This window comes from Hyalangium ruber (assembly GCF_034259325.1).
Classification (GTDB): domain Bacteria; phylum Myxococcota; class Myxococcia; order Myxococcales; family Myxococcaceae; genus Hyalangium_A; species Hyalangium_A rubrum.
Map to the genome: position 1 here is coordinate 1 of NZ_JAXIVS010000010.1, position 57671 is coordinate 57671.

The window sequence follows — 57671 nt, forward strand, 5'->3', positions numbered from 1 at the left end:
CTTGCAGCAGTCGTCGAGGCTGAGCTCGACGCCATCTGCCGGGACGACTCCTTCCTGCGCCGCCTGTGGCAGAGTTCGGAGCTTCCGATCCCGCCAGCCCTGACATTACTTTCCTGAGAGCCTATAAATGGCCCCATGCCGAAGCGCTTTTTTCAGCTATCTGACGCCGTAGAACTCCCGCACCGCTGGGCTCTGGGGATGCCCAGGGATGGTCAGGGCCTCAAAATGGATGACGATCAGTTCATGCGCGGAACGCCCGTCCACACCAAGGAACGGTTGAGAATACCCATCGAGATTGCGGGAGCGCCGCTGGACTTCACGGAGGCGGGCATCATGATCCCGGTGGTCCATGTTCGGGTCGCGTCCATGTTCGCGGAGCTGGCCCCGGATGATGTGCAACTGATCCCCGTGGACGTAGAGGGCCAGCCAGAGCAGTACCTCATCCTCGTTGCTACGTGCCTCATCCGCTGTATCGACGAAACAGCATCCCGGATCCAGCTCTGGACTCATGAAGACGGGCTCCCAGACATGGTCGGTCGTTATGCCTCCGTGCGGGGCCTGCGCATCGACAAGGCCAAGGTGGGAAGCGCCAAGGTGTTCCGGTGCGAGGGATGGACGGGCCCGCTGATCGTCTCAGAGGAAATCAAGGCCGCATTGGATGGCATGGGCGCCACGGGCACGAGGTTTGAGGAGGTCTAGTCCGGGCCCCGGGGAGGCGGCGCCCGTTTTCGATCACTCGGGCCGGTCGAGCACTGGTGGAGCCCTGCACGTCGGACAGCTCCAGCTCGGTCCGGTGGCGCTGCCTCGAAGCGCTCCAACTCGGGCCCGGTGGTGCGCCGTAGGTGGCCTTCACCTCGCCTGCAACGAAATCGGAGGACACCTCGAGCCCCGCGGTTGCAAGCCATGACGGCCACACCCAAAGCCAGCAACGCGGCTCGTGGGTGGCCCAACGTCCGCACCTCGCTGTGGAGCACGGATTCCAAACGCCCGAACATGCCTTCAATGCTCCAGCGGTGGCGGTACAGCCTCGCCACCTGTTGCGCTCCCAGGCGCTCGGCAGGCGCGTTCGTCAACAGACGGATGACGGTCTCCATCCTCGGTTGGCTCATCCAAGTGCAACTCAATGCGGCGCAAAGGCAGGTGCCGTCCTGTTCCATCCTCAATCTGAACGACCTGCTCGAACACGACGCCCGTCTCCACTCGGCCCACCTCCTGCAGAGCCCCTACCGGCTCCGGGTGAGGAGAAACGCCATGCTCACGGATGAGGAAGGCCGCCCCTTTGTCATGAATGGCAAACAGAATACCCGGCTGCTCTCCCGGGCCCTCTCAAGGAGCCACTACGCAACACCTTGAAAGGGGTGGGCTTGATGTCTATTCGATGGCCCGAGGAGAGGGCTTGAGGCCCCGCTGGAGCGCCTGGGTGAGTTGCTCCATGTCCTCCACCCGGATGTCGCGCAGCAGGAGGCGAGCGCTCCACCCCCGCCTGTCGGTGCGGGCGTAGAGCTTCACCGGGTTCTGGGTGTTCTCCGCGAGGTACTGCCGGAGCGTGTCGCAGTAGCGCTGGAAGGCCTGCGCATAGCGCTCCTGCGGCGTCCTGCTCCGCCGATCGCGCTCGCCGAGGATGGCCTGGCGCAGGTCTTCCATCGTGCAGTCGGCGAAGGGCTTCGTCATCGTCAGCCCGCCCCTCCGGGGAATCTGGATGGGCGTATCGCCCGGCTCCCGCCGGTTCTCGGGGACGACGGCGACTCGCCAGTACTCCAGCAGGGCGCCCAGACTGGCCATGCCGTACTTCTCGCAGACCTCCCGGGAGAACGTTCGCGAGACGGCGCGGAACCGGACCAGCGTGGCATGAGAGAGCACCCGCACATGCTGCCGGAAGTACTCGCGCGTGGTGCGGTAGCCCTCGTTCACCGCTCGCCGGTAAAGCACCATGTGGTCGTAGATCTCGCCGATCTCGTAGTGGCCAGCAGGGCCCCGCATCAGGCACTGGAGAATGGTGTCGCGCACCTGATCGAGCGTCATCGTATGAAGGTTGGGGGTGTTGCCCGCACTCAGCTCCCGCGTCTGCAGCATGACTTCTTCCTTTGGAGGGGGTTGGACCGCCCGGTGACGCAGAGCAGGAACCGCGCCAGCCGGAAGTCAGAGCGGGATGGGGCTCCCGGAGTCCACGGCGCGAGACGGGCCGTCCGGAACCGTGGACGGGGATCTGTTCGCTAACCGGAAAGACCCTCCATCCAGGCTGGCAAGCCCCTGGACTCAGTGGAGGGCGCCATGGAACAAAGCACTCTCCGGCTGCCTTCTCTGGCAGAGTGGGAATGAGTGAGGCAATGAATCCGCAGCCCGATAGGTGGTCCCACGTCTTCAATGCCCTCCCGGAGCCGGCCTACCTCGTAGACGACACGGGCAGACTCCAGGCCATCAGCGCCGCCGGGGCCCGCGCCCTGGGCAAAGAGTCCGGAGAGCTGCTCGGCCGCCGCTGGGGCGAGCTGGAAGCCGAGCTCCAGGTGCTCGCCCGCCTGGAGTCCGAGTGGGCGCGTTCGCTCGCCACCGGTACCCCCTCCACCCTGGAGCTGTCCTGGCCCGCCCCCGAGGGCCCTCGCCTCCACGCCTTCCAGCTCACGCCCGTGCCCGGAGAGGCCGGCAAGCCCTGGGTGCTCATCACCGCCCGCCCTCTCTCCGAGGCCGAGGCCGTACACGCCCGCGCCCTGGAGCTGGAGCAGGCCGCCCGCGCCGAGGTCGAAGCCGCCGAGCGCCGCCGCTCCTTCCTCTACCAGGCGATGAGCACCCTCTTCGCCCACCCGCCAGACCCCCAGGGCATGTACACCCTGCTGGCGCACCTGGCGGTGCCGGACCTGGCCGACTGGTGCCTCGTGGATGCGCTCGAGCACGACGCCTGGGTCACCCGCGTGGCCTCCGCCTGCCTGGACCCCACCCAGGAGCAACAGGCCCGCGCGCTGCCCCAGCGCCAGGAGCTGCGCATGGACGCGCCCATCGGCCTGCTGCGCGTGCTGCGCACCGGTGAGCCCGAGCTGGTGCCCGCCGTAACGGACTCGCTGCTGCGCGCCGCCGCCGCCGAGCCTTCCCATCCCGCCCTGCTGTCCATGCTCCAGGCGCGCTCGTACATGATCGTCCCCCTGCGAGCGCGGGGGAACACCCTGGGCGCCGTCACCTTCGTGGCCTCGAACTCCGAGCGCCGCTACGGTCCCGAGGACCTGGCCCTGGCCGAGGACCTGTGCCAGCGCGCCAGCCTCGCCATCGACAACGCGCGCCTCTTCGGTGAGTCGCGCCGGGCCACCCGCGCCCGTGAAGACTTGCTGGCCGTCGTCTCCCACGACCTGCGCAACCCCCTGAGCGTGGTGCAGCTCGGCTCGGCGCTGCTCTTGCGCGAGCGGCCCGGCGTGCCCCGGGACGAGCACGTCGTCAAACACGCCAGCCGCATGCGCGACGCCACGGAGCGCGCCCTGCGCCTCATCTCCGACCTGCTGGACTGGGGCCGGCTGGAGGCCGGAGGGCTGCGGCTGGAGCTGAACGTGGAGGACACCGACTCGCTGGTGATGGAGGCGATCGACGGCATCCGCCCGCTGGCGGAGGCCCAGCGGCTCAACCTCACCGTGGAGCTGCCCGCGGGCCTGCCCCGGGTGCGCTGCGACCGGACGCGCGTGCTGCAGGTGTTCGGCAACCTGCTGGGCAACGCGGTGAAGTTCACCGGCGAGGGAGGCCACCTCACCGCCGGCGTGCGGCTCAAGGACGACGCGGTGTGCTTCTACGTCCGGGACACGGGCCACGGCATCCCCGCCGAGCAGTTGCCCTATATCTTCGACCGGTACTGGCAGGCCAAGGACTCGGCCAGCCGGGGCGCGGGGCTGGGCCTGGCCATCGCCAAGGGCCTCATCGAGGCGCACGGCGGCCGCATCTGGGCCGAGAGCACCCCCGGCCAGGGCAGCACCTTCCGCTTCAGCCTGCCCGCCTACGTGCCCGGGCAGGAAACCCAGCCGGGCGACACCCAGGGCCCCCTTCACTCCTGAGCCGGGGCCGGCCAGGGCCGGTTGACGCAGCAGGACAGGCAACAGGCAACGGTGCCAACAGGGTATCGTGCCGGCCTCTTCATGCGCGCCCTGCTCCTCACTCTCGTCCTCGGTGCCAGCCTCACCGCGCGGGCCCAGGGCCTGCCCCCCTCCGAGCCGTATGCGCCCCCAGCGCGCCTGCTCGTCAATGAGGTCCGCACCCAGGTGGGCCTGCTCGTCGGCGGCTACGGCTTCGAGGGTGGAGGCTGGGACGACGCCTTCTTCCTCAACAGCACCAGCGGCCACTACCTCTTCGGCGGCTTCACCGCGGAGGCCGGGCTCCTCTCCCTGGTGCCGCTGGAGCGCGGCGGCCCCCAGAGCAGCTACGCGCTCAGCGCACGCCTGGGCTACACCGGCGAGCGCTGGAGCGTGCTCGCAGGCCCCGTGCTCCAGGCCACCTACCCCGGCAGTCCCCTCATCCAGGTGCTGCCCTCGGTGAAGGGGCGCTACCGGCTGGGCGAGGTGACGTTGGATGCGGCCGTGCTGGACCAGCAGGGCATGGTGCCCGCGCACGTGGGCGCCACCTACGGCCCGGTGGGCCTGGCCTATGTGCTGCCCCTGGGCGCGCGGGCCCACGCGCGCATTCCGCTCTCGCCCCGGGTAGCCCTGCTGGTGGAGGGCTTCGCCTTCCGCCTCAGCAGCGCCCGCAGCGCCATGCTCACCGTGGGAATCGTGGGCATTCCTCCCTCCTCCCGTTCTGGAGCCACGCCGTGAGCCGCCGCCTCCTGCTCGCCCTGCCCCTGCTGCTCACCGCGTGCAGCGAGCGGCCCCGCTTCGACCCGGACGCGGTGCGCGCCGCCCGCCTCGGCGCCGGGCTGCCCCCGGGCTTCATGCTGGGCACCTCCACCTCCTCCCACCAGGTGGAGGGTGGCAACGAGAACCAGTGGTCCGCGTGGGAGCGCGGCCAGTGGCCCGACGGCCGCCCGCATATAAAGGATGGGACGGTGTCCGGTGAGGCCACCGACTCGTGGAACCGCTTCGACGAGGACGTGCGCCTCATTCAGCGGCTGGGCTCCAACGCCTACCGCTTCGGCCTGGAGTGGAGCCGGCTGCAGCCCACCCAGGACACCTGGGACGAGGAGGCCCTGGCGCGCTACACGCAGTGGGCCCGCACGCTGCGCCAGAACGGCATCACCCCGCTGGTGACGCTCTACCACTTCACCCTGCCCAACTGGGTGGTGGACACGGGCGGCTGGGAGAACCCCGCCACGATTGACGCCTTCGAGGCATACACGGCGCGGGTGGCCGAGGCGATGGGCGGCGAGGTGGACTGGTGGTGCACGGTGAACGAGCCCAACGTGTATGCGGTGCTGGGCTATCTGGACGCCGAGTGGCCTCCCGGGCGGCAGGACGAGAAGGCCACGGCCACGGTGCTCTCCCACCTCATCGAGGCCCACGCCCGCGCCGCCCGCCAGCTGCGCCAGAAGGACACGGTGGACGCGGATGGAGACAGCCACGCCACCCGCATCGGCCTGGCCCACCATGTGCGCGTCTTCCAGCCGGCCACCGGCTCCGCGGTGGACACCACCGTGGCGGGGCTCACCGATGCCTTCTTCAACGAAAGCGTGCCCGAGGCGCTGCGCACCGGCCGCATCCGCCTGTCCATCCCCGGCTCGGTGAGCCTGGACCGCGAGGTGGAGGGCCTCAAGGGCTCCATCGACTACTTCGGCATCAACTACTACACGCGCGACTACGTGCGGCAGTACTTCGGTGAGCCCTCCCTGTCGCGTCAGTACGTGCCTCGGGGCCGGGAGAAGAATGACTTGGGGTGGGACCTCTACCCCGAAGGCCTCTACCTGTTCCTCACCCGGTACGCGAAGCTCGGCCTGCCCCTGCTCGTCACCGAGAACGGCATGGCGGACCACACGGGTGAGCGTCGACCCTACTACCTGCAGAGTCACATCTACGCCGTGGAGCAGGCGCGGGCGGCCGGGGCCGATGTGCGCGGCTACTTCCACTGGAGCCTGCTGGACAACTTCGAGTGGGCCGAAGGGTATGAGCCGAAGTTCGGTCTGTTCTCGGTGGACCTTGCCAGCCCGGAGAAGACGCGCCAGGACACCCCCGCCGTGGCCACCTTCCAGGAGATTGCCCGGAACCTGGGACTTACTCCCAGCCCCTAGCTTCCGGGCCTCTGTCGTGGTGGTGTTGCGTTGACGATGAGCTGAACTCCCTCATGTCCGAGCCTCCCGCCAAGAAGCGCTCCCCCCGGCGCCCCTCCTCGGAGTCCCCCCCGGCTCCGGCCCCCTCCTCCGCCCCCCGGCGCGCCGCCGCCGTGCCCGCAGCCAGTCCGAAGAAGGCTGGACGCGGCCGCAAGGCCCCCGTGGAGCCCGTCGCCGCCCCGGTGGTACCTGCTCCCACCCCGGTGGCGCCGCCCCCCACCCCGGCGCTCGCGCCCAAGACCCCCACCCCGGCCCCGGTCCCGCGCGGCCTCCCCCTGGGAACCCTCGTCGAGAGCCTGCCGGACCCTGTCTTCGCCAAGGACCTCCAGGGCCGCTATCAGTTCATCAACCCCGCGGGGGCCCGCGTGCTGGGGCGGTCCGTCGAGCAGGTGGTGGGCCGCAGCGACGCGGAGCTGTTCTCCCCCGAGGCCGCCGCCGCCGCCATCGCCCGGGACCGGCAGGTGCTCTCCACCGGGCAGCCGCTGACGTACGAGACCCTGGAGGCCACCCCCTCGGGCACCCGCGTGTGGCTGTCCACCCAGGGCCCGCTGAAGGATGGAGAGGGCAAGGTGCTGGGGCTGGTGGGCGTCTCCCGCGACATCACCCGCCACCAGAACGTGGAGGAGGACCGCTCGCTGAACGTGGAGCGGCTGCGGCTGTGCATGGACACCGCCCAGGTCGCCATCTGGGACTGGGACATGGACGAGGGCCGCATCCGCTGGTCCGAGAACGTCGCCTCCATCCTCGGGGGCGTGCCGGGCGACACCTATGAGTCCTTCTTCCAGCGGGTGCTGGCCGAGGACCAGGGGCGCTTTGCCCGGCAGGTGTCCACCGCGCTGCAGAACTTCTCGGACTTCGAGGTGGAGTTCCGTGTCTACGTGACGGGGGGCGCGCCGCGCTGGGTGCGCGCCAAGGCGCGGGTGCTGTCCGAGGATGGGCTGCCCAAGCGGGTGCTCGGCGCGCTGCGCGACATCACCCACGAGCGGCGGGTGGCCGAGGAGTCCCGCCGGGCCTTCGACTTCCAGGAGCAGCTCACCGACATCATCAGCCACGACATCCGCAGCCCCCTGGGCGCCATCATCTCCTGGGCGCGCATCATGGCCCTGGGCGGCCCGCCGCCCGAGGAGCAGCAGCGCACCTTCCGGCGCATCACCTCGGCGGCCCTGCGCATCGAGCGGCTCACTCGGCTGCTGCTGGACTTCGCCCGGGCCCGGCTCGGCGGCGGGGTGACGCTGGAGCCGCGGCGCTGTGACTTGCACGAGCTGCTCCAGAAGGTGACGCACGAGTTCCGGGTGGCCTACCCGGACCGCAGCGTCCTGTGCGAGCAGGTGGGCGAGCCCGCCACCGGGACGTGGGACCCCGACCGGCTGGCCCAGGTCGTCTCCAACCTGCTGGAGAACGCGCTGAAGTACAGCCCGCCGGACACCCAGGTGACGCTGACGGCGACCGGCGAGAAGGAGCACGTGCTGCTGGCGGTACACAACCAGGGCAAGCCGATTCCGCCCGAGCTGATGCCCCACATCTTCGAGCCCTTCCGGCCCGGCCCCACCACCGCGCGCACGGTGAAGACGAGCTACGGGCTGGGGCTCTACATCGTCCAGGAGATCGTCCGCGCGCACGGGGGCACCATCGAGGTGCGCTCCGACATCGAGGAGGGCACCACCTTCACCGTGCGGCTGCCGCGCATGCCGCCCGCGGCCCTGGAGTTGATGCGGCGCCCCTCGCCCGCGGGGCCTCAGCGCGCGTAGCGCCCGAGCAGGGCCGCCATCTCTTCTATCGGCGCGCTGGCGTGGGAGAGCTTCGCCTCCTTCACCACGCGCGGCATGCCGTACACCACGGCGGAGTCAGCGGACTCGGTGAGCACCAGCCCTCCCGCGGCGCGGATGGACTCCGCGCCCTGCAGCCCGTCGTCCCCCATGCCCGTGAGCACCACGCCCACCACGTCCGCGCCCCAGCCCGCCACCGCGCTCTGGAAGAGCACGTCCACCGAGGGGTGGTGCGGCATCTGGCGCGGCAGTCGGTCCAGGCGCACCCAGGCGCGCTCGCCCTCGCGCTCCACCTTCAGGTGCAGCCCCGCCCGGGCCAGCACCGCCCGCCCGGGCCGCAGCTCCATCCCATCCTCCGCCTCCAGCACCTCCAGCGCGCTCTGTCCGTCCAACCGGCGCGACAGCGCCTCCGTGTAGCCGGCGGGGATGTGCAGCGCGAGCGCCAGCGGCGAGGGGAAGTCCGCGGGCAGGTCCCTCAAGAGCCGCGTGAGCGCCGCGGGTCCGCCCGTCGAGGTGCCCACCACCACCAGCCGCTTCCAGGCGCGTGCGGGCGCTACCGGCGCGGGCTTCGTCACCGGCTCCCCGCTCACGGGCGGGCGCACCCGGGCCTGCGCCGCCAGGCGCACCTTGGCCACCAGCTCCTCGCCCAGCTCGTAGAGCCGGTCGGTGGCCAGCGCCGTGGGCTTGTGGACCAGGTCCACCGCGCCCGCCTGGAGCGCGGACACCGCCAGCTCGCTCTCCTCTCCCGCGCTGCTCACCACCACCACGCGCGGCGAGGGCGCCCCCGCCAGCGACTTGAGCACCCCGAGCCCGTCCAGGCCCGGCATCACCAGGTCCAGCGTCACCACGTCCGGCTGGAGCTCGGAGATCTTCTCCAGCGCATCCAGCCCGTCCCGCGCGGTGTCCACCACGGTGAGCCCAGGCGCGCTCGAGAGCACCTGGCGCAGCACCTTGCGCGCGAAGGCGGAGTCGTCCACCACCAGCACGCGAATGGTCGAGTCCGTCACGCACCCTCCTTGGGGCGGGTGTAGAAGAAGACGCCGCGCCGCTCCTCGCACTCCAGCGCGGTGCCGAAGCGCAGCAGGGACTCGGAGGTGCCCACCAGCAGGTGGCCTCCCGGCACCAGCGCCCCGGTGAGCAGCTCCGTCACGCGCCGCGCCGTGTCGTCCTGGAAGTAGATGAGCACGTTGCGGCAGAGGACGGCGTCGAAGGTGCCCAGCTCGGCGATGGTGGCCGCGTCCGTCAGGTTCACCCGCCGCCAGGTCACCGAGGCGAGGAGGTCCGAGCGCACGTGGGGCTTGCCGTCCACCACGTCCATGTAGCGCCCCTCGACGCCCGGCGGCAGCGCCCGGAGCGAGCGCAGGTTGTGCTCGCCGCGCCGGGCGCGATCCAGGGCACGCTGGCTGATGTCACTGGCCAGCAGGTACACCCCATCCAGCACGCCGCGCTCATGCAGCATCATCGCCAGCGTGAGGGGCTCCTCGCCGGTGGAGCACGCCGCGCACCAGAGCCGGGGCCGCCTGCCGGCACGCACCGCGAGCGCCACGTCATCGGCCAGCACCTCCAGGGCCAGCGCGTCCCGGAAGAAGTACGTCTCGTGGACCACCAGCCCCTCGATGAGGGTATCCAGCGCCGCGGGCCCCTTCGGGTCGTGGCGCAGGAAGAGGTAGTAGTCGAACAGCGAATCGAAGCCGGCCTCCAGCGCACGGATGGAGACTTTGTCTTCCAACAGCTCGCGGTCCCCGAGCCCATAGTGGATGCCCGAATGCCGTTCGATGAGATCGGCAAGCAGGGTGAAGACCGGCGGTAGGAGCGGCAGCGAGGGCATGGCCGGCTCAGCGACTCAGCGCCAGGAGACTGGCCCGTCGCACCTCGGAGTCTTCGTCATGGGCAGCGGAGCGCTCCAGTGCCTGACGTGCCTCCACCGTGCCCAGGGCCCCCACGGCCGCCGCGGCGGCGCGTCGGCCCGCGGGGCTGCTCGAGCCCAGCGCGGTGAGCAGCGCCGCGCGTGCGTCCGCCCGCTGCATGCGGGCCAGGGCGGCCACCAGCAGCGGCGCCACCAGCTCGTCGGCCGCCTCCAGCGCGGTGAGCAGCCCGGGGATGCGACCCTCGGCCGGCAGCGCCAGCGCGCTCACCACCCGATCTCTCAGGGACGGGTCCCCCAGCAGTGACACCAGGGCCTGCGTGGCGGCCATGCCCGCGCGCGTGGCCAGGAAGCCCACCGCCGCGCTGCGCACGCTCTCGTCGGGGTCTCCCGCCGCGCGCAGCAGCGCTGGCACCGTCTCCGAGGCGTCGTACTCGGCCACCGCCGACAGGGCCACCAGCCGCGTGGCCGGGTCTCCCGAGCCCGCCGCCTCCAGCAGCACCGGCAGCGCGTCCAGCCGCTTGGAGACACCCAGGCCCAGCAGGGCCGCCCGGCGCACGTCCGAGTCATCCGAGCTGGCCGCGCGGCGCAGCGCCGCCAGCGCGCTCTCGGTGTGCAGGTGCGCCAGCGCGTCCACCACCGCCACGCGCACCTGGCCCGCATCGTCATTGGCCAGCGCGACGATGGCGTCCGCGGCGGCCTCCTCGTTCAGCTTCCCCAGCGACTGGCACGCGTAGTAGCGCACCCACGGGTCCTTGTCGTTGAGCCCGCCCAACAGGCACGAGGTGACGCGGGCCTCCTTGTCCGTCTGCCCCAGCGCGCGCATGGCCGCCGCGCGCGTGCGTTCGGACTCGTGGCGCGCCGCCTCCAGCAGCGCATCCACCGCGCGCGGGTCATCGATGAAGGGCAGGCCGTAGATGGCGGCGTCGCGCAGCCGCTCGTCCTGCTCGCGCATGGCGTGCAGCAACACGTCCAACCCGCGCGGGTAGCCGAAGTAGGAGACGATGCGCAGGGCGGCGCGGCGACGGCGGGGGTCCGCCGAGCGCGCGGCGGACAGGGCCAGCTCCTCCGTCTCCTCGCTGCCCAGCGATTGGATGGCGCCCACCGCCGCCTGGGCCACGCGCGCATCCTCATCGCCCAGCCGCTCGAAGAGGTGCCGCGCGGCCATCGGGTCCCCAATCCGGGAGAGGGTGTCGGCCGCCAGGGTCCGCACCGCGGCGTCCCGGTCCTCCAGGCACAGCACCACGTCCGGCACGGCCGTGGCGCGCCGGGCCACCAGCGGCAGCAGCACCATGCGCCGCGCGCTGTCGCCCTCGCGCAGGGCCTGGAGGATGGGAGCGTCCGCCTCGGGGCCCAGCTCCATGAGGGCGCTGGCCGCCGCGCGCGCCACCGTGGGCTCCGCGTCCAGCAGCGCCAGCAGCCCCGCCGCCGCGTCCGGCCCCCCCACCCAGCCCAGAAGCCGCGAGAGGGCGGCCTTCTCCGCCGCGTCCGCGCCCGCGAGGCAGCGCGCCAACCGCCGCCCCAGCTCGCCCAGCTCGGGCCGCACCCGCAGCGCCGCCTGCACCACGCGCGTGCCACCGAAGCGCTGCACCTGCGCCTCGTGAATCTCCACCAGCGCCACCGCCGCCACCCGCATCACCGCGTCATTGCCCCGCAGCAGCAGGCCCACCAGCGAGGGCACCGCCGCCTCCTGGCCGGCGCGGCCCAGCGCGCGCGTCGCCTCGGTGACGTAGAAGGGGTCCGACAACAGGCCCAGCAGGGGCGTCACGACGGAGGCATCCCCCGAGCGCCCCAGCACGTCGATGGCGGGGAAGATGCGGAAGAAGTTGCCGCTGCCCAGCGCCGCCAGCAACGCGTCCACCGCGGCCCCGCCGCCGATGCGGCCCAGCGCCTCGATGGCGGCCACCGCCACGTTGTCATCCGGGTGCAGCGTGAGCTGGGACAGCAGCGGCACGGCGCGCCGGCTGCGCCGCCTGCCCAGCACCTGCGCCACATCGCACACCACGGCGGGGTTGGCGTCCTCGCCCAGGGTGATGACGGGCTCGTCCACCTCGCCGGTGGAGGCCACCAGCACCTCCACCGCCGCGGCGAGCCGGGCCTCGCTGTCGCGCCGGTGGCAGAGCACCTCGCACAGCGGCGCCACGGCCGGGGTGCCCATGCGGGCCAGCGCGCCGATGACGGCGCGGCGCACCGCCCAGCTCGGCGTGTCCATGTCCTTGAGCAGCGCCTCGAGGCCGGCGGAGCCCCGGCGCGCGAGCGCCTCCACCGCCTCTACCCGGGCGCGGTCCTCGGCCGACAGCGACAGCGGATGACCTGGCGCCCTCACGCCTGCTCCACCGCGCGAGCCGGCTTGCCTTCCGGCCTCCACGCGCCTCCCAGCACTCCGCTGAGTCGGGACAGCTGCTCCACCTGCTCGGTGTGCATGCGCGACAGCTGCGTGAGCCGCGCCGTCACCTCGCGCACCTCGCCGGCGGTGGTGGCCGTGGCGCGGGCCTGCTGCGCCGTGCTGGTGGCGATCTCCCGGGAGCGGCCGCGCATGTCCTCCACCGCGCGGGCGATCTGCTCGCTCATGGCGGCCTGCTCGGCGGTGGCGCGCGCCACGGATGCCACCCCCGTTGCCTGCCGGTTGGCGGAGAGGGAGAGGCTCCCCAGCGCCTCGGACTGCTCCTCCAGCGCGCGCGCCGTCTGGCGAGCAATGCGCCGCACCTCCTCGCCGCCCCGGGTGAGCGCGCTGAGCGCCTGGCCCTGCTCCTCGGTGGCGCGAGTCACCTCCGCGGCGAGCTTGGCCACCTGGCGCGCCGCCGTCTCGCTCTGGCGCACCGCGCGCGCCTGCTCACCTACGGCCTTGGCCACCTGGGCCACCTGCTTGCGCGTGTCCTCCATGGCCTTCGCCACCTCGGTGGCGCCCTTGGCCTGCTCCGCCAGCCCCGCCAGGGTGCGCTGGGTGGCGCTGGCCACCTCCTGCGCGAGCCCGCCCACGCCCGCCACCTCCTTGCTCTGCGCCACCACCGCGGAGCTCACCTGCTGCACCAGCGTGCGCATCTGCATGGCCGTCTTCGCCAGCTCCCCGGAGGCGGTGGCCTGCTCCTGCATCGCGCGCGACACCTGCTCGGCGGCCGAGGCCAGCTGCCCGTTGGAGCGCACCGCGTCGCGCAGCGCCCGGGCCTGGTCCACCGTGGCCTGCGTCGTCTGCTTGGCCATGCGCCGCATCTCCGACGCGCTCTGGGTCAGCGCCTGCGCCGCCTGCGCCTGCTCCGCGGCCGAGGCGGTGATGAGGCGCCCGTGCTCGCTCACCCGGCTGGTGGACTGCGCCAGCGACTGCACCGCCTGCACCTGCTCGTTGGTGGCGCGCGACACCTCGCGCACCGTGGTGCCCAGCTCCTCCACGCCCTTGAGGATGGAGGACAGCGCCCGCTCGGCATCCGCCGCCAGCCCCGCGCCCTCGTCCGCCGCGCGCACCCCGTCCGCCGTGGCCGTCACCGCGTCCCGCGCGGTGTTCTGCAGCCCTCGGACGATTTTCGCCACGTCCGCGCTGGCCGTGGCGGCCCGGTCCGCCAGCGCGCGGATCTCCTCGGCCACCACCGCGAAGCCGCGCCCGTGCTCGCCCGCGCGCGCCGCCTCGATGCTGGCGTTGAGCGACAAGAGGTTGGTGCGGTCGGCGATGAGGTTGATGGTCTGGACGATGTCGCCGATCTCCTCGGCCCGCCGCCCCATCTCCTTCATGACGCCGGCCGACTCGGTGATGGACTGGCGGATGCGGGTGAAGCCTCCAATGGAGCGGGCCACGGTGGCGCCGCCCTCGCGCGCGGTGGTGCTCACCCGCTCGCCGGTGGCGCGCGCCTCCTCGGCCATCTGGGCGATGCGCCGGGTAGAGGTCTCCATCTGGTTGGAGGCGGAGGCGCTGGTGGAAGCCAGGGTGTTGATCTGCTCGGCGCCGCGAGCCACCGTCTGCGCGGAGCGGGCGAGCTGCTCGATGGTGGCGGCGTTGGAGTCCACGGTGGCGGCGTTCTTCTCCGCGGTGGCGGCCACCTCCTCGACGCTGGCGGCCACCTCCGTCACCGTGGAGGCGGTGGCGGCGGCGGACGTCTCCAGCGTACGGGCGTGCTCGGCCACCCCGCGCACCGAGCGCGCCAGCTCCTCGGCGGTGGAGGCCGCCTCTTCCACCATGGCGGCCATGGCGGTGGCGTCCTGGGACACCACGCCCAGCACCCGGCCCACGCCCACCACGGCGTTGGTCACCGTGGAGACGCGCTCGCCCACCATCTGCGAGTCCGTGGCCAGCCGGGAGATGCCCTTGGACATCTCCTCCATGGTGGCGGCCACCTCCTCGGTGGCCGCGGCGCTGGCCTGGTTGCGCGCCACCACGTCCGTCACCGTGGCGTTCATCTCCGTCATGCTGGCCAGCAGCTCCTCGCTGGCGGCGGCCAGGTCCTCGGCGTTGGCGCCCACGCCCTTGATGGAGCGGGCCGCCTCCTCGATGGTGGCGGCGGTGGCATCGGCGCTGGCCGCCAGCGCGACGCCGTCCTTGCGCACCCCGATGATGGAGGCCGTCACCTCCTGCAGCGCGCCGGAGGTCTGCTCGGCCTCCTGCTGCACGCCCTTGGCCGAGTCGCTCACGGTGCGCTGCGAGCGCACCAGGGCCTGCACCGAGGCCCCGGTCTCCTCCACGCTGGCGGCCACCGCCTCGATGGCGACGCGCACCTGGTCGGCCGCGGCGGCCTGCTCGTTGCCCGCGGAGGCCAGCCGCGTGGCGAGTTGCTCGGCCGCCTGCAACACCCCGGCGCTCTCGCGCACCGAGTGCGCGGCGCTCTCGGCCAGCTCGCGGACATCCTCGGACGCCGGCGCGCCAGTCACAGTCTCAGTCGCCATGAACCTTCTCCTCCCCGACGACGCGGGGGAAATCGATCAACATCACCAACCGCTGGCCCACCTGGGCCACGGCCTTCACGAAACCCTTGGCCTGCTCGGCCACCATCGGCGGCGGAGGCTGGAGCTGCTCGGGCGCGAGCTTCATCACCTCGCGCGCGCTGTCCACCAGCAGCCCCACCGTGCGCGAGCCCAGCTGGCCCACCACCACGCGCGAGTCCAGCGTGCGCTCCGCGGCGGGCAGCCCGAAGCGCGCTCGCGCGTCCACCACCGGTACCACCCGGCCGCGCACCTGCACCAGCCCCGCCACGTGCGAGGGAGCGCCGGGCACGGGCGTGGCGCCGGTGAAGGACTCCATCTGCAACACCTCGGCGGCGGGGATGGCGTACTCCGCCCCCGCGACCTTGAACACCACGTGCAGCGCGCTCATTGCGCCTCACCTCTCCGCGCCATGCGCTCGGGCCGCGCGGTGCTCGCGCGCGAGGCGCCCAGCGCCGACAAGTCCAGTACCAGCGTGGGCTGCCCATCCCCCAGGTCCGTGGCGCCAGCCACACCCGGCACCTTCACGAGCGGATCCTCCAGGGGACGCAGGACGATCTCCTGCTGTCCCATGAGGCGATCCACCGCGAAGGCCACGGGGGCGCCCCGCTGCCGGACGATGAACGCCTTGAGCCCGGGCCCCGAGCGGTCCGTGTCGCGGCGCAGCAGGCGCTCCAGGGGAATGAGGGGGATGGCCATGCCCCGCCGCTCCACCAGGGTCACCCCGCCCTCGGCCATGCCCGGGGGGCGGACGAGGCGCGCGGGGTCCACCTCGATGATCTCCTCCACGGCGCTCACGGCCACCGCGTAGCGCAGGGCGGCGCACTCGAAGACGAAGGCGTCCACGATGGTGATGGTGAGGGGCACGTGCAGGGTGAAGGTGGTGCCCACGCCGGGCTTCGTCTCCAGGTGCAGCTCGCCGCCGAGCTGATCCACGGTGACGCGCTTGACGATGTCCATGCCCATGCCGCGCCCGCTGGTGGCGTCGGCGGCGGCGCGGGTGGAGAGGCCCGGGCGGCACAGGAGCTCCAGCAGCTCGGCGGAGGAGGTGGGCACGGGTGCCTGGGCGCGCGCGGCGACGGCGGCGGCGTTCACGCCCCGGCCATCATCGATGACGCACAGCTCGAGCCGGCCGCTGGAGCGCGCGTGGCAGACCAGACGCACCACGCCCTCCTCGGGCTTGCCGGCGGCGCGGCGCTCCTCGGGGCGCTCGATGGCATGGTCCACCGCGTTGCGCACCAGGTGGATGAGGGCAGGCAGCAGCCGGTCGGCCACGGCCTTGTCCAGCTCCGCGTCGCCCACCTCCAGCTCCAGGCGCACCTGCTTGCCGGTGGTGCGGCGCAGGCCACGGACCAGCAGCGGCATGCGCTCCAGCACCTCCCGCAGCCGCACCATGCGCAGGTGGAGGATGGAGGCGCGCAAGTCCCGGAGCTGGCGCGCGTTCTCCTGGAGCACCAGCACCAGGTCACGCGTGGGCGCGCCCGCCGCGGTGAGCACCGCCACGGCGCGCGCGAGCTTCGAGCGGTTGACGACGAGCGCGGCCAGCTTCTCCAGCGCATCGTCCAGGCGGGCCACCTCCACGCGCAGCACCCCGCCCCGGCGAGGCTCGGCGGAGGGCTCCTCCTCCTCCTCCTCCAGCACCGGCAGATCCAAGGGCAGCGGCGTCGCGGGGAGAGGCTCCGCGGGGGTGACGGAGGCCAGCGAGCGCAGCGTGGCGGGAGGACCCCCGAGGGACTCGAGGAGCTCGGCATCCGAGGCCTCGGTGAGCACCAGCAGCACGAAGGTGAGGTTGCCTCCGCCCGTGGTGGGACCGGCCAGGGGCACCACCTTGACGAGCTCCCCCAGGCGGCCGAGGCGCTCACGCACGCTGTTGATGGTGAGGCCCTGGGCGGCGCGCTCGGCGGACGGGACATAGTCCAGGCGCACGGCACGGCGGCCGGCGGTGACTCCGGCCAGGAGCTGCTCCTGCTCGCCCGGGGCGAGCTTGGCGGCGAGGGCGGGCTCCAGCTCCAGGGAGACGGGGGGAGGCGGCTTGGCGGAGGCGCCCGATGCGGTGGCCTCCAGCCCCTCGAGCCGCTCGAGCAGTCCCTGGGGAGCGGCGGAGACGGGCTTGTCGTCAGCGAGCTGGCGCACGCGCTGCTCGATGGCGCGCAGGCCCTCCATGAGCGGCTCGATGCTGGACTCGGCGAGGCGGCCACCGGCCTGGTTGGCGTGGCGCAGGGCCGCCTCCATCCAGTGGGCGATGGAGACGATGGGCTCCACGTCGACCATGGCCGACAGGCCCTTGATGGTGTGCAGGGCGCGGAACAGCTCCCGGGCGATGCGGGGGCTGGCCTGGCCCTGGCGGATGACGGTCTCCAGCGCGAGCAGGTGGGCGTTGGCGGCGCCCAACAGCTCCTCCACCTCGGTGAGGTAGGCAGGGAGAAAGTCCCCGAGATCCACACTCACCCGCGCACCCGCTCCAGCAGCCCTTTGACTTCCGAGAGGATGGCATCCGGGGTGAAGGGCTTGGTCATGAAGCGGTCGGCGCCGGCGGTGAGGGCCTTGGCGCGCGAGGCTTCATCCCCGCGAGTGGTGACGATGACGATGGGCAGATGGCGCAGGGTGTCCTGGCCGCGGACGAACTCGACCACCTCGATGCCGCCGATGTCCGGCATGTTGAGGTCCAGGACGATCAAATCATAGGGCTTGAGCGATAAGCGCTCGATGGCCTCGAGGCCACTGGAGGCGTGCGTGAAGGTGAGACCCGGATAGGGCCGCAGGCAGGCGACGACCATGTCGCGCATCACCTTGCTGTCATCGACGACGAGAACTTCGGGCATGACCTTCCTCTGGCAACGAGAGGCGACCCTAGAGGGATTCCAGACGGAGGAAAGTTCTGTAACGCGCCGGGGGTCCACATCGCCCAGTGGGCGACACTCCCCAGAGCGCGGCACAGGGGTGTAGCGAGCGGAGCGTGGGGCTGGATGTCCGCCTGCTGTCGAGGCAGACGACCGAAAGGGCTACACCTCCTTGAACTTCAGTCCCGTGGCACCCACACGTTCGAGCGCATCCTTGATGTCGCCCGAGACGACCAGGGCCACCTCCCATCCTTCAGGGCGGAACACCTTGGCGTCCCCTGCCATCGCCTTGTCGATGCGCATGTCCCGAACATCCCGATACTGGCCAACCCTGTCGGGCGCTCCATCCTCGTGGGTCCAGAGCAGGATCCTCGAGGCCTGCTCGTCGATACAGCGGATCCGTCGCGTGGCAACGAGGATCTGGTACGGGTCTGGCTGACCCTCGACGCTTGCGGGAATCAGTTGAACCTCGTCGGAGGCCAGCTCCGCGAAGACAGCGGCCACACGGACGTGGACGACCGCGATCCCGAGTCCTGCTTCGGTGAAATCCAGCGCTCTCCCCTCGACTTCAACGGGGATTCGCAGGCGACCCGGGCGGCTCACGGGTGCCCCACAGGTGAAGTCCCAGTCATGCACCTTGGAGCCCGCGCTATCGATGGGCGTCGCGAGGTGCCAGCGATGCGGAACCTGAACATCGTCGGTCAAATCGAAGAATCGCGTGGGCATGGGCGCCATCTATTGCGGTCTTCCTTGGGTGATCAGTTGATTCAAAGGGTGTTGAGTCAGAGCAAGCGAACGAAGCATCGAGTGCTCTCATTGCCACACCAGTGGCGCTCATCACGCTTGCAGCGTGTTACCTACTCTGAGCAGTCCTATTGGCCTCAAGGGACCCACCGACTGACCCGGCCCATAAACCTACTGTTTGGAAATGTCGGGGGTTTCGGTCCCAAGAGTCCCGACATTTCCGAATAGTCGCTCACGTAGGCTAACTCCGAGGGCTCTGCAGCAGTCAGATGAAGGCAGGACAAGGTCACCTGTTCCTCCCCTGATGCTCGGCCCCCCTGCAAGCGGCTATGCACTGAAATTATTTTATCCCGCTTGCCTGCCTGCGCCTATTCAACACACCCAAAAGCGCTTCGCGCGCCCCAGCGCTTGTGCAATGGCTTTCTTCACTGAATTTCTGTGAAGGGCTTCACATCCTTTGCGTAGCTTCTCCTGCAGAATCCTTAGCATCACAGGCCAACAAAACCGGTCGGCTCGTGGTAAATTAAATTTTACGTCGGTTAGAGGTGCATCATGCCAGGCCAAGGTAGATTCGTTATTGTGAATGCTACGGGAATCCCCATGTACGGTGTCATGCCGTACTTTCATTCGGGAAGCTTCCGGTTTCACGACCAGATTCCAGACTTGATCGGCGACCCTGCGTCTACTCCTACCATTAGTGCCCCTATACCTTTTACTTCAAACCCTGGTGTGTCCGACTATTGGTCCTTCCGCTTCACTACGACTGCGTCTGGCGGACAGGCCTTTGCTCCTGCGGATAGCATTCATGTGGATTTCACAGATCAAGATGCCCATACAGGAGCCCCTGTCCTCTTGGTGATCTATACCAACACTTGGTCGATCATCATGCCGTCCAGTGGCTCTAATGAGCACAATCGTTATGGGAAAGCCCCCTAGTAATACCTGACCTGATGCGCGACGGCCCCAATAGAGGGGCGCGGGAGTTGATGTCGCGCAGGCAGAGTGGGTAGTGACCGGTGCGCCGCAACAGCACGTCTTTGGAAGCGACCGTGTGACTGCACATCGGGCAACTCCTCCCAACGAGGGAACAAGCGACTCGGTTGACACCTGTGCCTATCCACCCGGCAGGTCGCTCCTTCGTCTGCCCTCTCGGTATACTTCCTTGCGGCCTCCTAACTCCCACCAGGCAGTCAAGCCACCGCGCCCGCACGGAGCACCCAGCCCATCGCCCGCCCAGGCGTCGCTTGCGCCTTCAGGAGCCTGCTTTACGGTTGAGTCAGACGGGGACACGTCCCACGTGACGCGGCCTCCGTCGCACAGAGAGGAGGAAACCGTCATGGCTGATCTATCGATTCGTCGTGGAAGTGGAAGCACGCCGCAGCGCAGCCGCGAGTGGGATCCCTTCCAGCAGATGCAGGAAATGATGAACTGGGATCCCATCGAGCTGATGAACCATCCCTGGTTCACCGGTCGTCAAGGGGCGGCGACGTTCTTGCCGGCCTTTGAAGTGAAGGAGACCAAGGACGCGTTCATCTTCAAGGCGGACCTGCCGGGCGTGGATGAGAAGGACATCGAGGTGACGCTCACCGGCGACCGCATCGTCGTGAGCGGCAAGCGTGAGAGCGAGAAGCGCGAGGAGTCCGATCGCTTCTATGCCTACGAGCGCAGCTTCGGCTCGTTCAGCCGCGCGTTCACCCTTCCGGAGGGCGTGGATGGAGACAACGTCCAGGCCGACCTGAAGAGCGGCGTGCTGACGCTCACCCTGCCCAAGCGTCCCGAGGTGCAACCCAAGCGCATCAAGGTAGGGACCACCAGCACCGGGGAGAAGAAGGACCAGATCAAGGCCTAGTCCCGGGCGCCGGCAACTCAGGAGCTTGACCACCCACCCAGGGTGGTCAGGCCCCCATGAGCGCTGGGAGGATTTGCTCCCAGGCGTTCCCATTCAGTACAGGGGCAGGGATGAACTTCCGCCCTCTCATCGCCCTGCTCGCCCTGCTGCCGCTCGCATGCGGGCCCGAGTCCACTCCCCTCCCGAGCGAGTCGCAGCCCGGAGGCCCCCTCGTCCTGGTGTTCTCGCCTGCCCCCAGCGTGGCGCTCCCGGCCTCGCAGAAGACGCTGCACATCTCTGGCCGGGTGAATTCCCTGGCGGGCCTGAGCGAGTTCTCCTGGCAGCTCGATGAGGAGGCCGCAACGCCCCTGGCGTTCGAGCCGGGCGCCGAGGAACACCCCTTCACCTTCACGATTCCCCTGTCAGAGGGAACTCACGTGCTGCGCCTGCGCGCGCTGGACAGTGCCGGACGCGTGGGCACGAGCACGCTGCGCGTCACCAGCGTGGGGCCACCCAAGGTGCAGGTGCTCTCCCCTGCGGCGGGACAGAGTGTCACCGTGCGGCGCGTGCGCGTGGAAGGCACCGCCACGGGTGACATGAAGCTGGCCTCCTTCACCTGGGCCCTCAACGGCGCTTCACCCCAGCCGCTGTCCGCCACGCCCGGGGCCTTCGCCTTCGAGGTGACGCCCCGGCCCGGCCCCAACACCCTGATCCTGCACGCCGTGGACGTGCTGGGCAACGAGACCGAACAGACGCGGAGCTTCCACTACGGCAGCCGCTCGGGCGGCGGCGGGCTGCACACCGGCGTGGTGCGCGATGGCCTCCTCTACACGTGGGGCCGCAACAACCGGGGCCAGATCGGCTGGGGCTCCGCGGTGACGACGGACCAGAAGCTGCCGGGCAAGGTGCCGGCCTTCACGGACGTGGCGGCCATGGCCTTCAACCAGAACAGCTCCCTGGCGCTGAAGCTGGACGGCACCGTGTGGGCCTGGGGCGAGAACGCGCAGGGACAGCTCGGCCTGGGCCCCGTGCCCCAGGCGGACGTGCCGCGCACCCCGGACCTCACCCCGCGCTTCAGCCCCACGCGCGTGCCGGGCCTGAGCGGCGCGGTGGCCCTCGGCCTGGGCTACCGCCACGCCCTGGTGCTGTTCGAGGACGGCTCCGTGCGCGCCTTCGGAGACAACTCCGCCGGCCAGCTCGGAGACGGCACCCCCGGAGGCACCAAGGACTACCCAGTGACGGTGGTGGGCCTGACGGACGTGGTGAAGGTGGTCGCCGGTTCCATGCACTCAGTGGCGCTCCAGGGCGACGGCACGGTGTGGGCATGGGGCCGCAACACGTACGGCAACCTCGGCCTGGGCACAGCCGACAGCGCCTCGCACCCCACGCCGACGCGGGTGCCGGGCCTGGCCAACGTGGTGGACATCGCCACCGGCCGGGACCACGTGCTGGCGCTGCACGCGGATGGCACGGTCTCCTCCTGGGGCCTCGACGCCAGCGGCCAGCTCGGCACGGGCGAGGTGCTGCCCGACGAGGAGAGCGCCGTGCCCATGCGGGTGAAGGGGCTCGCCGACGCGCGCGCCGTGTTCGCCAACGGGCTGATGAGCTACGCCTGGAGGGCCGACGGCTCGCTCGTCTCTTGGGGGCAGAACTTCAACGGCCAGCTCGGCAATGGCACCACCACGGACGCGCGCGAGCCCACGCCCTCGGTGGCCGGACTCAAGGGGCTCGTCACCGTGGCGCCGGGCGCCACGCACGTCGTCGCCTTCCGCGAAGACGGCGAGCTGTTCACCTGGGGGTGGAACTCGCGCGGCAGCCTCGGCCGGGACGACCTGCTCGACAACTGGACCTACTCCGAGCCCATCCGCGTGACGCTGCCATGAGTGGACGAACGCTGGCGCTGCTGGCGCTGCTGCTCTCCGCCAACGCCTGCCAGTCCTCGGAGGAGCCGACGCCCTCTCCGCTCCCGCCAGAGCCCGCATCGCCGCAAGAGCCCCGCCATGACGTCGTCGAGCCGGGCGAGGAGTCACCGGGCGGCGCGGCGAGCGTGGCGGACACGGGCCCCGAGGCCTTCACCCGCCCGGTGGGCAACCTCTCCGTGGAGCGCCGCTCGGAGTTCCTCGTGGGCGAGGCCTTCTCCGAGGCGGACTGGTTCGCCGCGCCCCACGCGCGCGCGGACCGGGATGGGCTGGGGCCGCTCTTCAACGCTCCCTCCTGCGTGGCCTGCCACGTGCGAAACGGACGAGGCGCGCCGCCGGGGCCGGGCGAGCCCGCGCTGTCGCTGCTGGTGCGGTTGAGCCTGCCCGGCGCGGACGCGCGCGGGGCGCCGATCCCCGAGCCCACCTATGGAGACCAGGTACAGCCCCTGGCGGTGGCGAGTGTGCCTGGAGAGGCCCGGGTGGAGGTGCGCACCACGGAGCGCTCGGGCACCTTCGCCGACGGCGAGCCCTACTCGCTCCTGGTCCCCGAGTACCGACTGGAGGCGCTGGCCTACGGCCCCCTGCACCCGGACACGCGCCTGTCCCCACGGGCGACGCCGCCCATGTTCGGGCTGGGACTGCTGGCCGCCATCCCCGAGGCAACGCTGCTGGAGTGGGCGGACCCCGAGGACGCGAACGGAGACGGAATCTCGGGGCGGCCCAACCGCGTGTGGAGCAAGCGACTGGGGCGCACGGTGCTGGGGCGCTTCGGCTGGAAGGCGAACCAACCGGACCTGGAGCACCAGAACGCCGGGGCGATGGCGGGAGACCTGGGCATCACTTCCCCGCTCTCGCCGGAGGAGCCCTGCACGGCGGCCCAGGCCGAGTGCCGCGCGGCGCCCAACGGGGGCACGCCGGAGCTGGACGCGCGCAAGCTGGAGGCGCTCACCTTCTATACGCACATGATTGGGGTGCCCGCGCGCCAGGGCGTGAACGCGCCAGCGGTGCTCCAGGGCAAGGCCGTGTTCCACCGGGTGGGGTGCGCGCGCTGTCACCGGCCCTCCATGGTGACGGGGACGCTGGAGGGCTACCCGGAGCTGTCCGGGCAGCGCGTGTGGCCCTACACGGATCTGCTGCTGCACGACCTGGGCGAGGCGCTGGCGGACGGGCGCGAGGACTCCGCGGCCTCGGGGCGGGAGTGGCGCACCCCGCCGCTGTGGGGCCTGGGGCGGACGGCGACCGTGAGCGGACACACGCGCCTGCTGCATGACGGTCGAGCGCGCACGGTGATGGAGGCCATCCTGTGGCACGGGGGCGAGGCCGAGTCCTCACAGGAGCAGGTGCTAGGCCTCTCCCAGGCCGAGCGCGCGGCGCTGCTCACCTTCCTCGAGTCGCTCTGAGGCCCGTCACGCCCGAATGCTGTGGACGGGGATGACGGCGGCCCCGCCCACGGGCAGGTGGACGCGGAAGGTGGAGCCCTCGCCGGGCACGCTGGCCACCGACACCACGCCACCGTGCGCCTCGACGATGCTGCGCACCCGGTACAGCCCCAGCCCCAGCCCGCCGTAGTGGCGCGCGGACACGGCGCGCTCGAAGCGCTTGAACAGGCCCTCTAACCGCTCGGGGGCGATGCCGATGCCGTGGTCTCTCACCTGGAGCACCACCTCGTCCGGCTGGGACTCCAGCAACACCTCCACCGGCTTGCCGGGCCCGAACTTCACCGCGTTGGCCAGCAGGTGCCGAATCACCTGCGCCAGCCGCACCCGGTCCCACTTGCCCACCGTGCTCGGCAACGGGCTGAGCACCAGCTGGCACCCGGCGCGCAGGGCCTCCTGCTCGGAGCGGGCCACCGTCTCGCGCACCACCGAGGCCAGGTCCAGGTCCTCCAGCTCCAGCCGGGGGCCCTGGTTCTGAAGCTGGGACACATCCAGCAGCGTGTCCACCAGGCTGGCCAGCCGCCCCACCTGCCGGTCCGCCGCCTCCAGCACCTGCACCATGCGCTCGGGCGAGGAGGGCGTGTCCGCGCGCAGCGCCTGCGCCACGCCCTGCAGCCGCAGCCGCAGCGCCGTGAGCGGCGTGCGCAGCTCATGGGCGGCCACGGCGAGGAACTCATCGCGCGTGCGCACCGCCTCCTGCGTCTCGCGGTACAGGCGCAGTTGCTCGGTGACGTCGCCGATGATGCCCGTCATCCGCACGGGCCGGCCCTCGGCGTCTCGCAGGGCGCGCCCACGGCTCACACAGGCACGATAGCCCCCGTTGGCGTGGCGCAGCCGGTAGGAGACGTCATACGGAATGTCCCGCTCCAGGTGCGCCGACAGGGCGTTGACCACCGCCTCCCGGTCATCGGGGTGCAGCCGCTCGACGAACACCTCATAGGTGCCCGGAGAGGAGGCGGCGGTGAGCCCGAGCATCTCCAGCAGGCGCGGGCTGCACCAGAAGGACCGCCGACGCAGGTCCCAGTCCCACACCCCGTCATAGGAGCCGGCGATGATGAGCCGGTAGCGCTCCTCGCTCTCGCGGGCGGTGCGCTCGGCCTGGGCCAGCAGCCCCACCTGGCGCTCCAGCCGCCGCACCATGCCGAACAGGTGCTCCTCCACGGAGGGGCCCGCGTCGGAGAGCGAGGGGACCGAGCCGCCCAGGTGCAGCTCGCGCAGCAGCGCGGCGAGCAGCTCGTCTCCCTCCTGGGTGCGGCGCACGAAGGCGTTGGCGCCCACGTTCTGCGCCATGCGCAGGTCCAGCTCGTCCGGCGCCCCCACGTGCGTGAGGATGACCGGCACATGGGCCAGCCTCGGCTCCTTGCGCAGCGCCAGGCACATCCGGAAGCCGTCCATGCGCGGCATCAGCACATCACACACCACCACGTCCGGCTGCCGCCTGCGGGCCAGGTCCAACGCGGCCTGCCCGTCCCCCGCCGTCACCACGTCGAAGTGGAAGGGCGCCAGGGACAGCATGAGCAGCTTGCGCGAGACGGGGTCGTCATCGGCGATGAGGACGGTGGGGCGCCGCGCGCTCGGGGAGGCCTGGGCCTCGGGGGGCAGTATCACGCGAACCGCCTCCACCATGGCCCCCACCGAGAGCGGTCGCCCGAGGAAGATGGCCCGCAGGCCCTGGCGCACCAGCCGCTCCTGCTCCGCGGCCGAGGCCATGACGAGCAGGGGCACGCCCAGCGACTCCCAGGCGCGGCGCAGGGCGCCCTCGGGCACCAGCTCCTCCAGGGAAGTGCTCACCTCCAGCAGGACGACGTCCGGCCGGCGCGCCAGCGTGAGCAACGCCGCGACGGAGTCGGCTTCCTGGACGTGCCAGCCTTGGCTCTCGAGCGCGAGCGCCCGAAGGGTCCGGTCCTGTCCGGACCCGGCGATGAGGAGGATGAGAGGCTTCATTTACGGCGTGCGAGCACGGTGAGCGAGCAAGGGGTGAGCCCCTCTGGGGGGAAAAGGAATGAGGGCACTCGCAGTCTCGGCATCCCTCATTGCCAGTCAAGGCAACGTTCCGCCGGATGTTGAAAGTTGCAACATCAATCGGAGGTGGGGAGCACCCGGTGGAGCCCCACTCCGTCCACCCGCTGGGCAAAGCACGAGCGAGCCACGGCCTGCCCTCCCTCAGAGGAAGGTCGGTCCAGGTGCGTCAACGTAACCACGGAATAATGAACAAAGGATTTACCTTAAGTGGCCGGGGATTTAGGCTTGATTCCGGGCCATGAAGTGCAAATACATGGGCCCACTGATTTTTCGCCCCCACCCATGCTGGGCCTAGGGGGGCCGCCTGGAGGCAATGACACATGGAGACGAAGGGCCTGCGCGACTTCCTGGAGATTCCGTACGACGAGCTGGAGGCGATGAACCTCCGCGTGAAGGAGCAGCGCCTTCGGCGTGAGTCTCCGGAGAAGGTACGGGATGAGCGCCTCAAGTACCTGACCGACGAGAAGCGCATCAAAGCGGTCACCGTGTGCTTCACCGATCTCGAGGGTCGGCTGCACATGCTGGACTACGACAAGAAGTTCCTGCTCAAGAGCGCCGACAACCTCACCTTCGACGGCTCGTCCATCCGCGGCTTCTCGGCGCAGGCCGAGAGCGACCTGCGGCTGAACATCGACTGGAGCGCCTTCTACTGGCTGCCCGCGGACATCTTCGGGCCGGGCAAGGTGCTGGTCTTCAGCGAGGTGCTCGAGCGCGACGGCACCCCGTACCACTCGGACATGCGCGGGCTGCTCAAGCGCGTGACCGAGCAGATGTTCCAGAAGGACGGCACGGTGTTCCACGCCGCGCCCGAAATCGAGGGCTTCCTCTTCAAGGGCCGCGACGCCGAGCGCCACTACCACGAGACGGGCAAGTTCGAGTTCATCTCCACCGGCGGCTACTACCACTCGCTGCCGGGTGACATGCTGCGCAAGTTCATCGACACGGCGGCCGAGGCCCAGCGGGCCATGGGCTTCCAGAACGAGAAGGACCACCCGGAGGTCTCGCCCAGCCAGTTCGAGATCAACTTCTCGTACAGCGAGGCGCTCATCGCCGCCGACCAGATTCAGCTCTACAAGCTCTTGTGCCGCCAGGTGGCCGCGCAGATGGACCTGACGGCCAGCTTCCTGCCCAAGCCCGTCACCGGCGTGAACGGCAACGGCATGCACATGAACCTCTCCCTGTCCAAGGGCGGCCGCAACCTGTTCTACGACAAGAACGGGCAGGACGGGCTGAGCCAGATGGGCTGGGAGACCATCGACCGCATCCTCAACAACGCCAACGACATCTGCCTGGTGCTCAACTCCAGCGTGAACGCCTACCGCCGGCTGGACCCGCACTACGAGGCGCCCAACCAGATCAAGGCCAGCCCCAACAACCGCGGCGCCATGGTGCGCATCCCGTTTGGCAACGAGCGCAGCGCCCGCATCGAGGTGCGCTCGGTGGCCCCGGACGCCAACCCGTACCTGGTGCTCTTCACGCTGCTGCGCACCGCGCAGGAGGGCCCCGTGCCGCAGGAGGACGCGGAGACCAAGCGCAGCCGCACCCGCTTCCTGCCGGACAACATCCTGGACGCGGTGCGCCTCTTCAAGGGCAGCCAGTTCGTGGCGCAGATTCTCGGGGAGAACGTGCAGAGCAAGTTCGCCGAGCTGAAGCTGGCCTCGGCCGAGCGCTGCCCCAAGCAGCTGGGCAGCCGGGTGAAGATCGCCGAGATTCAGTTCCACCACGAGGTGACCAACCAGCACCTCTGGAGCCTCTTCTAGGATTCGGTTAAAGCGGGGGGAGCATGGGCTCCAAGAAGATGCTCCCCCCACCGAAGCTCGCCGAGTTCCAGGAGTTGATCCGCGCCTCGGGGCTGCGCAGCACCGCGCCCCGAGTGGCGGTGCTGCGGGAGCTGGAGGCAGCCACCTCCCCGCTGAGCCACGCGGACCTGGTGGATGCGCTGGGGGACGAGGGCTACGACCGCGTCACCCTGTACCGCAACCTCACGGACCTGACCGAGGCGGGGCTGGTGGTGCGCGCGGACCTGGGCGACCACGTGTGGCGCTTCGAGTTGCGGCGCGCTGGCGGCAAGAACCACACCGGCATCCACCCTCACTTCACCTGCACGGACTGCGGCACGGTGACGTGCCTGCCCGAGCAGTCGGTCCGCATCACCCCGGCCAAGGGTGCTCCCAAGGCGGTGATGGCGCGCGCGGTGGAGGTCCACCTGCGCGGCCTGTGCGATCGCTGTGACTGAAGCACGCTGGGGCCCCGTGGGGCCGCCGGGTGTCCACCATTGACGGGCGGGAGTTGAGCGCGGGCCCCCTTTCTGGGAGCGTGCGGCCATGCGGCGCTCTCGCCTCGGATGGGCAGGACTCATCTCCCTGCTCCTGCACGCGGCGCTCCTGGGTCTGCTCTGGGAGCGAGCTCCCGTGCGCCGTGAGAGCGCCCCGCCCGAGGAGCCGCCGCCGCTCGTGGTGGAGATCCTCACCCCTCCCGCCGAGCCCCCGGCCCCCCCGCCACCGCTCGCGAAGCCACTACCCCCGAGCCCGAAGGCACGGCCCGAGCGGCCCAAGCCTCCGCCTCCCGCGCCGCGCCCCGAGCCGCTCCCTCCCGAGCCAGTCCGCGCGCCCGAGCCGAGCGCGCCAGAGCCGCCAGCCAGCCCTCTGACCGAGCCGGCCGAGCCGAGCGAACCAGAGCCACCTGCCGCCGAAGCCTTGCCCGAGCCGGCCGAGCCCCCAGCCGTGCCCGAGGAGGCGCCTCCCGCGAGCGCCGCGCCAGAGCCGCCCGCCGCAGCCGAACCGCCGCCCGCGCTGGCCACCGCGCCGCCTCCCGACGCGCCGCTGGAGCCCAAGGCCCAGCGCCCCTCGCTCCTGCCGTCCTCGCCCGATGAAGGCTGGAGCCTGCCCGCCCCCGAGGCGCCGCGCGGCCGCACGCTCTACCCGGACGACCCCAGCCTGTCTCCCGAGGCCTTGAAAGCGGAGGAGCAAGCCCGGGTGAGCGCGCGGGTGCAGACGTGGGCCGAGGACGACCTGGCGAAGCTGCGGGTGGAGAACGGCCTGGTACACCCCTACTTCAGCGAGATCCGCACCTCGCTGGAGAAGCAGCTGGAGAACGCCCCCCTCTTCGAGGCGCAGAAGACCATGAAGGACTTCGCCCAGCGGATGGCGCGCTCCTACATGAAGGGGGCTCAGCAATACGGGGCCACCGGCACCACGGGCCGTCCCCCCGCGGAACGCGGCGGGCCCACCGCCCGCGAGCGGTTCGAGGCCCTCTCCCAGGGCAACCCAACCCATGATCGGATGCGTGCCTTCCTCGCGGCGGGCGAGGCCATGCAGGAGCTGGCCGAGAGCGACCCCGACCTCGTCGTCATCGTCGAGATGCAGCAGGGCCCCGAGGGCCAGCTGCGCTCGGTGAAGGTGGTGGAGCCCAGCGGCAACAAGGCGTTCGACCGCTATGTGCTGGAGGCGGTGCCTCCGGCGCTCACGAAGCTGGCGCCTCCCCCCTCGCAGGCCATGGGCGTGCGCCCCGAGGGCATCCGCACGCTCTGGGCGGTGGAGGGCCGCGTCGTCTACCTCAAGCGCCTCTCGGAGATGAAGGGCGAGGACGCCTGGTACGTCGCCAGCGCCGCGAGCCTGGGCGTGCTCTCCGGACGCTTCGAGGAGACGACGGGCGACATCTACGTCATCGACATCCGCAACCCGAAGTTCGTCGTCCGTCCCCGTCTGCTGCGCGTCTGGTGAAGGTGCGCGGCTGAACACTCACGCCTGCTCGCCTGCTCTTCGAACGACAGGTCGTCGAAGTGCGTGAGCTTGGTTGGCACGGGAAGTGAGGCTGCCCACCTTTTCTCCCGAAGTTCAGACATCCACTTCAAGGGGATAGGGAATGAAGAAGCTCATTGCGGCGCTGGCCATCTGTGCGGGGACCGTGGCTTTCGCGAACGAGACGCCAGACAAGGTCCAGAAGGCCCAGCAGGAGCAGGCGGAGAAGAAGCGGGATGCCACCCAGGTCTTCACCCAGAAGCCGGGCGATTCCATCAAGGAGTCCAAGCGGGACGCGGAGGAGGGCGTGGACGCCACCCGCGTGGGCCCAGCGATCGGCAAGGCGGCCAAGGACGTCACCGGCGTGCAGACCGAGAGCGAAGGCACCTTCAAGGTCGGCCAGGCCTTCAACATGCGGGGTACGCTGAAGGACACCACCATGGAGGGCGTCACCATCGAGCGGCCGGGCCTGCCGGCGGCGGACCTGGACATCCGTGACAAGACGGCGGTGTGGCTGGATGGCAAGAAGGTGAAGGTGAACGCCATCCCCGAGGGCGCGCAGGTGCGCGCGAAGTTCCAGCTCGAGGGCCAGGACATCGTCGCCGTGGAGCTGCGCGCCACCAGCCCCAAGACCAAGGTGCCCGCGGCCAAGCCGGTGGACACTGACGCCACGGGCGGCTCCGGCACGATGATGAAGGACGACCTGAACAAGGACGCTCCGGACGCCACCGAGGTGGGCGGTGACACGGTGGACCGTGCCAACGAGAAGCGCGACGACATGAACAAGTCGCTCAAGTAGTCCCGCTGGATGCTTCAGCGGTTCGGGCCCGCTTCCCTCGCTGGGGAGCGGGCCCGGTCGTTTCTGGGAAAACTCCTTCCCTCCCTGGCGCCCGAGGCGCCCTCCCCTGCCCCCGGATCCAGCCCGGGAGCCCGGTACGCCGCTTGCTTTGGCACTCGCACGCGAGGAGGAAGACCAAGGTGATGCGGAGACTGCTGGGGGCGTGTGCGGTGGTGGCGGTGGTGGCGACGTGGGCGTGTGGGGACTCCAGTCCGGAGCCCACGCCTCCAGCGGGGAACATCGATGAGCCAGGGCTTCCGGAGGATCCGAACGCGAAGCCCACGCTCCCGGATTCGGGGACGACGAACCCGCCGAGAGACGGGGGCACGACGCCTCCTCCGGATGGCGGCACGACGCCTCCCCCGGATGGCGGCACGACGCCTCCCCCGGATGGCGGCACGGATGGGGGCACGCAGCCGCCTCCGCAGGCGGGCCCGGGCCCCTGGCCCAACGAGGCGGTGATCAACTACTCGCAGCGCTACAACCTGGGGCGCGTGCGCTCGGTGGGCGTGGATGACGCGTACAACATCTGGCTGCTGGACGGCGAGCGCATCGGCGTGCTGCGGCCGGGCACCACCCAGCCGCATTGGGTGAGCAACATCGGCCAGGCGCGCTATGGCTTCGGCGCGGACCAGCTGGCGCTGGGCTCCACCGTCATCTGCGGTGGCAGCGCGGGCCGGGCCTACGTGGGCTACAGCACCTACGACCTGCAGCCGGATCCGGAGTTCCCCGAGCTGCACCCCAACTACATCGTCGGCCCGGGCGAGTGCTTCGTGTGGGACAGCAGCAAGCCCGCCGAGTGCTACCCCTACAGCGAGCGGCGCTGGCAGGAGTTCCAGAAGGGGGACATGGACGCGGTGAAGCTGGACGACGCCAGCGGCTCCATCGTCCTGGAGGAGCACCTGGGGAAGTCGGTGCGCTTCGGCTACAAGGACGTGGGCATCCGCAACAGCAACAACTGGCACTACGACGAGGACCGCTCGGTGCTCACCTGCAAGAAGGTGATGCGGGGTGAGTTCCGCGGTGAGGTGTACATCGGCACCAACCACGGCGTGAGCCGCATCCGCGGGCTGGAGTACAACAGCCACCGCCACCCGGTGTGGGACGTGGATGGCTCGCTGCGCATTGGCTACAACTACGCGGTGGGCATCGCCCAGAACGGCGATCTGCTGATCGGCAACGAGTGGAAGATCGGCCTCATGACGCCGCCCGCGGCGCTGGTGGACTACGACGACCACGACAAGGTGCCCTACAAGCTGAACACCTACGTGGAGGCGCTCAACGACCTGCCGACGATGGACAAGTGGCGCGGGTTCGAGCAGACGGTGGACGGGCTGTACTACCTGGGCAGCGCTCAGTACGGCCTGTGGGAGATGACGTTGGAGCTCCGCACCGACGGCAAGTACAAGCCGACCTACAAGAAAGTGCCGGGCCCCACCGAGCTGGAGACCATCACCACGCTGGCGGCGACCGACGACGGCTCGCTCTTCGTCGGCACCCCCTCGGGGCTCTGGCGCCTGGACGCTCGCAAGGAGCTCACCCGGGTAAGCGAGGTGGGAGGCTCGCGGGTGCGGGAACTCCTCTATGACCCCACGGTGAAGCCCGGCATGCTCTACGTGCTCACCGATGCGGGCCTCACGGTGATCCGCGGCCACTGAGTCGCCCTGAATCCCCGGTTGGGGGGCTGGCAGGCTCCAGCCCCCCACCTTCAGTCGCGTGGGTCATCTTCCGTACAATGCGGCGCTCAACTCGACCGCCCCGACGGAAGGACCGCATGCGCCTGAGACTCTCCCGCCGCTTCGCCACTCGCGCCACCGCGAGCACGGCCCACACCTCCTCGGGGAGCCACGGGCTGGCCCTGGCTCGCAACGAGGTGGTGGCGAGGTATGGAGAGGATCCGCTGCGCTCGGAGGTCGAGCGCCTCCGCTGGCGGGACCACTTCGCCCTCAACGAGTACGTGCTCGACATCCCCGGCCTGCACCCCGAGCATGACGGGCTGCGCGTGGCCCAGCTGTCGGACATCCATGTGGGGCAGGCGACCTCGGATGTGCGCATCCGCCGCGCGGTGGCGGCGGTGAACGCCTCGGCGCCGGACCTCATCTTCCTCACCGGTGACTACGTCACCCACAGCCCCAAGCCCCTGCCGCGCGTGCGCGAGGTGCTCTCGGGGCTCGCCGGCCCCGTCTTCGTGGTGCTGGGCAACCATGACCACTGGGTGAACGCGCCCTACATCCGCGAGGGCTTCGAGCGGCTGGGCTACACGGTGCTGCAGAACGAGCACCGGGTGGTGCATGTGCGCGGCGCCCCGGCGACGGTGCTGGGCATCGACGACGGGCGCACGGGCCGGGACGACGTGGAGGCCACCTTCCGGGGCGCGCCCACCACGGGCACGCGGCTGGTGCTGGCCCACACGCCGCCCACGGTGGAGAAGCTGCCCCCGTACGCGGGCCTGGTGCAGTTCTCCGGGCACACGCACGGCGGCCAGTTCGTCGTGCGCGGGCTGACCGAGAAGCTGTTCCGCCGCGCGGGCCAGCCCTACATCCGCGGGCACTACGCGGTGCGGGGCAACCAGCTCTATGTGAACCAGGGCCTGGGCTTCGGCTTCGGCGGGCCGTACCTGCGCCGGGGCACCGAGCCGGAGGTGGCGTTCTTCACCCTGCGCGCCGCCCCCGCGCTCCAGCCGGTGGCCTAGGTTCCTGACTCACCCTGGGTGGCGGGCGACGTGCTCCTCGGCCCGCCCGCCGTCCTCCTTGGACCTGCGCGAGGCCTCCGCCGTGCGCGCGTCGCGCGGCAGCAGCACCGTGAAGGTGGTGCCCTCTCCCTCGCGGGAATGCACCACCACGCGCCCGCCGTGCGCCTCGGCGATCTCCTTGACGATGTAGAGGCCCAGCCCCAGGCCGCTGCGCTTGCGCTTCCCCGAGGTGGCGGAGCGCCGGAACGGCTCGAACATCGTGGCCAGCACGTGCTCGGGGATGGCGGGGCCCGGGTTGTGAACCTCCAGGGCCAGCAACTCCTCGCACGGGTAGCTGCGCACGAGCACCGGCACCTCGGCGCCGCCGTGCTCCAGCGCGTTGGCCACCAGGTTGCTCAGCACCTGCGCCAGCCGCTCGGAGTCCCACACCCCCTCGCCGGCGCCCTGCTCGTCATAGACGATGCACCGGTTGGGGTAGGCCGCCGACATCTCCTCCACCACCTGCCGGCACACCTCACTGGCCTGCGTGGGCTCCAGGAAGAGGGGGATGCCGCTCGAGAGCCGTGCCCGCGTCAGGTCCAGGATGTCGGAGATCATCTTCATCATCCGCGACGCGCTGGATTCGATGCGCTGCTCCATCTCCTGCTGCAGGGGCGTGAGCGTGCCGTAGCGGCTGATGGCGCGCGCCGACAGGGAGATGGCGCTCAGGGGACTGCGGAGATCATGCCCGAGGATTCCGATGAAGCGCTCGCGGAACTCGGCCTCCTCCTCCATGCGCTCCTCGCGGGCCCGGGCGCGCTCCAGGGCCTCGCGCGCGCGGCGCTCCTCGAGGCGGGCCTGCGTCACCTCGCGCAGCCACAGGGCGAAGCCCTCGGTCTGACGGACCGCGGTGGCCTGCCACCACGACTCGACGCCGTAGCGCCGGAAGTACAGCTCGGTGGTGTAGGGCTCGCCGGTGTCCTCGACGCGAGCGCAGGCAGGGACTTCCAGCAGCTCGGCTACGGCTTGGGCCCAGCGTGTCACCTCGCCGCCCGGCTCTCGGGCACGCAGACACGCCTCGGCGGCGGCGTTCCAGGACACGCAGCGCAGGCCGAGCGGATGGCGCGCCATATCGCGTGTCGTCTCGAAGAACAGACAAGGCGTAGAGCTCTCGGCATGAGAGGTCCCCACCCGGGTCAGCCCAGGAACAGAAGATAGCTGCATGCAACAACCCCCCGGCGCACCGTATTCGGGCTAGGAGGTCGGACACAGGAGGGAACGGGGCGCGATGCCCGAATCCTCCCACGTTCCCCACCGGTTGTAACCCCTCCTCGGCCCAAAGGGAGGGTAGGTCCGCCTGCAGTGAACACTGCCCCCAGACCTGGGCCGGATTGACTCCGGCCTATCATGTGCTCTCGGAAGCACTTCGATCTGAAAGAGTTCCTATGCGGCCGCTTGATGTATTGCTCGGCCCGCTCGGGCAGGCGTTTTCTCGGCCTTGGGCTGCGGCATTTTGCGGCTGACCGTAGCAACTCCTACAACCCATGCCCTCGTTGCTAGAAACGTGACTGAGTGGACCCCTCGGCAGTGAGACTGAGGGCGTGACATGCTCACGGCCAGTACCGGACAGCGAGAGCGCTCCACTCGCGCGGCAGTCGGGCCTGCCCGGGCTTTGAGCCGTCAATCTTGATGGTGAGCCCCGTCACATCCCCCAGCACGAAGCAGATGGGAACACGACGGCCATCCGGCAGAAGCGCCTGGGTGTAGCGGCCCAGGACCGCCTCCTGCCCTTGCTTGGTGAGTCCCTCCGTCCAGAGTTGCCCGTAGAGGAGGGTTCCGTCGGGCAGGGGGCCCGTCCAGCCGTAGCGCACCACCCGGCTGACGATTTTCCCCTCTTGGAAGACGCCCTCCTGCTGGTTGGTGCCGGGCTGGTTGATGTCGATGATGACGCGGTAGCCGTCCCCCCCGAAGAGGCCCATCTCCTCCATGCTCTGGACCGCCTGCTGAGGGCAGTCCACTGGCAGGAGCCGGACCTGGGCCGCTGTGCAGCTGACGCCGAAGGTGGTGCATAGCCAGGCAGCAACGACCCTCATGGGCCGGGAGTTGCGGAGGTTGGACACGAGTGAGATTCCTTTCTCAGGTGCGGCGGGGGAAGTCGTAGCGGGAGAGAGCCACAACCACCAAGCAGCGAAGAGGGCGAGGCCTAGCAGGAAGGGGCTCGCCCCGAGGGCGATTCTCCGCCGCCACTTCTTCCGGTGGGCTGCCTTCTCCTCGGCGGCGGCTACCTCCGCCTCCAACTCCTGAATGGCGGCCGAGAACTGCTCCAGGGCCTGCTCGTGGGAGAGCTCCTGCTCCTTTCGCCTCTGGGCCTCCTGCGCCCTGCGTTCCGACTCCTGCTGGTGCAGGCGGCGCTCCTCCACCTCCTCTTGGGTGATGGGGGCCGGGCTCTCGGCATGAAGGCCCAACGGCACCTTCCATTCCTTCTTGGAGCGCTCCTTGGCTGCGGCCCACAGCGCCTGGAGCAGGGCCTGGGCGCTCTCGTAGCGAGCCTCCGGCAACTTCTCAAGCAGCCTCAGTGTGATGCGGCTGAGCGATTCGGGAACCTCCGGGTTGAGGCGGTGGGGCGCGCGGGGGACGACGGTTTGAATGGCCGTGAGCAACTCGTCGTGAGTCATCCGTGCATCGAAGGGCCAGAACTCCGTCAGCGCCTCATAGAAGAAGACGCCGAGTTGGTAGAGGTCCCCGGCCGCAGTCGCGTCGAACCGCGCCCCTTGTCTCCATGAGCCCTCGCGAATGAATGCAATGCACTCGGGCGGTAGGGCATGGGGTGTGCCCGGGGCCAGTCCCACGGTGAGGGTGGAGCCGCCCGGCAACCACGCGCTGCCCATGTCCACGAGCACCGGCCTGTTGTCCGTGGGGTTGACGATGACGTGCTCGCTCTTGAAGTCCCGGATGAGGATGCCGCGGCTGTGCAGCCTGACCACCACCCGCACCACCTCGATGAAGATGTCCACGAGCTGGACAGCAGTGGGCCGGATGCGCTCACGCCAGTCGTGGAAGGGCTCACCCGGCACGAAGTCGGTGACGAGATAGAGATAGCCCCTGGTGGGGTGCGGCCACCTGTCCATGGCGCGCAGGTGCGGCAGGCCCGGGTGGCTGGCGTTGGCCATGAGGATGGCTCCCTCATGACGCATACGCCCATCCACCTGCCGCTCCTCGAGGGCCTTCTCAGGAGTCTCCTGGGGAAGCTCGGGCGCCGGCCGCACCGCCATTTTCAGCGTGAAGAAGTCCCCGTCGCGCTCGGCCTTGAAGGCGCGGCCGAAGCCACCGCTGCCCAGCGACTCGACAATCCGCCAGGGGCCCACCATGTGCCCGACCTTGAGGTGGTCGGGGTGAAAGGCGTCCATCGTCATGGGCGGGGGCCTCCTACATGGCCAACAGGTTGAAGGACAGGCGCCGCTGGCCGCTCGCGTCCACCAACTCCACGCTGAACGGCTTGCCAGGGGCCCAGGGCGCGGCCTTCGACTCCACCACCACGAGCCCCTCTTCAGCGGGGGCCAGGTGCTGCGGCTTCAACTGGACCGAGAGCACTTTCACCGACACACCACCCGGCCCGGCAACGCGGGCCTGCCCCAACTCCCAAGGCTTCTGGCCCGGCAGGTTCCGGAGGCGGACGGCTACCAGCGCCGAGGAGCCTCCCTCGTAGCCAATGCTCTCTGTCACCACCAAGCCGCTGGTGTCCGCCGGCGACTCGATGATGAAGAATGGGCGGGGCTTCATGCTCTTGGTAAGCCACTCAGAGAGGACAAGGTTCGCCGGGCCACTCCCAGCGCTCCGGGCCTTGAGTTCCTCCAACTCCGCTTCCTTCTGGGCCAAGGCCGCCAGCAGGGCCTCGGGGGTGTTGGCCCGACGATCCACTTCCACATTCCCGTCCACCACCGTGGAGTCGGTGACAACAGCGAGAACGGCCAGCGTGGGCAACGCCCTGTCCTTGAAGCCGACCTTGACGATGAGACGCTCACCCGAGCCCAAGTCCGCAAAGGGTTGCAGGACGAGAGTGCGGTCGCCGACGTCCACCCACTTGAAGCGCGTCCGGTCCACCACGAGGCTCTCCCTGTCCAACGGCCCGTTGAAGGCCACCGTGGTGAGGTTGCCGGCGGCCACGTACAGCTCGGGGATGGGCTCGGCGGAAGTAGATGGCAGTGCGGCGCGCCGATCTTGGCGCTGCCGGACAGGAGACCGAGGCTGGGCGGCAGCAGCGCTCGCCACCAGAAGCAGGGCGAGGAGCAGCCACTTCGTGGGTAGTACCAAGAAAGTAGGACCTCCTAGGTTGCCACCTTAGCAGAGATGCAGCCTTGCAGCGCGAGGCGAGAGACGCGCGCTACGTGCTCTCCCCTCAAGCAAAGATGACTCTTGGTGCAGGCAAGCCGGTGGACCATCCCCCACCGGCCTCCTGTCCCTACTCACTTATTGAAAGCGAGCACGTTCATGCGCCATCGACTCGAAGAGGTCTCCCGTCACCACTTTCCCTATCCTTCTGCGACACCCCAAGAGATTGAAGAGTTCGAGCAGCGTGTCAGATGGCGGCTAGACCCAGACCTGCGCGACTTCTATCTGCACTGCAATGGCGCGGAGTTCTTCAAGCGATTGCCTGGCGCTCCCTACCGGATGCTTCCTCTTTCCGAGATTACTCGGGCGCGGGTGGCCATTCGCGGAGAAGACGACGACCGATGGGGCTCCGCCTCCATGTACGCCATCTGTGACATGCAGGATGGGAATTACGTGGTGGTCGACGTGTCCCGGCAGGAAAACGAGCGCCATCCACTCATGGATGGCGACCATGAGACATGGCCAGATCCTGCATACTGCAAGCAGATCGCCCACTCCTTCTCGGAGTTTCTGGAGAAGGCGCTACGGAGCCAGGGGCGTTCGTACTGGCTCACACAGCCCGCTCAGTAGCGGCCCTTCATTCCGAGGAAGGGCACGCCCACCGGCGCGTCCAGGGTTGGCGAAGCCATGACGCGTGTCTGTTGCGGCGCCGGTCCGCTCAGTGCCGGTAGATGATCGCGCTGGCCACCAGGTGCAGCAGCTTGAGCTGCGACCGAGTCAACCGCCTCAGGCTCCGCATCAGCTTGCGCATCTCCGGCGTGTCATCCAACCCCTCAGGTACCTCGCCTGCCCAGGGCGAGTTCTCCGGCGAGTCGTCGATGGGCGCCATCCCCATCAGCTCATGAGGGCCACTGCGCAGCGCCACGCACAGCCGCAGCAGCGTGGGCACGCTGGGCAACATCTTCCCGCGCTCCATCCGCCCGTACACCTCCGTGGCCACGCCGATGCGCTCGGCCACGTCCGCTTGCGTCAGCCCCGCCCGCATCCGCGCCAGCCGCGAGGACTCTCCCACCGTCGTCGCCAGCCGCTTCTCCATCCTGCGCACCGCCAAGGGCAGCGTGGGGCCCTTGCGCCGCTCCCTCCGACGTCTTGGCGCGCTGGGCACGGAACCTTTCAGGTTGGGTTTCACCACACGAACCTTGCGCACGTTGTCGAGTGGGGCGGCAGTCTCGGTGCGAGCCCGCTTCCAGGTGAGTGAGCGCCGCGCGTTATAACCCGCCACGTCGGGTACACCTACACCTATTTGCCAGGTCGGGCCCTATTTGATGGGTTGGGTCCCAGCCCCCTTCTCGGGCGTAAGCCCTGGATTTTCCGCTTACACCGAGCCTTTACGACGCATCGCATCATGACTGCCCTGTCAGGTAGGGCACTCAGCGGGCGCGCGGGCTTCTCCTACCCACCTGATAGGTGACGCGGCACGCGGGACGGACCATACTCTCCAGGTCCTCTCCATCGCAGGAGCGCTGCCATGTCGTCCCTGTCCTCCGAGCCCCCCTCCTCAGAGGTGCTGCTGAGGAGCGGGCACACCTCCTACGAGTTCGTCCGCTGGCTGGGCCCTGCCCGCCACGGCGAGCTGGTACTGGCCCGTCGCCACTACTCCGAACGCTTCGGCGGCTACATCGTCATCAAGCGCCCGCTGCCCGCCGGGGATGACGAGGCGCGGCAGCGGCTGTTGGACGAGGCCCGCCTCACCTCGCAATTGCGCCACCCCAGCATCCTCTCGGCCCTGCACATGCGCGGCTCGGACGACGCGCCCCACCTGGTGCTGGAGCATGTGCCGGGCTTCCGTCTGGCGGCGCTGCTGGAGGCCTCCGCGCGGGCCCGCCATCCTTTCTCCGAGGCCTTCGCCCTCTATGTCGCGTCGGAGGTGGCCGACGCCCTGAGCCACGCTCACGGCCTGAGCGATGAGCACGGGCGCCAGCTGGGCGTCGTCCACCGCGATGTCACCCCGCACAACATCCTGGTGAGCGAGCACGGCGAGGTGAAGCTCATGGACTTCGGCGCCGCCTGGTCCCGGCTCTCCGGACGCGTGGGCAGCGAGGGGGACGCGCTCCAGGGCAGCCTCGCCTACGCCGCGCCCGAGCACGTGCAGCACACCGCGCTGGACGGGCGCGCCGATCAGTTCTCCCTGGGCATCGTCCTGCTGCAGCTGCTCACCGGCAGGCACCTCTTCGAGGGCGCCGAGCGCTTCGAGTCCCGGCAGCGCAACCCGCGCACCCCTCCGGCCTCCACCACCCAGCTGTGTGCCCGGGAGCTGGCCTGGCGCATCCGCACCTTCTCGGTGGCGGAGCTCGAGGCCGCCACCCGCTCGGTGCCCGCGGCGCTGCTGCCCCTGCTCCAGCGCGCCCTCGCCCCGGACCGGCTGGAGCGCTTCGACACCTGCGCCCAGTTCGCGCGCGCCCTGCGCCACCAGCTGGTGGCCCTCGGCGAGCCCTTCGGCCGGCACGAGGCCCTGGCCGAGCTGGCCACCCTGCGCTACGTGTCCCTGCGCGTGGCCGCCGGCGAGGCCCCGGATGACGCGGTGCGCGAGCGCCTGCTGCCCGAGCCCGGCCCTCGCTCCGCCCCCCGAGTGCTCGCCAGTCGCCGGTCCGCCCGGCTGAGGGGAGCCCCTCGCCGCCGCTGATCATTGGGTAGAGAACACCTCCCGGGGCCGGCCTCTTCACACCCCTCCCCGTCCGTAAGACGCTTGGGTGCGTATGAGTCACCGCGGACTGGGAGACTGGAACATGTTCGGACGCTTCCGCGTCCTGTTGGTCGAGGACCACGCCGACAGTCGGGAGATGCTGGAGGAGTACCTCTCTCAGGAGGGCTTCCTCGTCGAGACCGCCGTCAACGGCTTGAAAGCGCTGGAGCGGCTCAAGAACCCGAGCCAGCCCCGGCCGGACGTGGTGCTGCTCGACCTGATGATGCCCGTCATGACGGGCTGGGACTTGATGGAGCGGGTGGAGCAGGAGCCCTCCCTGAGGGACTTGCGGGTCATCGTCGTCTCCGGGGCGGGCGCCACGCGGCCCCTGCCTCGCGGCATCCTCGGCTCCATCCCCAAGCCGCTGGACCTGAACCTGCTGATGGAGACGCTCGAGCGCCTGCGCGCGGAGGCTCCCGGCGCGGCCCTGGCCGCCGCGCCCTAGCCGGCCTTCGGCGCGGACTGGCGAGGGAGCAGGACCCGGAAGAGCGTGCCCTCCTCGGCGGTGGAGCGCACCTCGATGCGGCCCCCGTGCCCCTTCACCACCTGCTCGACGATATAGAGACCCAGCCCCAGGCCTCCTCCCCCGGAGGAGGCGCGGCGGAAGGGGTCGAACAGCGTCGGCAGGGCCTCGGGCGGAATGGGCGCGCCCTGGTTGTGGACCTCCAGCACCACCTCTTCCCCCCCATCGCTCAGGGAGAAGGAGACCGGGCTGTCCGGGGGGCTGTACTGGAGCGCGTTACCTCCCAGGTTGCTCACCACCTGCACCAGCCGGTCCGCGTCCCAGGTGCCCTCGTACTGCCCGGGCGCCACGCTCAGCCGCACGGTGCGCTCCGGCCAGGCCGCCTCCAGCTCCTCCACGCCCTGGCGCACCACCCCGCGCAGGTCTCCCTGCACGCGCTGGATGGGGATGCCTCCGCCCAGCCGCCCCCGGGTGAAGTCCAACAGCTCGGCGATCATCCGCTTCATCCGGTCCGTCGACTTGGCGATGCGCGTGGTGATGCGCTGCTCGCGCGCCGGCAGCGACTCGCTGTGCAGGAGCTGGGTGACGGACAGGTGGATGGCGTTGAGGGGGTTGCGCAAGTCGTGGCTGACGATGCCGATGAGCTTCTCGCCGAACTCGGCGGCCTGGCGCGCGGCGGTCTCGGCACGGCGCAGCTCGCTCACGTCCACGAACGTCACCACGGCGGCGGTGATGCGCCCCTCGCGGTCCCGGATGGGAGAGCTGGAGGAGAGGACGCTGACGCGGGTGCCATCCGGGCGCCGCACCTCGAACTCCTGGCCCTGCACCACCTCGCCCGCCAGCGCGCGCGCCATGGCGAACTCCTCGACGGACAGGCGCCGCCCGTCCGGGTGGTAGACGGGATAGGCGACGTACTCGTTGATGTGCTCCACCGGGATGATGGACATCCCGAGGATGACCTCGACGCGCCGGCTGGCCATCACCAACCGGCCACTGGGCGCCTCGGCGAGCAGGACACCAGCCGGGAGCTGATCGAGCACCGCGGCCAGGCGGGCGCGCTCGGCCTCGATGCCGGAGAGCAGCCGCTGGCGCTCGGCCTCGGCGGTGCGGCGCTGGGTGATGTCCAGCACCGTACCCACGCGCTGCACCACCCGCCCGGCCTCGTCCCGGAACACCGTCACGTGCGTCAAGGCGGGGAAGCGGCTGCCGTCCTTGCGCAGGTGCATGGCCTCGTACTCGTGGTGGGGCTTGGACTGGGCGGCGGCCGCGTGCCGGACCAGCGTTCCGCGCGACTCCGGGGCGAGGGTGTCCGCCAGCGACCGGCCCACCAGCTCCTCGCGCGTGTAGCCGTGCATCCGCGCGAAGGCCGGGTTCACGTCCTCCAGCACGTCGTCGGTGCTCCGCACCAGCGCCACGCCCACGCCCAGGTGGGTGAAGACCTCCATCCAGCGCCGCAAGCGCTCCTCGCTGGCGCTCACCTGGGCCAGCGCGGCCTGGGCCTCGGCGCGGGCCATCTGCTCGCGGTCGAAGGCCTGCGTGCGGGCAACCATGGAGGTGGTGCGCGCCGCCAGGGTGCGCAGCAGCAGCCGATCCTCGTCGGAGAACTCGTGGCTGGTGCGGCTGCCCATGTGGACCACGCCCAGCAGCTCGTCCCCCAGCAGCAGCGGCACGCCATAGAGGGCGCGCAGGCCGCTCTGGCGCAGCGCATGGCTGCGCACCCGCGGATCGTTGGAGGCGTCACGCGAGGTGAGGGGCTGACGGGTGGAGGCCACCTCGCCGGCGAAGCCCTCGCCGATGCGCAGGCGGAAGCCCTCCTCGAGCGTGATGCCCACCGAGCTCTCCTCCCGGAGGAAGTCCCCGTCGCGCAGCAGCACCACCACCGCGTCCACCACGGGCACCGTCTCGCGCAGCACCTGGAGCAGCCGGGGCAGGAAGGTGTGCAGATCCGGGCTGCCAATGGCGGCGGCGGAGATGCGGTCCAGCGCCTGGAAGGTGCGCTCGCGCGCGCGGGTGTAGTGGCTCACCGTGGCGGCCACCGCCTCGTCCACCGCCTCGTGGAAGAGGGTCGCCGCCTCCAGCGTGTCCATGACGCCCTGGGCCTGCCACAGCCGCAGCACGCAGCGGCGCAAGAGCCGGTACTCCAGCACCACCTCGCGCAGGTCGAAGCCCTCGCCCAGCCGCTCCAGGGCGTGGACGTCGGGCACCGAGCCCAGCCCGGAGGCCACCTCCACCGGAGGTGCGCGCGTCATCATCTGCGCGATGCTGTCGAGCAGCACGGGCAGGTGGTTGCGCAGCTCTTTCCGGGAGAGGCTCCGGGCGGCGGGCAGTTCACGGGCCTCTGCCTCCCAAGCCTCGAGGATGGCTTCACGGTGACTGCGGAGGAAATCTGCCAGGCGAAGGGGCACGCGCGGGAGCAAAGGTAGCGCGGGGATGAGGCCCTGGGAGTCCTCCTCTACCGAGGGAACACCGGAAGTGCGGACCCGCGCGACGAAATGACGGCTGGCGGACATTCCCCCGAGCGGCGAGGCGACCTCAAGAGGTCGGGGCGGGCATGCCCTGCCCCTCTGGCTCCTGGAGCTCCAGCAGGAGGAGCAGCCCGCGCTTCACGTCCAGCGCGTAGCGCACATGGAAGCCCGAGGGGAGCAGGCGCGTGCCAGAGGCCTCCGGCCCGGGGCCCCGAGCCTCCAGGCTCAGCAGCGGCCCGGCGAAGACATCGCCCAGCTCGTGCAGCACCTGCTCTCGCACCGCCGCCCGACATGTCGAGAGCACGCGCACCGCATCGGGCGTGAGCTGGAGTCGGAAGGCCATGGTCGTGGCCAACCTGGGCACGAGGCCGCGCCGGGGCAAGCCGACTCGGGTTTGCCCCCATTCGCCCCAGTGTTCAGCAGGGTCCGCCCCTGGCCCCGCCAGGGTTGCCTGGGGGACGGGAACTTGCTTTGGTCCAGCGCTCACCATGCGAATTCAGCGCCTGCTCGTCGTGGAGGATGACCCCACCTGGCGCGATCGCCTGGGTGAAGCGGCTCTCAAAGAGGGCTGCGACGTCACCCTCGCGTCCGATGGGCTGGAGGCCCTGTCCCAGCTGAATGACAGCGCGCGGCCCCCACCGGAGCTGGTGCTGCTGGATCTGCTGATGCCCCACCTGGACGGCTGGGGGCTGTACGGGCGGATGCGCTCGGACGCCGCGCTGCGGCGCATCCCCATCCTGATGATGTCCATGGCCCAGGGGCGCGACATCGACCTGGGTGGCGTGGTGGGCTTCCTGCACAAGGCGCCCTCGCCGGAGCCCACGCTCACGGAGCTGCGGCAGCGGCTGCGCCAGCCCACGCCGCCCTCCTTCAAGGCCGAGGCGGTCACCGCCTACGCCCTGCGGCTCACGGAGGAATGTACCCTCACGCTCAACACCCTGCCCACGCCGCTGCGCCATGCGGTGCAGATGCACCTGCACCGCGCCGCGGAGCTGGCGGGCACCGAGCTGCCGATGATGTCCACCTGGCTCCTGGCGCTGCCGGGCACGCCGCCCTCGCTGCTGGTCACGGTGCAGGGGGTACGCGTGGTGCTGGAGGTGGACGACGCGGCGCGCACGCTCACCACCAGCACCTTCATCATCCCGCCGCACCTGCCGCTCTCGTGAGCCCGCGCGGGCGCCTCAGCTGAGCGGCACCCGCCGCGCCGAGCCCTCCGTCAGGTCCACCCGCAGCAGCCGGCCCGTCACGTCGAACACCAGCAGCTCTCCGGGCGAGAAGCGCACCCGCGCGCGCGTCTCGCCCTCGAGGAGGAAGCGCGCCCGCACGGTGCTGCCGCGCGACAGCAGCACCACCTCCTGGCCCACGGGCGTCGGCACGCAGCTCACCGTCCACGGGGGCATGTACACCCAGTGGTCCAGCCGCTCCACCTGACCGGTGAGCGGGTCGAGGCTCAGCATGGGCAGGCCGTCCCCCGAGCGGCGCGGGACGCGCGAGCGCAGCGTGGGCCCTCCGGGCAGCACGTAGGTCCACAGCTGCGGCTCCTCGCCCCACGTGGCGAAGCGCAGCTCCACGTCCACCTCGAGCGCCAGCACCGGGCCGCCGACTTCGGACACCCGCCAGAGCGCCTTCAGGCCGTCGGCGTTCAGCGCATCCACCGCCATCACCGTGTCGCGCTCGGCGATGAACCACAGGCTGCCGTCGTAGCTGGGCGCGAAGGCGTCCACCTTCGCGTCGCACCAGTGCGTCGCCCGACGGGAGCCGAGCTCGATGCGCGAGATGCGCTTGAGCTCTCCACGCGGCGCCAGCGCCAGCACCCGGTCCTCGTGGACCGAGGGCACCAGGGAGAAGGCCGGCACGTCGAAGTGGGCCACCCGCCTGCCGTCGGTGCGCACCATGCGGACTCCCGCCTCACCCAGCGCCAGCAGCAGGCGCTGGCCCGACAGCGCCACCGCGTCATGAATGGGGTACGGGCCCGCCTCGGTCGCGCCGAGCCGCTCGGTCAGCAGCGCCGCTCCGGACTCGTCGATCCAGGGGTGGCGACGGGGATCCGACACGGGGGGAAGATCCGCGCGCAGCGTGCCGTCCCCCGCATCGCGCAGCAGCAGCGTCAGCAGGTTGGTGTCGATGCGCGTGTGGCCCGCCGCCCGGTCCCTCAAGAGCGAGCGCACCACGGGCCCGACCAGCACGGTGCGCGTGTCCGAGCGCGCCTCGGCGGCCAGCACCTCCGCGAAGGCCATCCGCTCGGCGGCTCGCTCCCGGCCCTCGTCCTCCAGCAGCGCGAGCGTCGGCGCGCGCGCGCCCTCGAAGGCCACGGGGAAGGCCGCCACCAGCCGCGCCAGGGCCCTCGCGCCGCCCACGCCCCCCACCTCGGAGCCATGCTCCAGCCACGAGCGCGCCAGCGGGCGGGCATCCTCCAGCGGCCACACCACGGTGGCGGCCCGCAGGTAGTCTCCGGCCTCCGCCAGCGACTCGGCCCACAGCAGCCGCAGGGTGCGCGCCTCGGCGGGGTGGGTGCGCTCCAGCCGCAGCACCGCGTCCGAGAAGGCCCCGCTGCGCCGGGCGATGGCCACCGCCCGCTTCAGGTCCTTGGCCAGCAGCCACTGGCGCACCACCAGCCCCGGCGCCAGGCCGCGCCCTTCGGCCAGCTCGGCCGCCAGCCCCAGCCGCTCGTGCTTCTCCAGGAAGGACACCGCCTCCTCGTGCTCGCCCAGCAGCTCGGAGAGGACGAAGGCCGCCTCGTCGATGCGGCCCTCGCGCTCCAGCTTGCGGAAGGCGGCGCGGTAGCGCTCCTGGAGCGCCGAGTAGATCTCCTCTCCGCCACCGAAGAGGCTCTTGCCGCCGCCCCCGCGAGCCGGCTGCAGGGTGATGCTCTCCCGAGGCCCCGGCAGCCCCAGGGCGATGCGCGCCGACTCCGTCATCCCCTTGCCCAGGGGGATGGCGTAGCGCAGCGCCTCGTCGAGGTTGCCCTGCTCGAACATGTCGAAGAGGCGCCGCACGTACTCCGCCTTGCGCTGGCCGAGGAGCGGACCCAGGGGCGTGTTGCGCAGCATCCACTCCGTGAGGCGCGAGAACAGCCCCGGCCCCTGCGGCTCGGGCGGCGGCGGAGCGCCTGCGCCTCGCGAGGCGGACGGCGAGGCCACCTCCTCGCTTCCGGAGAAGGCCTGTCGGAGCCTTCCCAGCAGGCGACTCAGCCACGAGGGAGGCCCCGGCGGTGCCTCCTTCCGAGGCTTGCTGGGAGAAGTGGCGCCCGAGGGCAGCGCGGGCTTCGCGGCCGCCTCCGGGCCCCGCGAGCCCAGGGTCCGCCGGAGCCACGAGGAGAGCCGCCCCACCAGCGAGGGACTGGAGGCAGCCTCCGGGGCCGAGGCGCTCGCGGCGCTCACCGGGGCTTCTGGACGTCGTGGGGCGTTCTCGCCCCGGAGCCAGGCGCGCAGCCGGTCCCACCACGAGCCCTGGGCGCGGGCCTTCGCGGCGAGCGCCTCCTGGGTCTTGGCGTCCACGGGCTGCCCTTCCATGCGTGCGCGCAGGGCCTCGGCCTCGGGCGCGGGGGCCGGAATGCCGGCCCCGAAACGCTCTCGAGCGGGCGCGGTGACGGGCTCCAGCACGGCCACCGGCGGCGGCGGCGCTCCCAGGCCCTTCACGGCGGCCACGCTCCACCCGGAGACCTCCAGCCACGCCGACACGTCCACCCGGCGCGAGGGGTCCGCCTGCAGCACCTCCGCGCGCCCGGCCCGCACCAGCACCACCGAGCCCAAGGCAGGCGCCAGGTGCGCACGTTCGGAGGCCGAGAGCGGAGCGGAGGTGAGCACGCCCTCCTCCAGCGTGAGCGGCAACCCGGGTGCGGCGGCGCACTCCACCGGCCGGGGCTGGGGCAGCCGGAGCAGGAAGCCTCCCGCCACCTCGAAGACGTTGATGCCGGGAGCCCACGTGGCGAGCACCCTCCCGCGGGCCTCGCGCTCGCCGAGCAGCGCGGGGTCGAACCAGAGGGCCGACGCCACCACGGTGCCCCGGTGGACGTGCAGCCGAGGCTTCACGGGGCGCGCGCGGCTCACGAGCCCTCCTCCGGCGCGGCGCGGTAGATGGCGGTCTCGTGCTGGAAGCTCCACACCACCAACTCCCCCTTCACCGTGAGCCACGCGAGCAGGGGCTGCCCGTGGCTGGCCTCGGCGTGGACCACGTCTTGCGCCGCCCGCGTCACCGTGCGGACCCCCGAGGGGCTCAGGAGCATGAAGCCGCGCCGGTCCGGCCCCAGCAGCAGCAGCCCGGGCTCCTTCTTGGGGTAGCTGTTGATGCCCACGCCCACCACGCGCGAGCCCACCGGCACGGAGAGCTGCACGTTGCCCTGGGCCATCAGCACCTGCCACGTGCCCGGCTGGTGGCGCAGCGCGAGCAGCCCTGCCTCCGGGTGGCCGAAGCCGTGGACGTGGCCGAAGTACGCCTTGCCATCCCCCGGGCCGAGCGGCACGTGGCGCTGGTGGAAGTCCTCCAGCAGGCCCAGCCACACCCCCTCCATGGGAGAGCCTTCGGCGGGCGTCATGACGAAGGAGGGCCGGCCCTTCACCTCGGCGAAGGCGCTCACGCGGCTGGCCAGCAGCGCCGGCCCCTGCGGGTTGACGAGGAACAGGCGCCCCTCGGCGTCACGCACCAGCACGCGCTCGCGGTCATCCACGACCTGGACGGTGGCGAGGCCCGGCGGCAGGTGGGGCGCGGGCGCGTCGGGCAGCAGCCCCTCGTAGCCCAGGTAGGGAATGCCCCGGGGCCGGGTGATGCGAGAGCCCTCGGGCATCCAGCCGTGGATCCACAGGGTCCTGTCGTCGCGGGTGAGGGCGAGCAGGCCTCCATTGCGGCGCCACCCGGCGGCCACGAGCACCTGGCCCGCGGCCGGCTGGAAGCGTCGGGGCCGGGGAACGGTGGCGCGCGGCGAGTGAGGCAAGGGCTGCACGGCCATGCTGCCATCGGCGCGAGCGAGGATGAGCCGCGAGCCATCCGCGGAGAAGAAGAACGACTGGACGCGGGCGCTGCGGGACAGGCGCACGGGCGCGGTGGCGCGCACGGTGAACGGGTCTCTCAGCAGACGCACGCACGCATCGGCGGGAGGCAGCTCCAGCTCCACGGCGGCGGGAGCCCGCGCCAGGCGCCGCACCGCCACGGAGAGCTTGCGGACGCCGGGCGCCACCACCTCGGCCACATCCACGCGGGACAGGCCGGCGGCCTCGGGGAAGCGGGCGAGCCGCGCATCCCCCACGAGCCAGCCATCCTCCGGCGCCGAGCCGAGCGCCAGCGCCTCGCGCCAGCGGGCCACGTGCTCGCCCCGGACCGGCACTCCGCTGCGGGCCGAGAGCCAGGTGTTCACCGTGGCGGGAGTCACCGCCGTGAAGGGCCCCTTGTCCGGGGAGGACTGGAGCACGCCCCAGACGAACTCGGCGCCGGCCGCCTCCGCGCGCCGCTGCAGCACGACGAGCAGCGCGAGGTGGGCGATGCGAGGAGCGCCGAGCTGATCCGGCCCCGCGTCCATCAGCACCACCGTGCGCCGCGAGCCCTGGGGCTGCTTGAAGGCGGGCTTGAGGAAGGCCTGCTCGCCGAAGGCAGCACGCCGGACGAACTCGTCGGGAGACTCCAGGGCGTAGAGCCACTCGGTGAGCAGCAGCCGCTCGTAGGAGCCCCGGCGGGTGAGGCCGTCGTAGCCCTGGGGCTCGCCTCCGTCGGCCTCCCCACGAGGGCGCAGCGCGCCGATGGCCGCCGAGAGCCGGGCCACGTAGGGCCCGAGGCTGAGGGCGAGCTCCTCGGGGAAGATGGCGAGCTGGGTGGCCCAGGGGTGCAGCGCGGGAGGCAGGCTGCTCACGGGCGAGCCTCCTCGGCCGCGAGCCACGCGGCGAGCGTCTGGCGCGCCACGGCCCGAGCGGCGCCCACGGGGACGAGCTGCGCGGCGCGGGGCAGCACCGCCAGCGGAGTCCCCGCGGAGGCATGAGCGACCAGGGCGCGCTCGAGGAGCGCGGGGGCCACATCCGGCGCCAACGTGCAGGGCAGCAGCAGCGAGGGAGCAGCGACCTCCCGCCCGAGGTACACGGCGCCATCCACCCAGGGCAGCGCCCCGGTCTCTCCCAGCAGGACGAGGAGCCCGGGGCCGGCCACGCCCGTCCAGGCACCGAGCTGCGCGTCGGGCGCGGCGAGCGCCCTCCGAGCGAGGGCGAGCGCCACGGGGCCAGTGCCCGCGACCGCGAGCGCGACCAGCGGCTCCGGTCGCGGACTCCACATCACCGGCAGCCGCGAAGAGGACTGCGCCTGGGGAGGGTGACTCAAGACGTCGGGAGCTTAACCCACCCCAGGCCGGGCGGCCCTACCTCTCCACTTGGGCCAACCGTCAGTACGGCGTGGGGTCACACATCCACGGCTTCTCGCGGCAGTAGATGGGATCGGGATCCGTGGGCGGAGGCGTACCGAGCACGAAGTTGTACGGCTTGCCGTCCAGCAGCGAGTTGTGCAGACCCTGCGCGTCGATGGCGTACAGGTAGATGGGGTGCTGGTAGCCATCGTGGAACTGCGAGGGGATGGTGAACTCGAAGCCATGGTTGCCCGTGGCGCCGTAGATGCCGTTGATGTCCGAGCGGAACACGTTCGTCGGCACGGAGAAGCCCGGGAAGCCCGAGCCGGCGGGACCACCGATGTAGTAATGCACCGCGAGGGACGTGCTCAGCGCGTGCAGGTCCACCGCCCAGCCCTTCACGGTGCCGGTGCTGGTGATGCGCTCCACGTGGCCCTCGGCGCCCCCGAAGGTGAAGGTATGGGGGATGCCATCCACCGCCTGATTGCTCAGGCCGTCCGTATCGATGCCGTAGACGTACACGGTGTGCGGCTGCCCGTCGTAGTACTGGGCGGGAATCGGCAGCTGGAAGCCATGGGCGCCGGGGATGGAGAAGACGTCGTTGACGTCATTGCGCGGCTGGTTCGCGGTGGCCGTGAACAACGGCGCTCCCGAACCCGAGGGCCCGTCGATGTAGTAATGCACCTGGAGGGAAGAGCCCGGCGAATGCACGTCGTAGACCCAGCCCTCGACTCCCGTGGTGGGGATGATGCGATCGACGTGGCCCTTCATGCCGGACAACCACTCGTACTCACCGCCCGAGGGGTCGCTCACCATGACCTGGTGCCCGGTGTCCGCGCGCCAGTAGATGGAGCCGCCCTCGAAGTGGTTCACCTTGCGGCCATCCTCCGTGTCCAGCGTGTCGGAGGTGGGGTAGCCGAGGAAGCCGTTCTCCCAGCCCATCTCCTCCCACTTCGAGCGGATCTCCCAGCGGACGACGTGGGCGCCCGTGTCCGGGTGCCAGTAGATGGAGGCGTTCTCATAGTGCTGGTAACGGCCCCAGTCCCGCGCCCGTCCCTCGTCGGTGATGGGGTCGCCGATGTACAGGTAGAGGTTGGGCTGCAGGTACTCCGCATACTTGCGAAACACCCAGCTGCCATACATCGAGGTGATGGCGTTCAGGTCACCATCGCTCAGGCCGTTGCGCTGGCCCACGGTGACTCCCGAGGGGGGAGTCGTCACGTACGAGAAGAGCGGCAGCGCATTGCCGGCAGCGTCTTTCTCACTGCAGTCCGAGGTGATCGAGTAGTGCATGATGGAGGCGAAGTCATAGCCCTGCATGCTCTTGCCGCTGTCGGTCTCCTTGTTGAACTGGTCCAGACAATCGGCGAAGTTTCCCTCCAGGACATCGATGTAGTTGTCGCGATCCGACCGGTTGTGCTCGTGCCACAGGCCCAGGGCGTGGCCGATCTCATGAACGAGATTGCCGCTCCGGCACCAGTCGGCCACGTTGATGTCCTGACGGGCGGGGACCAGGCCGATCATCAGCCTGCCGACCACGGAGTTGCACTTGCCCTTCCCCCCCTCGGTGTTGCGCCGGAAGGTGATGCAGTTCTCGAAGAGGTCGCAGACCGACTTCTGGGTGAAGCGGGCCACGGTGCGCCGCTCCCAGTGGGCCATGGCCGACTGGATGTCCGCCCGCTGCTGGCTCGTCAACGAGGCGTCCAACGCGTAGGGGATGACGGCGTTGCTCCACCGGTAGAAGCTGTCCTGGATGCCCAGACCGGACGCGGAGACGTTGCCCTCGGCCTGCGCCCGAGCCACCTCCGCACGCACGCGCGCGGACTCGGCCTCGACCTGCTCCACGCGCCCCAGGAGGATGTCGCCCTGGGTGACCGCCCACTCGCCCTCGACGACATAGGGCACCTCCTGCGGCGTCCGGCTTCGACCGAAGGGCAGGAAGGCCGAGCCCTTCACGGGGGCCTCGGGGGCAACGGGCTCACAGCCCTGGGACAGCACGGCGGCGACAGCGAGGAGAATCCAAGGAGCGCCCAGGCGCGAGCGGCCCCACGACCACGTCTTCATGTTGATGTGCCTCACGGGTGAAGAAGATGAGGCACCCTATAAAGGAGGGAGTGGCCCCTGGGGTGAGATGCCGTGAAACGCTCCCCCGGTGCCGTGAACCGGCCTACTGGGCCGGTGAACCGTCACCCCTTGCCGAGCAGGGCGTCCAGCCGCTCGCGGTAGCCCCGGCTGAGCTTCAGGCTGGTGCCGTCGTGGAGGGTGACTTGATACTCGCCGTGGAAAAGCGGCCGGAGCTCCTTTACCCGCTCGACGTTGACGATGGTGGAGCGGTGGATGCGCACGAAACGCCGGGGGTCCAGCTCCTCCTCCATCTCGCGCAGCGACTGGCGGACGAGGTGCTTCTGCGCGCCGGCATGCACCTGGATGTAGTTGTCCTCGGCTTCCAGCCAGTCGATCTCGCCCACGGGCAGGAAGGCCATCCGGCCCATGTCCTTGAGCACCAGCCGCTCCACGTAGCGGGGCGCGGGCGGCGGGGTGGGCGCGGGAAGGGAGGTGCCCAGCATCTCCGCGAGCTCGCGCGCCGCGCGCTGAACGCGCACGCCCTTCACGTGCTCCTTGGCGCGGGCCAGCACCTGGGCGAAGCGCTCGTCATCGAAGGGCTTGAGCAGGTAGTCCAGGGCCCGGAACTCGAAGGCCTTGAGGGCGTAGTTCTCGTAGGCGGTGACGAAGATGACGGCGGCGGTGCGCTCGTCTCCGAGCTCGCTGAGGACCTGGAATCCATCCTTGCCCGCCATCTCCACGTCCAGGAAGACCACCTCGACGGGCTCGGACTGCCGGCGCAGGGCCTCCACGGCCTGGGAGCCATTGGCGCACTGGCCTACCACCTCCACCTCGTGGTCGGCGGCCAGCAGCGCGCACAGGCTCTCGCGGGCGATGCGCTCGTCATCCACCACCAGCGCGCGGATGGGAGGCGGGGGCGGCGCCAGGCTCATGAGCGCTGCTCCGCGCCCACGCGGCGGAAGGGAATGGCCACCTCGGCCAGGGCACCACCGCCCTCGGCGGGCAACAGCTCCAGCCGGTGCGCGTCACCATAGAGGTGGCGCAGCCGGGCGCGGGTGTTGGTCAGGCCGATGCCGCCCTCTTCGGGCACTCCGGGCTCGGGCTTCTCGCGCTCGATGGGCCCATGGCCCATGTCCCGCACGCGCAGCCACAGCATGTCCGCCTCGCGGGTGATGTGGATGTCCACCCGGTTCTCCCCCTCGTCCCCGCGCGAGCCGTGGCGCACGGCGTTCTCCACCAGGGGCTGCAGCAGCAGGTGGGGCACCAGCGCGTCGCTGGCCTCGGGGTCCACCTCGATGTGGGTGCGCAGCCGATCCTGGAAGCGCAGTTGCTCGACGCGCAGGTAGCGGCCCACGAAGTCCAGCTCCTGGCGCAGGGGGACTTCCTGGGCACCGTCGCTGCGCAGCACCGCGCGCAGCAGATCCGCCAGACCCGCCGTCATCTGCACGGCGCCGCGCGAGTCACCGGTGCGGATGAGGCCCGAGATGGTGTTGAGCGCGTTGAAGAGGAAATGGGGGCGCAGCTGCATCTGCAGGGCGAAGAACTGGGCGCGCAGCAGCTGGCTCTCCAGCTCGGCGGTGCGCAGGCGGCGCTCGACATACAAGCGGTGGTAGCGCAGCGCGTGGCTCAGGCTGGCCACGGCGAAGTAGCTGAAGAAGTTGACGAAGAAGCCCTTGAGCAGACTGTCCACCCAGGGCTTGGGCGGCGCGCCCATCCATCGATCGAGCAGGAGCCACACCGCCACGTCCATCACCCAGAAGAGGACGAGCAGCGCCACATGCACTCCCAGGTGGAGCGCCCAGCGGCGCTGGCCCAGCGGGAAGCGCTCCGACGCTGCGAAGATGCACGGGGTCATCAGCACCCACAGCAGGCCCCCTCCCATGGCGTTGACCCACCAGACGCGATCTGGCGCGGGGGTGCCATAGAGCAGGGCGGACGCTGACTGCTGCCCGAAGGACACCAGGAAGACGGCGCCCCAACCCAGGAAGGCAAGCGCCAGCAGGCGCCAGTCCCAGGGCGAAAACTCGGCCTTTGATGTGCGTTGAGGGGAGAGCAAGGCAGGTCAATGGTTCATGCGTCCGACCGCCCTGTCAATCGAGGCCCCGGCGAACAGCCGGCAACAGGAGTGTCCTGGTGCCATGATGTTCACGGCGCGAGGAGACAGGAACAGTGAGCGGACAGGACAAGGAACTGGCGCGGTTGCGCGCGCGGCCGGGAACTTCCCGAGAGCCCGCGCCGCCTCCCGGCATGCACCCGCTGGGGCTGTCGCTCTTGAAGGATGGGCGGCTCTTCGTGCCCACCTCCTATACACCCGACCGACCCGCGACCTTCGCGCTGGTGCTGCACGGGGCGAGCGGCGACGGGCGGCGCGCGCTGGAGCCACTGGTGGCCTTCGCCGAAGAAGCGGGCATGGTGCTGCTCGCCCCGGACGCGCGAGGCCCCAGCTGGGACCGAGTCTGGCTGCGCGGGTGGGGCCCGGATGTGCGCTACATCGACCGGGCACTCGAACACGCCTTCGCGAGGTTCGCGGTGGACCCGCGTCGTCTCGTGGTGCTGGGCTTCTCGGACGGAGCCTCCTACGCGCTGTCGCTCGGGCTGACCAACGGGGACCTCTTCAGCCACATCGTCGCGCTGTCACCCGGGTTCGCCGTGCCGGAGACGCTGCGTGGTAGCCCGCGCGTCTTCGTCTCCCAGGGCCTGAGCGACTCGGTGCTCCCGGTGGACAAGTGCGGCCGCAAGGTGGTCTCACAGATGGAGAAGGCGGGCCTGCGCGTGCGTTACCGCGAGTTCGACGGGGGCCACGAGGTGCCGCCCGCGGTGGCGCGCGAGGCGTTCGACTTCTTCACTGGCCCCGACTCCACGGACTGAGCGGCGTCAGCTTCGGATGCTCGAGCGCTGAAGGTATTCGCCCAGCTCGCGCATCAACCGATCCGCCATGTCCCGGGCGGTGGGCAGCCAGGCCACCGTGAAGCGGGCATCCAGACCGGTCCGCCGGATGCGGTCCAGCCACTGGTACGCCACCCGCTCCGAGTAGCCGGCGATGAGGGCCGCCTCGTGCAGCAGGGAGTATTCCCGCATCAGCCAGGTGCTGAAGGTGATGGGGTCGTCCGAGCCCACGGCGATGGGCACCGGTGGCGGCGCATTCCCCTGGGGCTCCGGCGGGTTGAGGCGAAGGATGGGATGGTTGCGCAGGTCCAGCAGGTCGCCGATCAGCAGGTTGCTGGAAGGATTGATCTCCACCACGAGCCCCCGGATCTCCACACCGCGTCGCAGCGCGTTCTGAACGGAGTAGAGCGCCGCCACCTCGGAGGCATCCAGGGTGATGTCCACGGGCTCCTGTCCGCGCTGGAAGACCTGCTCGTCCTCGCGGTAGCGGAGCAGGATCTTCCGAACCATCGGGAAGTAGCGAATGTGCTCGGGATCGAGGGTGAGCACCGCGCGAGCGAACGCATCCAGGCTGCCCTCCGCCCGGACCCTCCCGATCGGGGCGCAGAAGAGCTGGTGCAGCACATGGTGGACCTCGGCCAGCACCTGCGGCTCGTAGCTGTGCCGGAAGATGCTACTGGACAGCTCGCGGATGCGGTTCTCCACCTGCTCCGGCCGGCCGGGAGGCGCCTCCGCGCGGAGCTCGGGGGCGATGCGGTAGCTGCTGTATAGCCGCCACTCGAAGATCAGGTCCCACAACCAATCCTCCGCCGTCATCATCACTGAGCCGGACGACTCCGCCCAGAGACGAGGCTCCACGCCAAGCGCCGTGGCGTGGCCCAGCCGTCCCCCGGAGCGGGTCAGCAGGTACTGGATGCATTCGAAGATGCGTCGAAGGCCCTCCATCAGGTGACGGAAGTCCTCGCCCACATGGGCCGTCAGGCGCAGCGGTGGCGGCGAATGGCGACCCTGCCAGGCGGCGGCGGTCGTCGCGGCTAGGTTCGCCTCCGCTTGGACGTAGCGATAGAGGGGGACCATCACCCAGGTGGGCTCGCCCAGCTCGTAGGAGGCCACGTCCAACCCTCGCAGGAGCCACAGCACCGAGGGCACGTTGCGCACCAACTCCACCATGGCCCGGGCGCGCACCGCCTGGTTCTCGAAGAAGTCCGCGTAGCGGCCCCCCGGCCGCAGCAGATCATCGGGCCGGGGCTCGGCATGCGTCCGACGGTCGCCCGCGGGCGGCACACCAGCAGCCCACAGCCTGCCCGGGTCATGCTCCTTGATGAAGTGGATGAGCACGCCGAACTCAGGCTCGCGCCGGCCATGCCGAGGCGCATCGGTCGTCCCAATCACGTGCTTCCACGAGCGGGTGAGCGTCCAGAGCTCCTCTGCCAGCCCATACGAGCTGAGCGCGGGGCCAATGCGCACCTCCAGGGCGGAGAGGTGCTGGGACCGCCCCGCCACGTGGAAGGACACCTCGGCGCGCGCGGCATACAGCGGCTTGCTCGCCCACCGCAGGCGGTCATAGAAGCGGACGAACCACTGCAGGCCCGCGGTCAACGGCCGCTGCACCACCGTGCGGTAGTACACGCACCGGATCCGCAGCACCTGCCAGAAGAGCCGGCGGAAAAAGGGATCCGCCGAGCCAGGAGAGGCGCCCTGCTCGTGCTCCTCCTGCTCGCACTCCACGAGGTAGCGCAGGCCCTGGCGCATCAACCATCGCTCCCCTCCGTTGGGAGTGTGCAGCCCCAAGCGGATGGAGATGGGGTCACAGTACCGCCAGACCTCCTCGAGCTTCTCGATGGGCCGGGACGGCAGGGTGCTGCCCACCGGGTGGAGCTGCCCATAGAGGTCCTTCAGCCGATAGAACTCGGGAAGCTCCGAGTCCCTCCCGTGCGACAGGGCCTGGATGGCCTGGTACAGCCTCATCAGCCGATAGATGGGCCAGGCGGGCGAATGGCCCAGCGCGTCCACGAATCCCTGCAGGCGAAGAGAAGGGATGCTCTCCCGGCGGATGCAGAACTCGGCGAGCACGCAGCGGACCACGGCGGCGGTCAGCACCCAGCTCATCATCACCTCGCCTGTCTCGAACGGGAGGCCGGGGCTCTCCAGCTCCTTGTGCGAGAGGGTGGGGTCGGCCAGCCTCGCCAACAACGAGGCCCAGAGGATGGAGAAGTCCATGCCCGCGCCCACGTGGTGGTGGATCTCCGCGGTGCCAGTGTCCACCAGCCTGCGGAGCAGCAGGGGCGGCTCGACATCCACCTGGGAGGGTGCCGGCTCCACGGGCATGGAAGAGAGCAGCAGGTCCTCTGGGAGCGCGAACGTGAGCCAGCGGTAGTGCATGGAAGCCTCGAAGGCGTTGACCTCGAAGCTCTGGAGCACCTCGGTGACGCCGGAGCGGGGCTCGAGAAAGCTCTGCGCCAGGTTGCGCAGGTAGCGCAGCATGGAGACTGGCTGCAGGGACGAGATGCGTCGGCGTCCCGGCACCTCGCCGAACCAGAAGAAGTTGCGCGCGATGATGAGCCTGTCCAGGGACCAGCCGCTGGCGTGCTCCGACAGGGACTGCTCGCACTGCTGCCAGAGCGCGCGGGTGGGTTCTCCCCTCCGGGGGTCGAGCTCCGGGTTGAGCTCGACCATGGCGCTGCGAAACGCCGTCAGGCTGACCAGCGGATAGCTGGCGATCTCGGAGCGGACATAAGCCTCGGGGACCCGTCTGGGCGCCAGGGTGGCGCTGGGAGGCGTATGGGGACCGCTCATAGCTTGATGCCCCGCTCCCCCTCGGTCTCCAGGTCCCCCACGGTCTCCAGCCACTTGTCACAGGACTGGTGGAGCCAGCCGCGGAGGAAGCGGGCGCTGAAGCCCCGGCTGGTGCGAGCCGCCTCCTGATAGGCCTGGAAGGTTCGGGAGCGCTCCAGCACCTCGATCACCAGCTCGCGCCGACGTGCTTCGATGAAGGGGTTGTTCTCCTGCCAGATGCTCTTCCAGAGGGAGACGGGGAACTTCTCCTCCATCTCCTTCAGCAGCCACTCATGATTCGTGAGGAAGGGAGGTGGCAGGAACTCCGGGTGCAGCATCAGGGGCAGGGTCTGCTCGAGCCAGAGGCGGGAGATCCACAGCGTGTCATAGCCACCGCTCTGCTCCCGGGCCCTCGCGAAGAGATTCTCGACGCGGGTGGCGACCGCCCGCTGGTAGTTCGGGAGCAGCTCCTCGGCATCGAACCTACGAGGCGGCAACGTCTCGCCCGGGACCTTCTCGCTCGCCTTGCCCGGGGGCACCACTTCGGTGAGCTGCGCCCAGTCCCACCTGCCGCGATGCTCGCTCGCGACCGAGCAGACGTTGTCGATCCACGCGGCCATGACGAGGTTGAAGCGAGCTTCCGCGAATTCCTTCTGGACGAGCTGGTCACCCGCGGGCTGGAAGAGCTTCGTGGTGCGGTGAAGGAAGGCCCTCCATTGAATGACGAAGATGGAGAAGTCGATGAAGGTGTCCCAGCTGGGAGGCAACCACCAGAAGTCGAGTTCGGTGAGCTGCGAGGGCTGCAGCAATGCCTGATGCACGGTCACCACC

At 70.4% G+C, this 57671-nt stretch carries 45 protein-coding genes (1 of these 45 running past the window's edge); 20 read left to right on the top strand and 25 right to left on the bottom strand.

The window, feature by feature from the left end:
• The first annotated feature begins 135 nt into the window (after window positions 1-135).
• Window positions 136-699 carry an imm11 family protein gene (locus SYV04_RS26615; protein ID WP_321548720.1) on the top strand — a complete coding sequence of 188 codons (564 nt, stop codon included), beginning with the start codon at window positions 136-138 and terminating at the stop codon, window positions 697-699.
• Here the strand turns inward: SYV04_RS26615 and SYV04_RS43800 are convergent.
• The gene (locus SYV04_RS43800) at window positions 696-1157 is read right to left on the bottom strand and encodes a transposase (protein ID WP_321548721.1); all 462 of its coding nucleotides are present in this window, start codon (window positions 1155-1157) and stop codon (window positions 696-698) included. The genes SYV04_RS26615 and SYV04_RS43800 overlap by 4 nt on opposite strands.
• On the opposite strand from SYV04_RS43800, the gene SYV04_RS26625 reads away from it, so the two are divergent.
• A complete protein-coding gene (locus SYV04_RS26625; RefSeq protein WP_321549049.1) occupies window positions 1081-1353 on the top strand; it encodes a hypothetical protein in 273 nt (90 codons plus the stop codon). The genes SYV04_RS43800 and SYV04_RS26625 overlap by 77 nt on opposite strands.
• A gap of 18 nt (window positions 1354-1371) precedes the next feature.
• On the opposite strand, the gene SYV04_RS26630 is transcribed toward SYV04_RS26625, so the two are convergent.
• Window positions 1372-2073 carry a hypothetical protein gene (locus SYV04_RS26630; protein WP_321548722.1) on the bottom strand — a complete coding sequence of 234 codons (702 nt, stop codon included), beginning with the start codon at window positions 2071-2073 and terminating at the stop codon, window positions 1372-1374.
• Window positions 2074-2327: 254 nt separating this feature from the next.
• Between SYV04_RS26630 and SYV04_RS26635 the strand changes: the two genes are divergently transcribed.
• The 4 genes from SYV04_RS26635 (at window position 2328) to SYV04_RS26650 (ending at window position 7971) form a co-directional block, all read left to right on the top strand.
• Window positions 2328-4025: a sensor histidine kinase gene (locus SYV04_RS26635; protein ID WP_321548723.1), complete on the top strand. Its 1698-nt coding sequence runs from the start codon at window positions 2328-2330 to the stop codon at window positions 4023-4025.
• Between the two features lie 81 nt (window positions 4026-4106).
• Window positions 4107-4778, top strand: a complete 672-nt coding sequence (locus SYV04_RS26640) for a hypothetical protein (protein WP_321548724.1) — start codon at window positions 4107-4109, stop codon at window positions 4776-4778.
• Window positions 4775-6184 carry a glycoside hydrolase family 1 protein gene (locus SYV04_RS26645; protein ID WP_321548725.1) on the top strand — a complete coding sequence of 470 codons (1410 nt, stop codon included), beginning with the start codon at window positions 4775-4777 and terminating at the stop codon, window positions 6182-6184. The genes SYV04_RS26640 and SYV04_RS26645 overlap by 4 nt, the downstream gene beginning before the upstream one ends.
• A gap of 53 nt (window positions 6185-6237) precedes the next feature.
• Window positions 6238-7971: a sensor histidine kinase gene (locus tag SYV04_RS26650; protein ID WP_321548726.1), complete on the top strand. Its 1734-nt coding sequence runs from the start codon at window positions 6238-6240 to the stop codon at window positions 7969-7971.
• Here SYV04_RS26650 and cheB read toward each other — a convergent pair.
• The 8 genes from cheB to SYV04_RS26690 all read right to left on the bottom strand — a co-directional run bounded on the left by cheB (window position 7959) and on the right by SYV04_RS26690 (window position 18324).
• Window positions 7959-8996 carry a chemotaxis-specific protein-glutamate methyltransferase CheB gene (gene cheB / locus SYV04_RS26655; RefSeq protein WP_321548727.1) on the bottom strand — a complete coding sequence of 346 codons (1038 nt, stop codon included), beginning with the start codon at window positions 8994-8996 and terminating at the stop codon, window positions 7959-7961. The two genes, SYV04_RS26650 and cheB, sit on opposite strands and share 13 nt — an antisense overlap.
• Window positions 8993-9817 (bottom strand): CheR family methyltransferase, encoded by an 825-nt coding sequence (locus SYV04_RS26660; protein WP_321548728.1) that lies wholly within the window; start codon window positions 9815-9817, stop codon window positions 8993-8995. The genes cheB and SYV04_RS26660 overlap by 4 nt, the downstream gene beginning before the upstream one ends.
• Before the next feature lie 7 nt (window positions 9818-9824).
• A complete protein-coding gene (locus tag SYV04_RS26665; RefSeq protein WP_321548729.1) occupies window positions 9825-12179 on the bottom strand; it encodes a HEAT repeat domain-containing protein in 2355 nt (784 codons plus the stop codon).
• Window positions 12176-14722, bottom strand: coding sequence for a methyl-accepting chemotaxis protein (locus SYV04_RS26670; RefSeq protein WP_321548730.1), 2547 nt, complete (start codon window positions 14720-14722; stop codon window positions 12176-12178). The genes SYV04_RS26665 and SYV04_RS26670 overlap by 4 nt, the downstream gene beginning before the upstream one ends.
• Window positions 14712-15149: a chemotaxis protein CheW gene (locus SYV04_RS26675; RefSeq protein WP_321548731.1), complete on the bottom strand. Its 438-nt coding sequence runs from the start codon at window positions 15147-15149 to the stop codon at window positions 14712-14714. Before SYV04_RS26675 ends, SYV04_RS26670 begins: the two co-directional genes overlap by 11 nt.
• The gene (locus SYV04_RS26680) at window positions 15146-17200 is read right to left on the bottom strand and encodes a chemotaxis protein CheA (RefSeq protein WP_321549043.1); all 2055 of its coding nucleotides are present in this window, start codon (window positions 17198-17200) and stop codon (window positions 15146-15148) included. Before SYV04_RS26680 ends, SYV04_RS26675 begins: the two co-directional genes overlap by 4 nt.
• Before the next feature lie 2 nt (window positions 17201-17202).
• Entirely contained in the window at window positions 17203-17580 is a 378-nt protein-coding gene (locus SYV04_RS26685) for a response regulator (protein ID WP_321548732.1), read from the bottom strand.
• Between the two features lie 180 nt (window positions 17581-17760).
• Complete coding sequence (locus tag SYV04_RS26690) at window positions 17761-18324, bottom strand: imm11 family protein (RefSeq protein ID WP_321548733.1); 564 nt, start codon at window positions 18322-18324, stop codon at window positions 17761-17763.
• Between the two features lie 1354 nt (window positions 18325-19678).
• On the opposite strand from SYV04_RS26690, the gene SYV04_RS26695 reads away from it, so the two are divergent.
• The 3 genes from SYV04_RS26695 to SYV04_RS26705 all read left to right on the top strand — a co-directional run bounded on the left by SYV04_RS26695 (window position 19679) and on the right by SYV04_RS26705 (window position 23489).
• Window positions 19679-20191 carry an Hsp20/alpha crystallin family protein gene (locus SYV04_RS26695; RefSeq protein WP_321548734.1) on the top strand — a complete coding sequence of 171 codons (513 nt, stop codon included), beginning with the start codon at window positions 19679-19681 and terminating at the stop codon, window positions 20189-20191.
• 110 nt (window positions 20192-20301) lie between these two features.
• Window positions 20302-22053: an RCC1 domain-containing protein gene (locus SYV04_RS26700; protein WP_321548735.1), complete on the top strand. Its 1752-nt coding sequence runs from the start codon at window positions 20302-20304 to the stop codon at window positions 22051-22053.
• Window positions 22050-23489, top strand: a complete 1440-nt coding sequence (locus SYV04_RS26705) for a di-heme oxidoreductase family protein (protein ID WP_321548736.1) — start codon at window positions 22050-22052, stop codon at window positions 23487-23489. The genes SYV04_RS26700 and SYV04_RS26705 overlap by 4 nt, the downstream gene beginning before the upstream one ends.
• A gap of 6 nt (window positions 23490-23495) precedes the next feature.
• On the opposite strand, the gene SYV04_RS26710 is transcribed toward SYV04_RS26705, so the two are convergent.
• Window positions 23496-25469, bottom strand: coding sequence for a hybrid sensor histidine kinase/response regulator (locus SYV04_RS26710; protein WP_321548737.1), 1974 nt, complete (start codon window positions 25467-25469; stop codon window positions 23496-23498).
• A 398-nt stretch (window positions 25470-25867) separates the two neighbouring features.
• On the opposite strand from SYV04_RS26710, the gene SYV04_RS26715 reads away from it, so the two are divergent.
• The 6 genes from SYV04_RS26715 to SYV04_RS26740 all read left to right on the top strand — a co-directional run bounded on the left by SYV04_RS26715 (window position 25868) and on the right by SYV04_RS26740 (window position 32817).
• On the top strand, window positions 25868-27307 hold the full coding sequence (locus SYV04_RS26715) for a glutamine synthetase family protein (RefSeq protein WP_321548738.1): 1440 nt from the start codon (window positions 25868-25870) through the stop codon (window positions 27305-27307).
• A 23-nt stretch (window positions 27308-27330) separates the two neighbouring features.
• Window positions 27331-27783, top strand: coding sequence for a Fur family transcriptional regulator (locus SYV04_RS26720; protein WP_321548739.1), 453 nt, complete (start codon window positions 27331-27333; stop codon window positions 27781-27783).
• A gap of 88 nt (window positions 27784-27871) precedes the next feature.
• On the top strand, window positions 27872-29269 hold the full coding sequence (locus SYV04_RS26725; RefSeq protein WP_321548740.1) for an energy transducer TonB family protein: 1398 nt from the start codon (window positions 27872-27874) through the stop codon (window positions 29267-29269).
• Between the two features lie 142 nt (window positions 29270-29411).
• Complete coding sequence (locus tag SYV04_RS26730) at window positions 29412-30086, top strand: hypothetical protein (RefSeq protein WP_321548741.1); 675 nt, start codon at window positions 29412-29414, stop codon at window positions 30084-30086.
• 182 nt (window positions 30087-30268) lie between these two features.
• Window positions 30269-31783 carry a hypothetical protein gene (locus tag SYV04_RS26735; protein ID WP_321549044.1) on the top strand — a complete coding sequence of 505 codons (1515 nt, stop codon included), beginning with the start codon at window positions 30269-30271 and terminating at the stop codon, window positions 31781-31783.
• A gap of 116 nt (window positions 31784-31899) precedes the next feature.
• Complete coding sequence (locus SYV04_RS26740; RefSeq protein ID WP_321548742.1) at window positions 31900-32817, top strand: metallophosphoesterase; 918 nt, start codon at window positions 31900-31902, stop codon at window positions 32815-32817.
• A 9-nt stretch (window positions 32818-32826) separates the two neighbouring features.
• Here SYV04_RS26740 and SYV04_RS26745 read toward each other — a convergent pair whose 3' ends face one another.
• The 3 genes from SYV04_RS26745 to SYV04_RS26755 all read right to left on the bottom strand — a co-directional run bounded on the left by SYV04_RS26745 (window position 32827) and on the right by SYV04_RS26755 (window position 37107).
• Window positions 32827-33927 (bottom strand): sensor histidine kinase, encoded by a 1101-nt coding sequence (locus SYV04_RS26745; protein ID WP_321548743.1) that lies wholly within the window; start codon window positions 33925-33927, stop codon window positions 32827-32829.
• 479 nt (window positions 33928-34406) lie between these two features.
• Entirely contained in the window at window positions 34407-36209 is a 1803-nt protein-coding gene (locus SYV04_RS26750) for a serine/threonine protein kinase (RefSeq protein ID WP_321548744.1), read from the bottom strand.
• Between the two features lie 13 nt (window positions 36210-36222).
• Window positions 36223-37107 (bottom strand): DUF2381 family protein, encoded by an 885-nt coding sequence (locus SYV04_RS26755; protein ID WP_321548745.1) that lies wholly within the window; start codon window positions 37105-37107, stop codon window positions 36223-36225.
• Window positions 37108-37284: 177 nt separating this feature from the next.
• Here SYV04_RS26755 and SYV04_RS26760 point away from each other — a divergent pair, with 177 nt between their 5' ends.
• On the top strand, window positions 37285-37755 hold the full coding sequence (locus SYV04_RS26760) for an SMI1/KNR4 family protein (RefSeq protein ID WP_321548746.1): 471 nt from the start codon (window positions 37285-37287) through the stop codon (window positions 37753-37755).
• An 88-nt stretch (window positions 37756-37843) separates the two neighbouring features.
• On the opposite strand, the gene SYV04_RS26765 is transcribed toward SYV04_RS26760, so the two are convergent.
• Window positions 37844-38221, bottom strand: a complete 378-nt coding sequence (locus SYV04_RS26765; protein WP_321548747.1) for a helix-turn-helix transcriptional regulator — start codon at window positions 38219-38221, stop codon at window positions 37844-37846.
• A 432-nt stretch (window positions 38222-38653) separates the two neighbouring features.
• Here SYV04_RS26765 and SYV04_RS26770 point away from each other — a divergent pair, with 432 nt between their 5' ends.
• On the top strand, window positions 38654-39808 hold the full coding sequence (locus tag SYV04_RS26770) for a serine/threonine-protein kinase (protein WP_321548748.1): 1155 nt from the start codon (window positions 38654-38656) through the stop codon (window positions 39806-39808).
• 103 nt (window positions 39809-39911) lie between these two features.
• Entirely contained in the window at window positions 39912-40313 is a 402-nt protein-coding gene (locus tag SYV04_RS26775) for a response regulator (protein WP_321548749.1), read from the top strand.
• Here SYV04_RS26775 and SYV04_RS26780 read toward each other — a convergent pair.
• Window positions 40310-42841 (bottom strand): PAS domain S-box protein, encoded by a 2532-nt coding sequence (locus SYV04_RS26780; protein WP_321548750.1) that lies wholly within the window; start codon window positions 42839-42841, stop codon window positions 40310-40312. The genes SYV04_RS26775 and SYV04_RS26780 overlap by 4 nt on opposite strands.
• 22 nt (window positions 42842-42863) lie before the next feature.
• Window positions 42864-43139: a hypothetical protein gene (locus SYV04_RS26785; protein ID WP_321548751.1), complete on the bottom strand. Its 276-nt coding sequence runs from the start codon at window positions 43137-43139 to the stop codon at window positions 42864-42866.
• 145 nt (window positions 43140-43284) lie between these two features.
• On the opposite strand from SYV04_RS26785, the gene SYV04_RS26790 reads away from it, so the two are divergent.
• Window positions 43285-43962 carry a response regulator gene (locus SYV04_RS26790; protein WP_321548752.1) on the top strand — a complete coding sequence of 226 codons (678 nt, stop codon included), beginning with the start codon at window positions 43285-43287 and terminating at the stop codon, window positions 43960-43962.
• Between the two features lie 15 nt (window positions 43963-43977).
• Here the strand turns inward: SYV04_RS26790 and SYV04_RS26795 are convergent, their stop codons facing one another.
• The 6 genes from SYV04_RS26795 to SYV04_RS26820 all read right to left on the bottom strand — a co-directional run bounded on the left by SYV04_RS26795 (window position 43978) and on the right by SYV04_RS26820 (window position 53235).
• Window positions 43978-46845, bottom strand: coding sequence for a bpX6 domain-containing protein (locus SYV04_RS26795; protein ID WP_321548753.1), 2868 nt, complete (start codon window positions 46843-46845; stop codon window positions 43978-43980).
• Window positions 46842-48635, bottom strand: a complete 1794-nt coding sequence (locus tag SYV04_RS26800) for a hypothetical protein (RefSeq protein ID WP_321548754.1) — start codon at window positions 48633-48635, stop codon at window positions 46842-46844. The genes SYV04_RS26795 and SYV04_RS26800 overlap by 4 nt, the downstream gene beginning before the upstream one ends.
• Complete coding sequence (locus SYV04_RS26805) at window positions 48632-49093, bottom strand: bpX5 domain-containing protein (RefSeq protein ID WP_321548755.1); 462 nt, start codon at window positions 49091-49093, stop codon at window positions 48632-48634. Before SYV04_RS26805 ends, SYV04_RS26800 begins: the two co-directional genes overlap by 4 nt.
• A gap of 61 nt (window positions 49094-49154) precedes the next feature.
• Window positions 49155-51179, bottom strand: a complete 2025-nt coding sequence (locus SYV04_RS26810; RefSeq protein ID WP_321548756.1) for a M12 family metallopeptidase — start codon at window positions 51177-51179, stop codon at window positions 49155-49157.
• A 122-nt stretch (window positions 51180-51301) separates the two neighbouring features.
• Entirely contained in the window at window positions 51302-52111 is an 810-nt protein-coding gene (locus tag SYV04_RS26815; RefSeq protein WP_321548757.1) for a LytR/AlgR family response regulator transcription factor, read from the bottom strand.
• On the bottom strand, window positions 52108-53235 hold the full coding sequence (locus tag SYV04_RS26820; RefSeq protein ID WP_321548758.1) for a sensor histidine kinase: 1128 nt from the start codon (window positions 53233-53235) through the stop codon (window positions 52108-52110). Before SYV04_RS26820 ends, SYV04_RS26815 begins: the two co-directional genes overlap by 4 nt.
• 113 nt (window positions 53236-53348) lie before the next feature.
• Here SYV04_RS26820 and SYV04_RS26825 point away from each other — a divergent pair, with 113 nt between their 5' ends.
• The gene (locus SYV04_RS26825) at window positions 53349-54047 is read left to right on the top strand and encodes an alpha/beta hydrolase (protein ID WP_321548759.1); all 699 of its coding nucleotides are present in this window, start codon (window positions 53349-53351) and stop codon (window positions 54045-54047) included.
• A gap of 6 nt (window positions 54048-54053) precedes the next feature.
• Here the strand turns inward: SYV04_RS26825 and SYV04_RS26830 are convergent, their stop codons facing one another.
• Both SYV04_RS26830 and SYV04_RS26835 read right to left on the bottom strand, forming a co-directional pair.
• On the bottom strand, window positions 54054-56861 hold the full coding sequence (locus tag SYV04_RS26830; protein ID WP_321548760.1) for a hypothetical protein: 2808 nt from the start codon (window positions 56859-56861) through the stop codon (window positions 54054-54056).
• Window positions 56858-57671: the end of a hypothetical protein gene (locus tag SYV04_RS26835; RefSeq protein ID WP_321548761.1), read on the bottom strand. It continues 1982 nt past the right edge of the window; only the last 814 of its 2796 coding nucleotides appear in the window; its start codon lies off the right edge, out of view — the gene reads right to left on this strand; its stop codon occupies window positions 56858-56860. The genes SYV04_RS26830 and SYV04_RS26835 overlap by 4 nt, the downstream gene beginning before the upstream one ends.

What these genes read in the sequence shown, in the direction of transcription:
- SYV04_RS26780 (WP_321548750.1), bottom strand. Translation starts at nt 42,841, where the DNA reads ATGTCCGCCAGCCGTCATTTCGTCGCGCGGGTCCGCACTTCCGGTGTT.
- SYV04_RS26690 (WP_321548733.1), bottom strand. Translation starts at nt 18,324, where the DNA reads ATGCCCACGCGATTCTTCGATTTGACCGACGATGTTCAGGTTCCGCAT.
- SYV04_RS26770 (WP_321548748.1), top strand. Translation starts at nt 38,654, where the DNA reads ATGTCGTCCCTGTCCTCCGAGCCCCCCTCCTCAGAGGTGCTGCTGAGG.
- SYV04_RS26700 (WP_321548735.1), top strand. Translation starts at nt 20,302, where the DNA reads ATGAACTTCCGCCCTCTCATCGCCCTGCTCGCCCTGCTGCCGCTCGCA.
- SYV04_RS26695 (WP_321548734.1), top strand. Translation starts at nt 19,679, where the DNA reads ATGGCTGATCTATCGATTCGTCGTGGAAGTGGAAGCACGCCGCAGCGC.
- SYV04_RS26790 (WP_321548752.1), top strand. Translation starts at nt 43,285, where the DNA reads ATGCGAATTCAGCGCCTGCTCGTCGTGGAGGATGACCCCACCTGGCGC.
- SYV04_RS43800 (WP_321548721.1), bottom strand. Translation starts at nt 1,157, where the DNA reads ATGGAACAGGACGGCACCTGCCTTTGCGCCGCATTGAGTTGCACTTGG.
- SYV04_RS26810 (WP_321548756.1), bottom strand. Translation starts at nt 51,179, where the DNA reads ATGAAGACGTGGTCGTGGGGCCGCTCGCGCCTGGGCGCTCCTTGGATT.
- SYV04_RS26735 (WP_321549044.1), top strand. Translation starts at nt 30,269, where the DNA reads ATGCGGAGACTGCTGGGGGCGTGTGCGGTGGTGGCGGTGGTGGCGACG.
- SYV04_RS26830 (WP_321548760.1), bottom strand. Translation starts at nt 56,861, where the DNA reads ATGAGCGGTCCCCATACGCCTCCCAGCGCCACCCTGGCGCCCAGACGG.
- SYV04_RS26725 (WP_321548740.1), top strand. Translation starts at nt 27,872, where the DNA reads ATGCGGCGCTCTCGCCTCGGATGGGCAGGACTCATCTCCCTGCTCCTG.
- SYV04_RS26670 (WP_321548730.1), bottom strand. Translation starts at nt 14,722, where the DNA reads ATGGCGACTGAGACTGTGACTGGCGCGCCGGCGTCCGAGGATGTCCGC.
- SYV04_RS26630 (WP_321548722.1), bottom strand. Translation starts at nt 2,073, where the DNA reads ATGCTGCAGACGCGGGAGCTGAGTGCGGGCAACACCCCCAACCTTCAT.
- SYV04_RS26740 (WP_321548742.1), top strand. Translation starts at nt 31,900, where the DNA reads ATGCGCCTGAGACTCTCCCGCCGCTTCGCCACTCGCGCCACCGCGAGC.
- SYV04_RS26635 (WP_321548723.1), top strand. Translation starts at nt 2,328, where the DNA reads ATGAATCCGCAGCCCGATAGGTGGTCCCACGTCTTCAATGCCCTCCCG.
- SYV04_RS26720 (WP_321548739.1), top strand. Translation starts at nt 27,331, where the DNA reads ATGGGCTCCAAGAAGATGCTCCCCCCACCGAAGCTCGCCGAGTTCCAG.
- SYV04_RS26765 (WP_321548747.1), bottom strand. Translation starts at nt 38,221, where the DNA reads ATGGAGAAGCGGCTGGCGACGACGGTGGGAGAGTCCTCGCGGCTGGCG.
- SYV04_RS26650 (WP_321548726.1), top strand. Translation starts at nt 6,238, where the DNA reads ATGTCCGAGCCTCCCGCCAAGAAGCGCTCCCCCCGGCGCCCCTCCTCG.
- SYV04_RS26685 (WP_321548732.1), bottom strand. Translation starts at nt 17,580, where the DNA reads ATGCCCGAAGTTCTCGTCGTCGATGACAGCAAGGTGATGCGCGACATG.
- SYV04_RS26745 (WP_321548743.1), bottom strand. Translation starts at nt 33,927, where the DNA reads ATGGCGCGCCATCCGCTCGGCCTGCGCTGCGTGTCCTGGAACGCCGCC.
- SYV04_RS26705 (WP_321548736.1), top strand. Translation starts at nt 22,050, where the DNA reads ATGAGTGGACGAACGCTGGCGCTGCTGGCGCTGCTGCTCTCCGCCAAC.
- SYV04_RS26730 (WP_321548741.1), top strand. Translation starts at nt 29,412, where the DNA reads ATGAAGAAGCTCATTGCGGCGCTGGCCATCTGTGCGGGGACCGTGGCT.
- SYV04_RS26715 (WP_321548738.1), top strand. Translation starts at nt 25,868, where the DNA reads ATGGAGACGAAGGGCCTGCGCGACTTCCTGGAGATTCCGTACGACGAG.
- SYV04_RS26775 (WP_321548749.1), top strand. Translation starts at nt 39,912, where the DNA reads ATGTTCGGACGCTTCCGCGTCCTGTTGGTCGAGGACCACGCCGACAGT.
- SYV04_RS26675 (WP_321548731.1), bottom strand. Translation starts at nt 15,149, where the DNA reads ATGAGCGCGCTGCACGTGGTGTTCAAGGTCGCGGGGGCGGAGTACGCC.
- SYV04_RS26815 (WP_321548757.1), bottom strand. Translation starts at nt 52,111, where the DNA reads ATGAGCCTGGCGCCGCCCCCGCCTCCCATCCGCGCGCTGGTGGTGGAT.
- SYV04_RS26660 (WP_321548728.1), bottom strand. Translation starts at nt 9,817, where the DNA reads ATGCCCTCGCTGCCGCTCCTACCGCCGGTCTTCACCCTGCTTGCCGAT.
- SYV04_RS26615 (WP_321548720.1), top strand. Translation starts at nt 136, where the DNA reads ATGCCGAAGCGCTTTTTTCAGCTATCTGACGCCGTAGAACTCCCGCAC.
- SYV04_RS26710 (WP_321548737.1), bottom strand. Translation starts at nt 25,469, where the DNA reads ATGAAGCCTCTCATCCTCCTCATCGCCGGGTCCGGACAGGACCGGACC.
- SYV04_RS26750 (WP_321548744.1), bottom strand. Translation starts at nt 36,209, where the DNA reads ATGACGATGGACGCCTTTCACCCCGACCACCTCAAGGTCGGGCACATG.
- SYV04_RS26625 (WP_321549049.1), top strand. Translation starts at nt 1,081, where the DNA reads ATGACGGTCTCCATCCTCGGTTGGCTCATCCAAGTGCAACTCAATGCG.
- SYV04_RS26760 (WP_321548746.1), top strand. Translation starts at nt 37,285, where the DNA reads ATGCGCCATCGACTCGAAGAGGTCTCCCGTCACCACTTTCCCTATCCT.
- SYV04_RS26785 (WP_321548751.1), bottom strand. Translation starts at nt 43,139, where the DNA reads ATGGCCTTCCGACTCCAGCTCACGCCCGATGCGGTGCGCGTGCTCTCG.
- SYV04_RS26640 (WP_321548724.1), top strand. Translation starts at nt 4,107, where the DNA reads ATGCGCGCCCTGCTCCTCACTCTCGTCCTCGGTGCCAGCCTCACCGCG.